Source organism: Bacillus massiliigorillae, assembly GCF_000380245.2.
GTDB classification, from domain to species: Bacteria; Bacillota; Bacilli; order Bacillales; family DSM-1321; genus Bacillus_AD; species Bacillus_AD massiliigorillae.
The window spans coordinates 570,226-627,896 of sequence record NZ_HG428741.1 but is presented as its reverse complement, the minus strand read 5'-3'; the positions used below and the strand labels follow the sequence as shown (position 1 = coordinate 627,896).

Below are 57,671 nucleotides of genomic sequence, written 5' to 3'. Positions count from 1 at the left end.
GGAACGCTTCATCTGGAAATGTAGGGAATTCCCTTTGAAACTTATCGAGTGAGTTCGTCTGAATGTAATAGCGTCTATACATCAACTGTCTGTAGTTAGCGCCATACTTTTCTTTTAGTTCTATTTCATCCTTTTCAAGATGTTTGGCTGTCATGCGCTCACCTTGGTTGTTTAACTTGAACCATTGTTCCGCTTCATCAAATGAATGTTTAAATTGTTTAACGTATGCTTCTGCTAACCAGTTATAGAAGTGTGCCTTCCATACGCTCTCAGTTCCTCTATATGCACTCATGAACAACTCTTGATAATAGTTGTAACCCATAGCAGTAGATTCAATAATTATTTTACTATTAGGATTCTTAGCTAGTGCAGGAATAGCCGTTGACATTATCTCTTCTTGATTCTCAGGTGGATACTTTGCCATTTCTGAAAAGTGGATTAATTCAAATGTATTGCCTGAAATACTATCTTCCCCACCTGCTGTAGCAACCATGATTCTAGAACCATTCTTGAATAGCATTTCATCACGATTACTTATATCTAATTGTGGGAATAAATGTCCGTATTTAGGGTGGTCATGAGGTAAAGACTTATACATCTTCTTTAATTTACGAAATAAACTTTGAGTTACTTTACTATGGTGTGTCATTATCATGTAGGAAGTATCAGGTTTCATACAGGCACTATAAAGCATATAAGCAAGTGACCACGTTGTGAAACCGATTTGGCGTCCTTTTAGTATAATATTATATTTCTCCATTGTATTAGTGAAATTCTCTTGTTCAGCATTAAGGATAAATGGAACACTTTCTCCATTGTTATCTATAATCTTAATAAAGTTTTTAGCGAATAATCTAAAATCACCAGTTACTTTTTGTAGCTTTCTTTCTAATACTTTACTCATATGATTACTCCTTTCTTAAAAGTTTCGGATGTCCTTTAAACGGACTATCGGATTCTCTAATGTGGGTTAAACCAGCATTAATTCTATTGTCGACAATCTCGACATCCGAAAACTCAGATGTCAGTTTAATTGATATCCGAATTTAACGAGAGACTTTATGTAGTCTATTATTAATCTAAATCTAAGTCATCTTCTTCCTCTGATTCATCATTAACGTGCTTAGAAGGTGTTGTATCAAACTGTTTAGAAGCTACCTTTGCATATGCTTGTATTTCCTTTTGTAGTGTAATGAATAGTCTAATACTCTTTTCATCACCCTCTTTAGCTTGCTTAGAGACAATATTGTATATATCCTCAAAGTCATTCGATACTTTACTATCTAATAAGAGCATTAAGAGTTGCTTATATTCACTAGTCTTTTCCCACTTAATAAAGCCATCCATTGTCTTGAGCTGTACTTCCTTCAAGAAATCCTCTTCACTTTTTTTCTCAATATCTCGTTTAAATCTAATGTCATGTTTCCATGTGAAATATAAGCGTTTCTTCAATGTAATGCCTTGTAATGCATCATAAATATTCATCATCCTATTTACCCTCCTTCATATCTAATTTGATTTCCTCTAGTTCTCCACGCATAGATGCTATTTCACGTTTAATGATCGTATGCATAATTGCTCTATCTTCTCGTTCTTCTTGCAATGATTCTTTTAATTCATCTACTGTAGCCGATATATTGTTAATTGATTTCTGTATGTTAAGTAAGATGCTTGTAAATTCATCTGATTGGTTATAATTCTTCAATGCTAAATTACTGTTATTCATTATAGATTCCACCTTTGATTAATTATTGAATATAAAAAAGGACATAACGCTTTGTTATCTCCTAGTGTTAAAAATATTTAGCTATATCATTGTTACTATATGAAGTAGCAGCCAAACTTATTTCAGAGTCCAATTTTGGGCTGTCATATTGTACCCTGATTGTATCAATATAAGAGTTGTCTAGTTGAATTGCTTCTTCTTCTTCAATAGTAATTGCTTCTTGTTCTAATAGTTGTTCAATATCTTCTGTTTTCTTCTTATTCTTCTTGTTATCTGCTATCTTAGTAATCTTATCCATAGTTGCTTTATGCTTATCCATAAACTCCTCTACAGTGTCCTTAGAGAGCGTAGGAAGTATATAGTGTTCAAACATTGTCCCGTAATCTGCTTTGCGTTTCTTATGATAGGATGCAAGAAGATAATGTCTATTCATTGTGTATATCATTCTATGGATAGTATCTTTATCCATTAACAATAAGTCAGCTATCTTAGAGATACGCATATTCATTTTATTATCTTCATGACCGTTTCTATACTTAACCATTAAGCAGTATAAAGCATAGTATCTTTCATTCAACCCTTTATTTTCATAATGTTTCAACATCTCGAACGATACTGAAATATAATAATTATTCTCATCAACAGGAAAATCAAAATACATTACTTCATTGTTGATATTTTTGATTAATTTCCCATTCTCCTCTTTGGTTCTACGTTCTGTGATTGGTGTGTCAATTGCTTCTATCACAAGTATATTCTTATCTAGAATGTTACCTTCAGCATCCAGTAAATAATCCCATCGAGAAGTATTAGTTAATTTGATTACTTTTGCACCTTTCAATACTTTCAATAGTTCGTATATTTCTTGAGTAGTGTATCCTGTCTCTTTACGTAGCATTGAAATAGATGTGATAAATGTATGTTCATTTTCTTGATTATGCAAACGGAATTTATAAATTTGAAAGTATAAGTTTAATCCTCTATATCCTATCTTCTGATATGTTGATTTCTTTCTTTTTGGTACGTCAAACCATTGTGATTTAATTTTCACTGATTTCATAGTGTAATTCATTTTATTATTCTCTCCTAGATTCATATATTTGATTAATTTATACGGTGTGCAATTTTCATGATATTTCAACACAAGACAAAAACTTGTTTTTGAATTGTAAAATATTATCTATATTAGATGTATACTTATTATTTATATTATATCCATCCCATTTAAGCCGCTTATATCACGTTTATTGTTTTAAAAACATCACCCTTTTTGGAAAATATCACGATAGGATTTTCATGATAAATGTCTGAAAATATTTGTATCACTGAGTTTATAGCACTTTTTTATAACAATCTCTATGTATCTGATTTCGAGGCAAAATATCACGGTTTTTGTAATTGTATATAGTATCCTTTTCGGAAAATATCACGAGTATTGCATCTTGTTATATTCGTCCAATGCTTTCTGTAGTTCATCACTCTTCATAAATAGTGTGAATATATTATCTGTACTTGGATTCTTTGCAATAGTGATATATTCAATATTTTTAAGTTTAGTTAAATAGTTGTATACCTTTCTGTTGTAGCAAAAGAAAAAGTCTTTGTTATTCATTGTAATTCCTCCAGTAAAATTAGATTTTAGTTGTATAGGTTGATACATAAGGCAATCAAATTAATGGAAACCTTACATATCCCCTATACGATAATGATGATATTTGATTTATTATTCTATTAGATTTTATTTAGTAAGTAATTAACTAGCATCATATGTATAAGAAACATAGTTCTTTGACGTATAGGCTAATGAGATAAGTCTATCTCGCATAGGTAAGTCTTTCTCCCCTATTAAGTGACCATCACGTTCAAGTTCCTTTACAAGTTTAAATTCCTGTTGTGGTAATTCTATATTGTAATCAAAATAATTGTTCAATGAGTTAATCTTGATTTCTGTATCTAATTGACCATTTTCACATATCCATATAGAACTATTAAGTTTGAAATGGTTTATAATGTTATAAAAATAGGACGATTCCTTTTCCTCTAAGATGTCGATTAATTCACTGTAGCCTAGTGTTTCAAGCCAATTATTATGAATATCTGTATATATCTTCTTGGATGCGTAATGTCCCTTAAATGCTGTATCTATTGACAATAAGAGGATTTTACCTTCTTTACTGTCAGGCAATGGAATGTCATAAACACTCATGATAGTTAATAATGTGCTAAACGGATACTTTTTGTAATATTCCGACTTAAAGATATGTTTTATATTGTTGTAGTTCATTGCAAGCTTATTCTTATTGTCTGTTAGATGATTGTCGAATGTCCTAATATTCTTGGTAAATGCCATATCAACACCAATAAGACCGTTTATATCGTTGTCAGTTTCCTTATAGAAGTTGTTAAAATCATAGTAGTAATTTATATCCCATTTACCGCCTGTAATGTGCTGTAGTAGGTTGCAGGATATTAATGAATCTAGGTCATCTCCTAAAGCTAAGTTATTTCTATCATTAGTTTTTTCAATCCATTGTAGATTAGCATTGTTAAATTGTTTCATATAAAATAGGAAGAAACTAAAACTTCTCCTACTTGATGCTTCATGATGACGTAAAACTAACTGATTAATATATAAATTATTATTTGTACTTACTTAATTCCTGTTGTTTGGTTGTTCAGATTTTGAACATCTAAAGTTCATATTTTGAACAATAGAACACTATAAATTATAGCCTCTCTTTTATCCAAACAAATATATATTCTCCCCCACAACCTGTTAATGTTCACGTTGTCTTATACTCTAAGATGTGTGATTTAACCTGCTGAAAATAGAAGGATTAAGTAGTACAGGTGAATGTTTAAATTCCTTCATTTTCACCTTACCTTTCGATTATGTTTTGATTATTTGGTTTTGGTACTCATCAATAAATTTCTTATATTTATTTACATAGGTATCTATTAAGTCGATATTCCCTCTCTCATACTTGGAAATAGCACTGTTACTGATACCGATATAATCAGCAATAGCCTTTTGAGTAATTCTCTTTTCTCTTCTTTTTAGTAAGTATTCATTTCTCAAATTTGATTTGTTATTAGTCATTGCTTGTTTCTCCCCTTTTTCCTAAACAAACAATAAAAGAAGGACGACTCAATTAAGAACCGCCCTCTGATATGTTTATTATTTAATTATTCTACAGTTAGCATTGCACCTGCTAATGGATTTAACAGTTGGACACCTGCTTGTGTTTCAAGGAATACAGATTGTTTAGAACCATTTGCAGATTGAACCTCAGCATGGAATGGAATTAATTCTGCCATTTCTACGTAGTCAGGATTGATGATAAATAAAGTATCATTTCCTAATGCTTCGCAAAGAGCAAAACGAACAACACCATATGCAGTAATATACTCCTCAACGTCAAATCCTAAGAACTTCTCACGAGCTAGGAATGTAACAGTTTCAGATTTATTCAATTCTTGCTTTAGTTTTGCGGGAATGAAGCAAAGCATATTATCAGATACACCTGCATCGTAAAGCTTCTCCACAACTGACTCTAAATTGTCTGCAATAGTACCAGTTACTTTGTTAGTAGCGTCAATTTGTGCTAAGACACCTGCTGTAGTGTATGTTCCTGCTGTATAACCTTTTGTACCGTGGATGAATTTATTCTCCATTCTTCGTTTGATCGCTTGTGCTTTCTTCTCTACTTCGTGAGCTAATAGGTCAGAAATGCCTTTTGCAGTTGAATATTGTGCTGTGTTAGTAACCGTTGCAGTATTAGCAAATAACTCCAAATAGTTATCAAGTGGTTTAAGAGTGTCTTTAGTAAATGCTGGTGCATCTCCACCTTCTGCTAGTGATACTGCTGAATCTGCAATTTCTTCTGTAATCCAGTGTACTTGTGGTGCTGTAGCTTTAGATGTTTTAGATAATAAGAATGTAGTAAATGGAGTTTGTTTTTTATTCACCTCGATTAATACGTCTTTTACATCATAGTTTTGCCCTGTTACGAAATCTTGACTTGAAAATTGTGTCATATTATATTCTCCTTTTAGTGTCGGTCACTACCCAATATTTTTTTGTTACTGGTGTTGCTATATATACAGTCAATTAATGGGACGCTTATTTCATCCCAAAAATTGATTTAATCATGCCCATTGTGTTTCCTTTATCTTTTGCTACTTTATACTCTGATTCCTTGATATGGTCTTTAGGCACAAAACCTGTAGCCATTTCAATTTCTTTAATCAAAGCAGAAAATTCTTTAATCTGTGCTGATAGTTCTTCACTATTTGTAGCACTAAAGAAATTTGAAAACTTCTCTAAATTATTAGCTTTAAGTTCTAGTTGCTTCTCTTTAATCCACAGGTCACTCTCACGTTGCTGTATTGCCTTCTCTGCATCTGATAGCTCTACAGGTAACTTTGTCTTAACGTCTTTCAATTCGGTTACTAGAGTATCGTAATCGGCTTTGGATACAGTTTCTACTACCTCATCTTTAGCTTGTAAATCCTCTTGTTGTTGCAGGTCATCTTGCTGTTGTTGTTGCTGTAAATCATCCATACTTAACCCCTCCTTCATTCATTAATAATTTTAATATTAAGTTTTATCACACAACGACTAAAAGCCCTCTAACGGCTCGCTAGGTGGCTTAAAATGGATGTGGCATTATTTATTGTTTCTGTAATTCGCTTTGTCTGTCTAGTTGATTGATAAGCTTACACATATATATTTATTTAATTTCTATTCCAAAAATGGATTAAAAAATACTATTTATAAGGATAAATATGTGATTAACTCATTGAAATAATTAAAAAGAGTGGTACTAGGAATGGGTTCAATAAACCTAGTACCTTTAAGGATGACATTTAATAGGTTCCAAGCTACTCAATGTCTAAAACATGAAATGTTCTAAAAGTAAATGAACAGTGTTCCAAGCCATTCATATACACCCTTCAAAGGGATTTACAAATTATGAAACTAGATACAAGCCATTAAGGATTAATAAAACGCTATAAATTAAATCATAGCGAATCATTCCTTTCTTAAATGACTGTATTTAGTTGTGGGGTAACTAATCCCACATTAAGCATATAAACGCAAACGGTGTAATTCTATTTATAAGCTTAATGTGATGCTAGTTAGTTCTTTTATGCTCCTTTAAAGGGTAGCCATTTTTCACTAATCAGTGTAGTGTATTTATAAATAAACACTATAGTTTAATTCATTAGTGAACCGAAAAAACTCATGGGGGACATTTACTTTCTTCATATGCATAGAAGTATATGACCAGTTTTATATAGTTACACACTATTAATATTTTTTTTGCGTAGTGTAAATTCGTCACCAAAATGAACAATTTTGAACTCCCTTTCCTGTAGGGGACTTTCAATTTATCCATTATGTATAGATAATCACTAGCATTTCTATTGTAAGGTGGTGCAATTTAGAATTAGAGTACTCTTCCTTTTTAAGGACGATTATCTCCTACTTTTTAAAATGTTGATTTAAGTCAGTATAAAACTATATAAAATAGATATAAAATTTTATTGGTAAAATTAAATAAACGCTGTAAGCATTGGGAGAGTAAGGCTCAAGTCACTTTCTATTTCAAAATTTTTGAATTAACGCTTTCTAGTCGCCTTTAACCACGATTATCTCCAATTATTAATTCCATATAGTTGTACACTATTAAAAAGTAACGTAAATTGATCGTGTGGAAATGCAACTCAACGTGACACGTATAGTTAAAAACTAGAATAAATTAAGTTTCTATTTTCCTAATCAATGTTGTGTTGCTGAGAAGCTCTGTGAGCGAATTATAATTTGTTCCTTTAATGACTCTTCAAATTTAGGAAAACAATCACTCAGAAACACAATCATACTCTATACTTTTAGTCCAATATTGGATAAAAAAACTCAGCGTTAATTTTGCTTTGTTCATATGGAGAGAGATTGAAAGACTACTTAATATAGTTGTACGCTATAAATATTTTTTTGTTGTGGTGACTTTTTCACCTGTTTTTGAGCAATTTTGAATTCTTCTTCATATGGGGGGAATAAGGTCAACCTTATATTTAAGTTAGATACTATGATTACTAATTGTGCTTAGTGTAATTTGGTGACTTTTCAGTCCATTTTAGAGTGTTCTTTCATATATTCACACATTTAGAGTGATAAAAAACCTTATATATAAATAGTTTTAGGCACTTATTTAGCAATGTGGTGTCACCTTTTTGCTCATTTTTGAACTCTCTTTCCACTGTGTAACTTAAGCAACATACAAAAAACACTTATGTATTAATAGTTTCAGCATGTTTGTTTTCAAAAGTGGTGACTTTTTTAGTTGTTTTATGTTCTCTCTTTCATATACTCGAAGATTGAAAAGTACAAAACCCCTCATGTATGAATGGTTTAATGGATATATAAAATTTATTTTAGTGTAAATTCGACTCAATTTTGCTCATTTTTGAATTCTTCTTCATATGCATATAACTATATGACGTATTCCATGTAGTATTACACTGTATTTCTTGCTTTGTGTCCGTTAACTTTCTTACTACTTTTGAACAATTATATAATACATTTCGGCTGTGCATGGTGTGCATATCAGACCGAATTTGAAATGCGGTCTTATCTGATTATGTAAATCTAATTTGACTGTAGCCCTCCTCAGCAACATCTACAGTTTCTCTAATGTGAGGTTATGTTTAACATGAGGAATTTGCTTTTCATGATAGTTTATACTTTACTTTGAAGTTAACGTTCCCATACTATCGGTTGAGTTGTATGGACAACGGCTTGGGCATAGTTATTGCCTACATTCAAAAGTTAAAATAAAGTATTAGCTAATGAACATAGACAAGTAACTGTTATCCTATCGTGTATCGTGTTATGGTATCCGTATTCGTAACATCCTATTTGTTATGAGAATATTCTTCTCAATGATTCTACTGTCAAAGATAGCCCATACAGTTTCACGCAGCCCGTATTGTTTCGCTTTAGTTTGTCCAATACTTAATCCCATTACCCTTGTTATAGGGACTTAGGAAGGTACAACTGGTTACTTATAAATCACCTTGCGAGTATATCTACTCCTATCAATCCATACCGAACCTTTAATGGTCGTTCTCACCCTTCAGATACAGACATAAATAGGCAATTGTCTTTATGTATCCTATCACGAGTTTATATGCAATGGCTCGTTCACACCTGACCAGTTTTACAAGTTAATGGGCTACCTTGCCTTACAGTTACCTAAAAAAGACAATAGGAAACTAAGCCCCTTGATTTCCATTTTCAAAAATTCTATAATAGAGGGGATTGAATAAGGTTTTCTTTATTCAGTTGTTATCACATTTAAAGAAGTATCAGAGGTATTGTGGTCGGACACAGTACCTCATTTTTTTTATGCTCTTTTTGATTCATTAAAGCTTTAAATTTTGCAACGGTGAGTGCTTTTGATACTTCTCTCCAATTTCCTTATCAGTAAAATCTAAATATGCTTTTTGTGTAACTTCGACACTCGAATGTCCTAAAATACGAGACAATGATGCTAAATCTCCACCATTCAACAAATAATATTTAGCAAAGTTATTTCTTAATTGGTGAGGGTGTATAGATATACCAATCTTCTTACCAATATCTCTTAACGACTTTTCAAAATTTCTTACATCTAATTGTGTTCCACGAATGGTAGGAAATAGATAGTCACTATGCGAGTAACGGTCATGATATAGTAACCACCTTTTTAAATCGGTGGACATTTTAAAAGAGAAATAAACATACCGTTGTTGATTGTTTTTAGGATTCATAATTAATATAGCTTTGTTTTTAAAATCAATCTCTTTTGCAGTTAAAGCTAAACACTCCCCAATTCTCATTCCTGTATCAAGCAATAAACGTGTAACTACCCAATTTCTATAACCATGAAAAGTAGTGGTATCAAATTGTCTTATAATTTTAACTAATTCCTCATTATCTAATAATGGTTTCTGTTTTCTTTTTGGTTTGATATTGCGAATACTTTCAACTGGATTCACCTTTATTTCACGTTCTACGTTGTATAAATAGTTAAAGAATACTTTAATATTCCGTAAATAATTAGCTATTGTAGTATCACTTATCGGTTTCTTAAAATCTGTTCTATTGTCTGGATGGTTCACTTTCATAGAAGCATTATCAGAAACTACTGTGTATTTCCCACGTTCACGTAAATATTTAATATAATGTCTGATATGTGCCGATTTCACTTTACTAACTTCATTAATTTGGAATTGTTCCTCTAAATAAATGGAAAATAATCGTAATGTCTGCTCGTAGCTCCTCAGTGTTTTCTGTGACAAATTTTTACTAGAACAATACAACATAAAGTTATCCAACTGTAACTCCATATCGGTTAAATGCAAAAAAGATACCTCCTCTTTATCGGTAGATTGTACTTACCAATAAAAAAAACGTATCTTTAGCTAAATATTAACTATGTTTATCGGTTTGAAAAGTAGTTTGTTGGTTATCTTTCATTCGATGTAAAAAATAGCCAACACTTTACAAACTCTTTCATATCAACGACCCTAACCTTCTCAAGAAGCTTTATGTTCTAGCCTTAGCTTATCAGCGACCATCGCGATGAACTCACTATTTGTAGGCTTTGCTTTCGACATCGAAACCGTATATCCAAAAAGAGATGAAATCGAGTCAATATTTCCTCGGCTCCACGCTACCTCTATAGCGTGTCTTATAGCCCTTTCTACACGGCTAGCTGTTGTTTTATACTTTTTAGCAATATCAGGATAAAGCACCTTTGTAATTGATCCCAATAACTCAATATCGTTATAAACCATTGAAATCGCTTCTCTTAAATACAGATAACCTTTAATATGAGCAGGTACTCCTATTTCATGAATGATTGTTGTAATGCTCGCATCTAAATTCTTAGGTTTATTTTGATCATATGAACTGCGATAATTGCTATTCATTGGAGATTTCAAACTATTTGCGGAAGAAGATTTCCCACTCACTTGACGAATTTTTTCTCCAAGGTACTCCATATCAAACGGCTTAAGAATGAAATAACTTGCACCAAGCTCTACAGCCTTCTTCGTAACATCTTCTTGTCCAAATGCAGTTAACATAATAACATTCGGCAAACTTACTTGACTAATATCCCGCACTTTCTCTAGCACAGCTAGCCCGTCAATATGAGGCATGATAATATCAAGTAACAATACATCTGGGTTAGAATTTTGAAGCATATTCAAACATTCTTGCCCATTGTATGCTACACCGATGACTTCCATATCATCTTGATTAGAAATATAGTCATCCAAAAGACGAACCAGTTCTCTATTATCATCTACAATACATACTTTGACTTTTTTCACCTTCGATTTCCTCCTTATTTACAATAGCAGAACTATTAAATATCGTAATATGAAAATTTCGACAGTAGTACTTAAAATCCTTTTCTTTTTCTGAAATTATTGGAAAACACAGCGTTTTTATTATTTTTCTTTGTTTTACTTCAATATCCGACGAATTTCGCAAAAAACTTATAGCTCACGAAAAGTTTTCTATAATTTAACATTGTATCATACTTTTTCTTCTTCATAAGAAAAACAAGGCTGAAAACAGCCTTGTTAACTCGCTTTTAATCGTTCTTCTGATTTTTTATAAATGTTTATACCTGCTTCATGAAGCATCCATTCTATATGAACCCCATATCCGCTAGTTGGGTCATTTACAAATACATGAGTTACTGCACCAATTAATTTTCCATCTTGAATAATTGGACTACCACTCATCCCTTGTACAATACCACCTGTTTTCCTTAATAAATTAGGATCCGTAACTTTTAGTACCATCCCTTTTATGGCAGGAAATTTTTGTGGAATCGTACTGACAATCTCAATATCAAATTTCTCCACTTTCGTACCATTTACCACAGTTAAAATTTGAGCTGGTCCTTCTTTTACTTGATGAGACAATGTAATCGGTATAGCATCATCCATACTTCCGTTTGGCACTTGTTTCTTCAATGAACCGAAAATACCAAAGGGACTATTTCTTTTAATATTACCAATGATTTCGTTACTTGATGAGAATCGAGCTAACTTCTCACCCGGATCACCATTGCTTCCTTTCTCAATGGAAGTAACAGTGGAAGAAACCACTTGTCCATCTTTCACCACTATCGGTTTTCTTGTGTCTGCATCTGAAATAACGTGACCTAAAGCACCATATTTCTTACTTTTAGGATGATAGAAGGTCATTGTGCCGATTCCTGCAGCAGAATCTCGAATATATAAACCAAGCTTATAAATTTGTTCTGTCTTGTCTTTTAATGGGGTAAGCTTTGTTGTAATCGTTTTATTTTCACGACGTATTTGTATATCTAACGGCTTTTGCTCTTCTCCAGCTTGTTGAACATACTGCGAAACATCAGCCATTTTTTTAATACTATTACCGTTAATTTCTGTAATAATATCTCCTACTTTGACACCTGCTAATTCACCAGGTGAATTTTTTCCATTTTCTGTTTGAATTAAATGATGTCCAACTACGAGCACTCCTACTGTATTTAACTTAACTCCAATCGATTGACCACCAGGTACCACTTTAAAATCCTCGATAACCTCTACATCCACTTTCTTCACTGGAAAACCTGCTATATCCAACAATAGCTGATTAGTTCCCGAATGCTGCCCATCTATTGTAATCGAATCCATTGTTTCTTTCAGTGACACTGCCTCATTACTAGAAACGGAAGCAGTTACAGGAAATGATTTGGAAATCTCATATGATTGACCTTCGAAAAGGGTAATTTTCTTCGGAATAGTAAAAAATGAAACGACAGGCTTATAAAAGCCAAGACTAATTAACGAAACAAGGAGAATTGCGCCTATAAAATGTTTTACAGTCATTACCTTCAAATATTTCACTCTCCTCGCTTCTAATCCACTCTCTTTATGGCTACACTTTTAATGTTGCCTTCCAATCGCTCATTTATAACAATGGAAACAAATAAAAGCTACCCAATCTTGGGTAGCTTAATTGAAATACCGTCAACGGTCCTTTTAATTGATGAATGGTTCTTCAATGCGTTACTTCTAATTAAAAGGAGCCATGCGGCAGGCGTAAGACGGGCTGTTCTTGAAAACCCGTTTTTGGTTTTCAAAACAAACTGACTTACGACCGAGCATGGCAGTTGTAAGGTTGGACAGTGAAATACCGTCAACGATCTTGTTTAACGTTATAACCTTGTTCTAATAATTCTTCTGCATGTTTCTTCGTTACATCGGTAATTTCCACTCCAGAAATCATGCGTGCTATTTCTTTCACTTTTTCATCAAATTCCAATGGCTGAACGCTTGTTTTTGTACGACCATCTATTATTTCCTTTTGAATAAATAAATGTGTATCCGCCATTGCAGCAACTTGTGGTAAGTGAGAAATGCAGAGAACCTGAGAATCGACTGATACTTTGTAGATTTTTTCAGCAATTGATTGAGCTACTCGGCCACTAACACCAGTATCGACCTCATCAAAGATAATACTTGTAATGCCGCTATGCTTAGAGAAAATATTCTTCAAGGCGAGCATAATACGAGACAATTCCCCGCCCGAAGCTGTTCTAGCTAGAGGCTTTAAAGGTTCTCCAGGATTTGTACTAATATAGAATTCCACTTCATCCAATCCACTGCGATTTATTTCAGGGGAATTTAACTCATCAGATACTGAAGGTTTTTTGAGGAACATTACTTCAAACTTTGTCTTTTCCATGTATAATTCTTTCAGCTCTTGTAATATACTAGTGGTCAAAATCTGTGCATACTTTTCACGCACTTCTGATAGCTTTACCGCTTCTACTAGCAAATCAGCTTTTAATGAATGAAGTTCTTTTTCAAGCTTCACTAAATGCGTTTCTCTATTTTGGAGCGTTTCAATTTCTTTTTCTATTTCAGCATAGTATTCCAATATCTCTTCAACTGTTTTGCCGTATTTGCGTTTTAAGCCATTAATTTCATTTAATCGACTCTCAATCGTATTTAATCGTTCAGGATCATATTCTAACATCTCAAAAGCATTGCGAATAGAGAGCGATGTTTCTTCAAGTAAATAATAACTATTGGAAATAGTATCAGATATTCCTTTGATATCATCATCCAAATCGGCTAAATCATTTACATTATTCATGGCTACTGAAAGCCAATCCAAAGCCGTTTGGTCACCTCTTAATGCTTGATATGCCGTTTGTAGACCTTCATAGATTTTCTCGAAATTATTTATTTTCTTTTTCTCTTCAGTCAAGCTCTCATCTTCGTTTAAAACAAGATTTGCCTTTTGAATTTCGTTATACTGAAAAGTTAAAAAGTCTAATCGATGAACTGTTTCACGTTCATCTTGGTTTAAACTGTTAAATTGTTTTTGGACACTTATATAACGCTCATATATCCGTTCATATTGTTGATGAGCACGATTAATCTCTTCTCCACCAAACTGATCTAATAGTGGTAAATGAAAATGATAATCCATCAACTCTTGATGTTCATGTTGACCATGGACATCGATTAATGTTCCACCAATTTCCCGAAGTACACTAATTGTTACCATCTTGCCATTTATACGACAAATACTTTTGCCATTTTGCGAAATGTCTCTTCTTAAGATAACAGCACCTTCACAAACTTCAATACCAAATTCTAAAGCCTTTTCATAGATAGGATGGTCATCACTAGGAATCAAAAACATCCCTTCAAGCTCTGCTTTAGCTTCTCCGTGGCGGACAAATTCAGATGAACCTCTTCCACCGGCTATTAAAGTAATTGCGTCAATGATAATACTTTTCCCTGCACCTGTCTCTCCTGTAAGGACGGTTAAACCATTGGTAAAGGAAAGATTTAATTCTTCAATGATCGCGAAATTTTTGATTGAAAGCTCAACTAGCATTGTCGATCACCTTTTTCCCTTATAACATATCTAGAAAACGTTTTGTTAATTTTTCTGTTTCTTCTGGTGTTCTACAAATAATTAGAATTGTATCATCACCACAAATTGTTCCAAGAATTTCAACCCAATCTAAATTATCAATTAATGCTCCAATAGCGTGAGCATTACCAGGCAAAGTTTTCATAACTAATAAATGGCTGGTTGAATCAATACGTATAAATGCGTCCATTAATGATCTTTTTAATTTTTGAAGAGGATTAAAACGTTGGTCAGCTGGCAAACTATATTTATATTTTCCATCTATTAATGGTACTTTAACCAAATGTAATTCTTTTATATCTCTCGAAATTGTCGCTTGAGTCACATTAAACCCAGCGTTCTTTAATTCATCTACAAGATCATCTTGTGTTTCTATATCGTTATTCGCTATTATCTCTCTAATTTTAATATGACGTTGACCTTTATTCATAGTACACCCCATTCACGTTAGCAAACCCGTTATTTATTGTGATAAAATAAACCTTTTCACTATATTACAAATCATAGACCATTTTGCATTTGTTGTACATAATTACATGCTAAAAATGTATAAAAATAAACCTTTTATGTATATTAAAAAAACCAAAAATTATATAATATAGAATTTTAAACCAATTTCACAAAGCAAATAAGTATGAAGTTTCTTCCAAAAAAAATACAAACAGCCAGATTCCCTTTACGTAAGAGTTTCTGGCCGTTTATAGATATATTCAATCGGTATTCTCTATTTCAGTTCACTTTATCTTTTTATAAGAAAGATGACTAAGCAACATTTCAATTCATTCGTATGCAAAAATTATTCATCTGTTTTAGCTTTTTTAAGTTGACTATGTGCTTCTGTAACCACTTCTTCAGGAGAAATAACTAGACGATTATCACCTTGTTCCTTTTCCCCTTCCCACTGCAAGTGAATAAGAAACTCTATATTTCCATCGCCACCTGTAATAGGTGAATACGTTAAATTCATAACATTGTATCCTAGTTGTAATGAAAGGTCGATAATTTTATGAATAACTTGTTCATGAATTTTTCGCTCACGTACAATCCCTTTCTTTCCAACTTGTTCTTTACCTGCTTCAAATTGAGGCTTTATAAGAGCAGCAACATTACTATTCGGTACAAGTAAAGTTTTTAGTACAGGTAATATTAATGAAAGTGATATAAATGAAACATCAATACTTGCAAAGCTTGGCATTTCACCTACTAAATCAGCAGGTGTAACATAGCGAAAATTAGTTCGTTCCATCACAACTACTCGCTCATCTTGTCGAAGCTTCCACGCTAATTGATTATACCCTACATCTAGCGCATAGGACATCTTAACACCATTCTGCAGTCCACAATCAGTAAATCCACCAGTAGAAGATCCAATATCAAGCATAACTTGATCTTGTAAATCAAGATTAAACGCCGCAATTGCTTTTTCTAGTTTTAAACCGCCTCTAGAAACATACGGCATTACTTTACCTTTCACCGTTAGTTGAGTATCTGCTGGAATCTTTTCACCTGGTTTATCTAATCGTTCTTCATTGGCATAGACAAGTCCAGCCATGATTGCTCTTTTTGCTTTTTCTCTTGTTTCTGCTAAACCTTGTTCTACTAGTAGAACGTCAATTCGTTCTTTTTTTATTTTCATACTTCAAGCCCTTTTTTGTTTTTGCGGTGATATTTTTTTAATCTTGGCGATAACATTTTCTTTTGTTAAAGAAATTTCCTCTAACAATTTATCTACGCTACCATGCTCGATAAATTGATCAGGAATACCCATTCTATCTATCACAGCACCATGGTATTTATGGTCATGAGCGAACTCAAGAACAGCACTTCCGAATCCGCCTTCTAACATCGCTTCTTCTATTGTTAATATTGGCATATTTGTTTTTAATACATCATGTAACATACTTTCATCCATTGGCTTAATGAAACGAGCATTAATCACCTTAACAGACACACCTTGTTTCTCTAATGTAGCTGCTGCTTCCATAGCCATTGGTATCGTAGTACCGAAAGTAAGGATCGCTGCATCTTTTCCTTCTTTCAACACTTCCCAACTACCAATTGGAATAGTTTTCAGCTCTTCATCCAACTGAACGCCAAGGCCGTTTCCTCGTGGGAATCGCATGGCAATTGGCCCATCATCGTATTTAATCGCTGTATTAACCATATGCTGTCCTTCGTTTTCATCCTTCGGCATCATCAATACTAAGTTTGGTAAATTTCTTAAGAAAGAAATATCAAATACCCCTTGATGAGTTTCACCATCGGCACCCACTAAACCAGCGCGATCAATTCCGATAAAAACATTTAAGTTAGGTCGACAAATATCATGTACCACTTGGTCATAAGCGCGTTGTAAGAATGTCGAATAGATGGCTAGAAACGGCTTCATCTTCTGAGTAGCTAATCCTGCAGCAACTGTTGCAGCGTGTTGCTCTGCGATTCCAACATCAAACATACGATCAGGAAATTCAGAAGCAAATCCTTCAAGCTTTGAACCTACTGGCATAGCAGGAGTTATCGCTACAATTCGCTCATCTTCCCTAGCTAATCTACGTACAGTTTCACTTACAAGTGAACTCCATGCCGGCGCATTCGTTACAGCTTTTACAAATGCCCCTGTTTCAATTTTGTAAGGACCCGTACCATGCCAAGTTCCTACCTTATCAATTTCTGCAGGCTGATAACCTTTTCCTTTTTTCGTTAGTACATGTAATAAAACAGGTCCGGACGTTTTTTTAGCATAACGAATATTTTCAATCAAATCATCGTAATTATGACCATCAACAGGTCCTAAGTACGTAAACCCAAGTTCTTCAAAAAACATTCCTGAAACCAATAAATATTTTAAACTATCTTTTACTCGTTCAGCAGTAGAAGCAAGCTTACCACCAACTGCTGGAATCTTTTTCAATAACATTTCTAGTTCATCTTTAGCACGATTATATTTACCAGCCGTACGAAGTTGCCCTAAAACATTATGCAAGGCACCTACATTAGGAGCAATAGACATTTCATTATCATTTAATACAACAATAATATCTTTTTTCTCCGCACCAATATGGTTTAATGCCTCTAAAGCCATTCCACCAGTTAAAGCACCATCACCGATAACTGGAATAATATGACTTTTTTCTTTCTTCAGATCTCTTGCAATCGCCATTCCCATTGCACCTGATAACGATGTAGAACTATGGCCTGTTTCCCAAACATCATGTTCACTTTCCACCATTTTAGGGAAACCACATAATCCTTTATACTGTCTTAGCGTATCAAACTGATCTGCTCTGCCCGTTAATATTTTATGAACATATGATTGATGCCCTACATCCCATAGAATCTTATCTACTGGACTGTTAAATTCTTTATGAAGAGCGACAGTTAACTCAACAACTCCTAAATTTGGCCCAATATGCCCTCCAGTTACAGAAAGCTTTTGAACAAGAAAATCTCTAATATCTTGGCTAAGTGCCTCTAATTGTTTCTTATTCATACTTTTCAAAAATGAAGGGTCCTTTATTGTTAGAAGATCCAACAGGATCACTCACTTTCTATATTCATTTCCTCGTTTTTTCAAAAAAACCGTTAACACGCTTGTGATAACGGCCTAACTATTATTATTCGGCAATTATAATCCATTCACAATTATTAACATAAAACTACGTTAATAGTATACTTATTTGAACATTATTCTACGTCAATATACCATAAATCAACGGCTATCACAAATGAGGCACTATTCTTAAAAGATAACGCTTAATTATTTCGACTTGCGACTAAATTTGTAATGCTCATTAATTGTTCATCCTTTAAGTTCAAACTTTTTAATGAGGAGATAGCTTTATTGATTTCTGCACGAAGCTTTTCTTTAGCCCCCTTCAAAGTCAATAATGACGGATATGTGTTCTTATGATTTGAAATATCACTACCAACTGGCTTACCAATTGTCTCTTCATTACCTTCAATATCAAGTATATCATCACGAATTTGAAATGCTAATCCCAAATGACGAGAGAACGAAGTAAGAGCTGCTTTCTGCTCTTCATTTGCACCTGCCAAAATAGCACCTGTTAGCACACTACATGTCAATAGTTTGCCTGTTTTATGCTCGTGAATATATTCTAACTGCTCTAAGCTTATTTGCTTTCCTTCCGCCTGCATATCAGCCGTTTGACCACCAACCATTCCTTCTGCTCCTGCACATTGGGAAATTTCTTTAATGACTGCTAACTTCTGTTCCGCTGTAACCGAAGAATCTTCCATTTGTGTAAGAATCGAAAAACTTTGTGTCAGTAAGGCATCACCAGCAAGAATGGCATTAGCTTCACCAAAAACAATGTGATTCGTTGGCTTTCCTCTACGAATATCATCATCATCCATAGCAGGTAAATCATCATGTATTAATGAATATGTATGTATCATTTCAATACTACATGCCGCTTGAAGTCCAATTTTTGTAGATTTATTAAACGCATCTAGAACAGCAAACACTAACAATGGTCGAATTCTTTTTCCACCAGCTTCTAACGAATAAATCATAGAATCCTTTAATCTTTGTGGAGCAGATAACCGTTCCACTTGCTTTACTAATTCTGTTTCAACCATTACTTTATGTTCTTTCATAAAGCTGCGAAAAGAAAGAGTCGTCATGAATTCTACTCCTCCTCTTTCATTTGAAATGGTTTAAGTTCACCATTTTCATCAACAATTTGAACTAGTTGTTCTTGAGCAACCTGAAGTTTCCCATGGCATACCTTCGAAAGGTCCATTCCTCTTTTATAAATATTAATCGCTTCTTCTAGCGGAACATCACCTTCTTCTAATAAATCTACAATATGCTCAAGTTGTTCCATCGCTTCTTCAAATGTTAAGTCTTTTTCTTTAGTCATTCAATACACTCTCCTTACGATCCTTCACTTCACATAGTAATTGTCCATCCTTCACAACTACCGATATAGAATCACCGATATCTACTTGTTGGTTACTTTTAATAACATTTTGCTGTTTATCAAATGCAATACTATATCCACGCTCCATAATATTCAGCGGATTAAGAACATTTAGCTTACTCATTGTACTGACGAATTTCTGTTCTTTCGTTTGGATATTTGTTTTCATTAATCGTTTTAATTGCTTTTCATGTTTTACGATATTCTCCATATGCATTTTAATTTTATCATTTGGATGAAATCTTCTTAACACTTGATGTAGGTACTGGACTTTATCAAGTTTTTGATCAAAATATCGACGACTTTCTTTTTGCAATCGCTCCATTACTAAATCAAGCTGTTCAACTTTTTGTTGATATAATTTTTCAGGATAACGAAACGCATATGATTTATCCAAACGCGTTAATGCTGCTTCTTTTTGTTTGATTTCATTCGAAACAAAAGTTGTCATTTTCGAAACATAAGCAGCTAACGTTTTCTTTAATTCTACATAATGCGGCACCGCTAATTCGGCTGCTGCTGTAGGAGTTGCTGCTCGAACATCACCTACAAAATCCGCAATCGTTGTATCTGTTTCATGTCCAACAGCAGAAATGATGGGGATATGGGAAGCGTAGATTGCTCGTGCTACTTTCTCATCATTAAAAGCCCATAATTCTTCAATTGAACCACCACCACGTCCAACAATTAATACATCTATATCTTCTCGGTCATTTGCTCGCTTTATTGCTTTTATAATCGAATCTGGAGCTTGTGGGCCTTGAACAAGTGCTGGAAACATCATGACATTCCCCATAGGATAACGCCTTTTTAAGGTAGTCATAATATCGCGGACTGCTGCACCTGTTGGTGATGTAATAACACCTATGGTAGATGGATACTTCGGCAGATGTTGTTTATGTTCAGACGCAAACAATCCTTCTCCCTCTAACTTTTCCTTTAATTGCTGAAAAGCTATAAACAAATCACCAATACCGTCAGGATGCATTTCACGCACATATACTTGATAATTTCCACTTTGCTCGAAGACCGAAACTTCGCCTCTTATTAAAACCTTCATGCCATTTTCTGGTTCAAACATAAGTGACGAGTTGTTTGATGAAAACATAACTGCAGAAATCCGAGCTTTTTCATCTTTTAAAGTGAAATACATATGACCACTTGAGTGTCTCTTATAATTTGAAATCTCACCTTTAATATAAATATCACGAAGATGAGGGTCATAATCAAACTTTCGTTTTATGTATTTTGTAAGAGCTGTCACTGTTACATATTGTTCAATCGTCATAATATCACCTTTTTTTCAACTAAAAAAACCGTCCTCTTGCTATTATAAACAATTGGACAGCTTTCTTTAAGTCTTAACACTTATTTACCCTATTTCTTTTTAAAGAGAATGAATTGTTCTAGCTGCTTTGATTGTGTTAAACATAAGCATTGTAATCGTCATTGGTCCTACTCCCTTTGGAACCGGAGTAATGTATGAGGCAATTTCTTTTACTTCATCAAAAGCTACATCACCACATAATTTCCCTTGGTCATCTCTGTTCATTCCTACATCAATAACAACCGCACCAGGTTTAACATGTTCACTTGTAATAACATTTCGTTTTCCTACTGCTACTACAAGAATATCAGCGTCTTTTGTATATTTAGCCATATTTTCAGTTCTTGAATGACAGTATGTAACCGTAGCGTTCTTGTTAAGTAATAATTGTCCAGCAGGCTTTCCTACTATATTACTTCTTCCCACGACAACAGCATGCTTTCCAGCAGGATCGCAACCAATATGTTCTAACATAACCATCACACCATATGGAGTACATGGATAAAATGTATCTTGACCTGCAAGCATTTTACCAATATTTACAGGGTGAAAACCATCCACATCCTTTGATGGACTGATTGTTTCAATAACTGCATTTTCATCAATATGTTTAGGTAATGGCAACTGAACTAAAATACCATGTATACTGTTATCTTCATTAAGCTCTTTAATTTTTGCTAAAAGTTCTTCTTGAGTAACTGATTCAGGCATCGTAATAAGTACCGAATGCATACCTAATTGTTGGCAAGCTTTTTCTTTTGAGCCAACATACGTCTTCGAAGCTTGATTATCCCCAACCAAAATAACGGCAAGCCCAGGTGTAACACCTTTTTCTTTTAATTCAATAACTTGCGCCGCAATATCTTCACGTACTTTTTTTGAAATTTCTACCCCGTCAATTATGATGGCTGACATGATTCATTCTCCCTCTCTGTCTATATAATCTCTCGATACCACGCTCTAACCAGCGCTACTTACACTCATTTCTAAGAGGTAATTAAACTTTTGATGTGTAAATGAGATATAAACGTTGATAAGAACTAAGTTATTTAAACATTAAATTAGTAGGAATGAAAGAATTCCCTCTTAATCAATGTTTCTTTTTATAAGTGTAAATGTTCTTTAATTTTTGAAAGAACTGCATTAACAAACTTACTAGATTGATCATCTCCAAAGGCTTTTGCGATTTCAATACCTTCATCAATTACAACATTTACTGGGACCTCAGTAGATTTAAGCATCTCAAATGTAGCAATACGAAGAATGTTACGATCAATATTGCTTAATCTTGCAATTGTCCAATTCTCAAGGTTACTTGCGATAATCTCATCTATTTTATTTACATTTTCCATAGTTCCTTTTACTAGGAAATCTAAATATTCATCATGTCCTTGATCTTCAATAACAAAATTCAATGCATCTTGAATTTCTGTATCTGCTATATCAATTTGAAATAAAGCTTGTAATGCCTTTTCACGTGCTGTTCTGCGTTTCATTCTTGTAACTCCTTTAAACACGGGTACCGTGCTCGTAGCTTTTTATAGTACAAACTATAGCATAAACGAACATTGAAAGGTAGTGTTTCGTATAATATTAAGGAATCGAATCGAAAATTTGTAAAATTCTAGATAAATTCCACAAAATCACATTAATTCATTTAGCAAACTATTCACAGTATAAACCTTCTTACCAAACTGTATACTAGGAAAAGCTAGCATCTAGCCATTAGGTACCATTTTATGAAGCTATACGATAAATGTACTAAATGAAACATACAAAAAAGCCTAACTTTTTTATATACTGACAAAATTTATCAGCAACAAAAAAAGTTAGGCTTTTAAGATTATGTTACATTTCTTGTGCTACTTCAGCTTCCGCCTTCGTTGTTTCAAATACAACACCAACAACATGAATGTTAACTTCATCTGCTTCAATCGCTGTCATATTAATGATCGCTTGTCGTATATTATCTTGGGCTTCTGTAGCAACCTTAGGAATCGAAACGCCAAACTTAATCATGCAATAGATATCAACTTTGATTCCATCTTCTGATAGTTCAACCTTTACACCTTTCCCATGATTCTTCTTACCCAATCTTTCTACTACGCCAGTAGCAAAGTTACCACGCATTTGTGCTATGCCTTCGACCTCAGAAGCAGCAATTCCAGCAATTACCTCAATAACTTCAGGTGCGATTTCAACCTTACCTAAATTATTGTTTCCTTGTGTCATTTCAAGCATATTGTTTTGTTCTGCCATACTAAAAAACACCTCCAGCTTTATCTCTGTTATTCTGCAGAGCCCATTACATCATGGTTTTCAAGAAACTTCGTATTGAAATTGCCTGATACAAAGTCCTCGTGCTGAAGTAACTTCAAATGGAACGGAATTGTTGTGTGAATGCCTTCGATAACAAACTCACCTAATGCACGCTTCATACGATCAATTGCTTCTTCACGTGTTTTTCCGTGTACAATTAATTTCGCAATCATGCTGTCATAGAATGGTGGAATAGTATATCCAGGATATGCAGCTGAATCTACGCGCACTCCATAACCACCCGGTGGAAGATACATTTCAATCTTCCCAGCAGAAGGCATGAAGTTTTTATATGGATTTTCTGCATTGATACGGCACTCAATTGCCCAACCATTAAAAGTTACCTCTTCTTGAGTTAAACAAAGTTTCTCTCCAGATGCAACACGAATTTGTTCTTTAATTAAATCTACACCAGTAACCATCTCTGTAACAGGATGCTCAACTTGGATTCGTGTATTCATCTCCATGAAGTAAAATTTATTATTATTGTAGTCATATATAAATTCTACCGTGCCAGCACCAGAATAATCAACTGCTAATGCAGCTTTTACTGCAGCTTCACCCATTTGTGAACGAATTTCTTCATTTAATGCTGGAGATGGCGATTCTTCAACAAGTTTTTGTAATCTTCTTTGAACCGTACAATCTCTTTCACCTAAGTGAATTGCATTTCCATGATTATCAGCCATAACTTGAATCTCAACATGACGGAAATCTTCAATATATTTCTCTAAATATACACCTGGGTTACCAAATGCAGTTGCAGCTTCTTGTTGTGTAATATTAATACCTTTAACAAGTTCTTCTTCGTCTCTAGCAACACGGATCCCTTTACCGCCACCACCAGCTGTAGCTTTGATAATAACAGGATATCCGATACCTGCTGCCACTTCTTTACCTTGTTCGATATTTTCGATGATACCTTTTGAACCAGGAACGATTGGTACACTAGCTGCTTCCATTGTATCTCTAGCAACGTCTTTTGTACCCATTTTTGAAATAGCTTCTGGAGATGGACCAATCCAAGTGATGTTTGCATCTCTACATAATTCTGCAAAACTAGCATTTTCCGCTAGAAACCCATATCCTGGGTGAATCGCATCAGCACCAGTTTTCTTAGCTGTGCTGATGATATTTACTGTATTAAGATAACTATCTTTTGAAAGAATTGGACCGATACAATAAGCTTCATCAGCTAATTGTACATGTAATGCTTCGCGGTCCCCTTCTGAATATACTGCTACTGTTTCAATACCTAATTCTTTACAAGCACGAATAATACGTACTGCAATTTCTCCTCTATTAGCAATTAATACCTTTTTAAGCATTATATCCAGCTCCTTACTCAGCTTTTACCAAGAATAATGGCTGACCATATTCAACTAATTGGCCGTCTTTAACAAGAACTTCAACGATTTCACCTTTAACTTCTGCAGCAATTTCATTGAAAAGTTTCATAGCTTCTACGATACATACAGTATCTTCTTCCCCTACTTTTGAACCTACAGTTACGTAAACACCTTCGTCTGGTGATGGAGATGCATAGAATGTACCAACCATTGGTGATGTAATTTTGTGTAAGTTTTCATCTACAGCTACTTCTTTAGCTGATGCTGCTTCTACTGCAGGCTTAGCTTCCGCTTTTGGAGCTGGTGCTGCTTCTACAGCTTTAGGTGCTTCAACGACAGGAGCTTGTACAGCTACTTGTGGTACAACAACTGCTCCGCCAGTTTTCTTCATTTCGATTTTAGTTCCGTCTTGCTCGAATACGAATTCTTGAATTGATGAATTGTCAACTAATCTTACGATTTCTCTGATTTCTTGTACTTTTAACATTTACCTACACCCCATTTTATAATTATGACTAGATACTAACATGATAATATAATACCTAGTAAAAATTCAAATGTCACTAAATTACATTCAATCACATTATCCTTATATATTATTTTATAATACAATTCTGAATTTTTAGAAAGTGTTTTTTATTTTTTTTCAGCAAACTACCAAAAAACACTAAGATTAGTATAAAACATCTATAACCAATTGTTAAATTTTCAGAAAAGGTGTGATTTTTTTTGAGTGAATTTGAACAAATTAAACAAAATGATCTAATTCGAAAAAACAACCTCGTTGTTAAAGCTACTTTTGTCTGCATAATACTTCGCAGCGATAGTGGATATTGTCATACAAAAGGACTTAACCATTATCCTATCCATTAGCATAGGAGGTGGTATTGTGGCATTTATGCACTACAAAAACAAATGGATTCCGTATGTTGCAACTCTTCTGTCTCCATCATTCTGTATATCATCAGGAAGAATAGCGTAGCACCTACAGCTATTCTTCTAGTATACTTCGTAATGGCAACTTGTGCTATCTATATGGATAAGGCAATTTTAAGAATTAGCTTTATGCTAAGCTTAATTGTGCTTTCGCTATTTACGAACCTGCCCCATGACGAACTTGGATTAGAACCCTAGAACTATGTCGCCATTTTGCTCTTGCACACACTAGTTAGTCTCCTTTTATACTTCCAATTGACAATTCCCTCTAAATTCTCCCAATATATTCACTCCGTTCAAAAAGAAACAGCCTTGTTGTATGATCAACAAAAAAGAAATCAGGAAGTTCTAAAAAAGAACACTACAGTAATTTCTCAACTTATGTCAAGTGTTCATATTCGAAGTCCAGAGCATCACTAAGCAAATATTGAAATATCTACAGGTATTACAGAGTTAGCTTCTAGTATGAACCATCAATCTGATACTATTAAAGATATTAGAGCCTCTTTACTACAAGTTCGCGAGATGGTCGATAAATATGCTGCTTTATCCAAAAAACTGCTCATTATCGTTCATCAAACATAATTAAATGCAACAGAAGGTTGTACATTTATACAACAACTAAAACTAGAAATAAAATTTTTCTTAATCAATTTACATTCCAAGAAGCGACTCAGAAAATAGATATCGCTACGGATGACTTTACCTCCATAATTGAAGAAGCAAACACCCAATTACAGGAATTACCCTCATCTAAAACCATGCAAAATTCACAATTGCTTACATCCTTCAAGAATACTGCTTAATCACTCAGCTCTATAATCAAGAGCATACTTCAGTAACTATGTAAACTCTATTACACTATATTCATCTTCTCCATAACAAAAAATGGACTATTCAGAAAATGAATAGTCCATTTTTTTTATTGCTTAGGTTGAAACTCAACTGATACATCTTGTGCTGTTGGCATTTCACCAGTTACGATACGAACAATATCATTAGCTGCAGAATTTGATAGTTTATTAGCTTTAACAGTTACACGAACATTATTATCTTGTGCTCTCACTAGCACAGCATCGTAATTCAAGGATGTAATTAGTTTTTCTAGCATGACTTCTCTTTCAGTTAAGCCTCTTAATTCTTTTATCGTTTCATTGGCTTTATCTCTTTCTTCTGCAGATAACTCTGTATTGCCTACCATCGCTGTAAGATCTTCAATTGTTTTATTTCGCTCATCTGTTATTTCCATACGAAGTGTTTGAAAAGTTTCATCTCCTTCAATCGGCACAACTTCCTTTATCGTATCTTTTGTTGAATCTTTTGACTCACTAGTATCATCAGTAGCTACGGATGGATTTTCATTTTTATTACTTGTTGTTTCTTTTGTACTCTCTTTTGACTTTTCTTTTTCAACGGTTGTTGCCATATTTGTTTCTTTTTCAGAAGGAGTTGTGACGTAATAAACAGATAATACTACCACTAAACTAAGCATCGTTAATAACCAAACGGTTTGTTTCTTCAATAACATTTTTATTCCTCCTTATTTTCTAGGCATGACCGCTACTCGATGACTCGGTATATCTAATGTTCTTGTCACAGCCTCAACAATCCATTTTTTAACAGTTATATTTTCAGCGCCTTTTGCGACAACTAGTACTCCTCTAACCACTGGCTTTTCTGTAACTTGTACAATAGGCACTTCTTTTTCACCATTCCTTACAATGACAATTTGTTCATCGGTCGAAGAATCTTCAACTGTTCGTTTTCCTCCTTCTCGGTCTGTCTCATCTGTAATTTGCTTCTGTATTACTTTGTTTTTTTCATACACTTTTTTCTCTGTTGCATCGACATTCACAACTACTGTTACGTCCTTGACGCCAGCAATTGCTTCCAACGCTTCTTTTATTTGATTTTCAAAAGTTCGTTCATAATCTGCAATAGTTGTTTCTGCTTTACTGCTGTCTCGCCCAAATGTTTCCACATCCTGTGCTTCTTCTTTGAAAACAGGAGCAGCTTTTTCTGAAGAGGTTTTACTATTGTTCGTTAGGAATTCGCTGCCCATCATGAAGACTACACCTAAGACAAGTACTACTAGCATATACATATATAATGAAGGTTTTTTATTCTGTTCCTCATCATTCGGCTGCTTCTCTTTCTTAAATACTTTCTTGATCCATTTCATAAACGGGTTGTTCTCTTTCAACTCTATGCGCCCCTCCTTTCAAAAACAATATTGATCCTTCCTTCATCTATCCCCCACTGTGATCCAAGAAATTTTCTTATATCATTTGTTTCATCATTCTGTATTGGTAGTTTTTCTTCCGTATTAATTCTAACTGTTTGCACAGTTTCAATTGCTGTATTACTTTTCTCTTTCTGTGTTAGTACAACTGAAATGGAATCCAAATCCTTTGGTAGCTTCGGATTTTCAAGAGTCTTCAAAGACACATTAATATCTTTAATTTCATAATTGTATCGATTAATCAACTCCTCTTCTCCAGTCTTCTTTAATTGGACAGCCATTTCTTCTAAAATATATGCAGAGTTAGCTGCTTGTATTTCATTTTTCTTCTTATCAATCAAACTTTCCATTTTATCCTTTTCTACATAGTCCTTATCTGTTACTTGCGCCAATACCTCCTCAAAGTTTGATGATAAAAACTTAAAGATTGGTGTAATCAAAATCGCTATTAATAATAGCCCTAAAACCATCTTTGCATACTTCTGCATACTTGAACTTGGCAGGAGCATGTCCATCACAATAGCAAGAAGTATAAAAATAATGATATTGGTAATCCAGTCAGTCAGAAAACTCATTCCTATTCATCACCTACCTGACCATCAGCGTAACATTTCCAGCTGCAATAATAATCGTGATACTTAAAAAGAACATCACTGAAACAATTGATAATGCTGCAAATATATACATCATACTTTTACTTATAATATCTAAGCATTGAATAACTGTACCTCCACCTAGTGGTTGTAATACGGCAGCAGTTAATTTATAAATAAAAGCAATCACTAATATTTTCAAAGCTGGAAAGATTGTTATAAGTAACAAGATAACTACTCCAGCTATACCTACCGTATTCTTTAATAGAACTGATGCACTTATAACAGTGTCTGCTGCATCTGTGAACATTCGGCCTACAACAGGAACGAAATTCCCTGTTATAAATTTAGCGGTTCGAATAGTGATACCATCGGCTACTGCAGAAGATGCCCCTTGAACAGAGATCACCCCGAGAAATACAGTCATAAAAACACCAAGTAATCCAATGCTTAAATTTCGAATTAGACCTGCTAGTTGTGTAACTTTATAATGTTCCGTTAGTGTACTGACAATGCTGAGTATCGTAGCTAGAAATAATAGAGGTAACACGACTTTTCCTATTAATAAGCCGCTTGTATTCATTAAGAAAACAAGGACAGGATGGAAAAACGCTGCGGAAACTAGTCCTCCTGAAGCCGCAATTAAGGCTAATAATAAAGGCACTAGTGCTAAGAAGAATGACATCATCATATCAATTGTTTCTTTTGTATAATTAATTGCCACGTGGAAACTATTTAATGCGATAATGATAAGCACCATAAAGACGATGCTATAAGCAACCTTACTAATAGAGCTTTGTTCAAAAGCATTCTGTAGAGATTGAAGAAACATACTAAAAACCGTTAAGAGAATTAACATTCCAAGTAGTTTACCGTTAGCTATTAATTCATGAAAAATAAATTTTAAAAAACCTTGAGACCATCCCTTAATAGAAAATTGTTTATCACCACTTATATAATCCATTAAGCTTCCTTTTTGCCCTTCCGGTAAAAAGCCACCATATTCTTGCATAATTTGATCCCAAAACTGTTTCATTTCATCTATATTTACTTTATCTAAACTACTATTTATTAAATCCTGCGTTATATTACTTGGTGTAGAACCTTCATTAACTACTTCTTGATTATTACTTTCTATTTGTTTATCAATTGGTTCCTGATTAATATTCGTTGTATTTGGTGAAGCTTGTACATCATGTGGTTGCATCCAGAGAATGACACTTGCAAATATAGCGAAAAAAAGCCACTGCTTCATTTCTTCACCTCTTCATAACACTTTCATCAAGTTGGAATTAGATTTAAAATCGTTTCAATCATGACAGTTAAGATTGGAATAGCCATTGCTAAAATGATGATTTTTCCAGCTAGTTCAATTTTAGATGCTAATGTTCCTTGACCAGCATCCTTCGTAATTTGTGAAGCGAATTCTGCAATGTATGCTATCCCAATGATTTTTAAAATTGTTTCTAAATACACCATGTTTACATTTGCTTCCTTCGCTAAAACTTGAAGCATATGAATGATGCTATAAATTTGGTTAACAAGAAATAAAAAAATAGAGCAACCAACAAAGATGACGAGGAGGAAAGCAAAATTGGGTTTTTGTTCTTTTAATAGGGTTGCTAAAAAAGTCGTTAATAAAGCAATACCTACTATTTTAATAATTTCGATTGCTCATCCCTCCCCTTCGTTACTGAAACAAAAATACAGATTTTATTTTCTCAAACAATTGATCCATTATTTGAGCAACCATAAATAAAATGTAGATAAAACCAAATAAGGTTACCCATTGAGAGTATTCTTTTTTGTTTATTTGCTCCAGTAACGTATTGATAAAAGCAATAACGATTCCTACTCCGGCAATTTTAAATATTAAGCCCACTTCAATTCCCATTTGGTATCCTCCTACATGTTGGTTAAACTAGCAAAATGATGAGTAAAAGCCCTGTTAAGAACCCGAGACTTTTCACCATTTTTTCGTATTTATTTTGAATTTGTAGCGCTTCACTTTCTTCCCTTTCTAAATGCGTCATCGTAAGCGCAATTTGCTTTTGCTGTTGATAACGATCATGTCGACCAAGCGTCTCACCGAATTGCAGAAGAATCTCTATTTCATTTTGTTTTAATGCCAATATTTTTTTTGTTTCTTGTAAACTGGTGTCCCAAGCATTTTTAACATTCGTATCTGGAAGTTGTAATTGCTCAGAAAATGTATGGAAAAACATATTAATAGGTCTTGGTAGACTCTTTGAAAGACGGTTAGCCGCTTCTTGTAAAGGTGCGTGGCCGTACATAATTTCAGCTTCTAATGCTTGAAGTGCCGTTCGAAAAAGTCTTAATTGTTTTGGTCGTTGACTTAAATGACGAGAAATTTCAAAACCAATCCATGTAGAAGCTATTAAAATCAATGCGGCACCAATGATTTTTACCATTGCTTTACGCCTCTCTCCTTTAATATCTGTTGTCCTGTTTCATCTATTATGGAATAACAAAAATCATTATTTTCATCTCTGCTTAATACAACGAATCTCTTAAACACATGTAAATTGATAATGTCTCGAATGTTAGGGCGCCTCATAATATCTTCATAAGAAAAGCCATGAACAGTAATAACTAAATGAATCCCAGCATTTATAGCTTCCAGAACAGCCAAACTATCTTCACTTCTACCAATTTCATCAGCAATAATAACTTGTGGTGACATAGAGCGAATGAGCATCATCATTCCTTCAGCCTTTGGGCAAGCATCAAGAACATCGATTCGTGGTCCAAATTGTAGTTGTGGCACACCGTTTACACATCCAGAAATTTCAGAACGCTCATCTACAACCCCCACCTTCATAGCTGGAACTCTCATTTCAGGTATTCCCGAAGAAATAATTCTCGCCAAGTCTCTTAGCAGTGTTGTTTTTCCTGTTTGTGGCGGCCCGATAATCATCGTATTTTGCCAACCATTACTATATAAATAAGGAATAAGATGTTCTGCACATCCTACTTGTTCTTTTGCAATACGAATATTAAAGGAAGAAATGTGAATGATTGCTTTAACATTCCCGCCATTTAGAATGACTTTTCCAGCAAGTCCAACTCGATGTCCACCTTGAATGGTGATATATCCTCGCTTCAATTCCTCTTCCATCGTATACATAGAAAAGTTCGTTACATTATTTAATAACTGGGTGGCATCTTCTTCTGTAACAATGATGGGTAAAAATTCATAAGTAGATTTGAAAGAAATTTCTACTGGTCTCCCTATACGAATTCGTATCTCTTCAATGTCATTCCACTTCCTTGGAGGCATATCTTGAAAATAAAGTGCTATTTTTTGGGGAAGAAATGATAATACGGTTTGCATACAAGCCTCCTCTCAATTAGTACATCATTCAATTACAATGTATGGGTTGCTCGTACACTTTATGACTTTTGCTTAAAAATATATTAGACAAAAAAAAGAGAGCGTTCATTTATTTGAACACTCTCTTCTCTCATTTAATTATCCACGAGATACGTAAGAACCGTCTGTAGTATTAATGATTAGTTTGTCACCTTCGTTAACGAAGAATGGTACTTGAACGATAAGACCAGTTTCAACAGTAGCAGGTTTTGTACCACCTGAAGCTGTATCACCTTTAATACCTGGCTCAGTTTCAGTAACTTCTAATGTTACTGTGTTTGGAAGTTCAACACCGATCGTTTCAGTACCAAACATCATGATGTATACTTCCATGTTTTCTTTTAAGAATTTTAATTCGCGCTCGATTTGTGTTTCTGATAATTCGATTTGATCATAGCTTTCATTATCCATGAATACGTGTTGATCACCACTTGCATATAAATATTGCATTTTGCGGTTTTCAATACGTGCTTTAGCTACTTTTTCACCAGCACGGAATGTTTTTTCTTGGATTGCTCCAGTACGTAAGTTACGTAATTTAGAACGAACGAATGCAGCACCTTTACCTGGTTTAACGTGTTGGAAGTCCATAACTTGCCAAATTGCGTTATCTACTTCAATTGTTAATCCTGTTTTAAAATCATTAACAGAAATCATTATTTTTCCTCCCAAAAATCACAAAATGATAAGTTCTTTTGTTGAATGTGTAAGAGCTTCATTACCCTCATTCGTTATAATCGTATCATCTTCAATACGAACCCCACCTAAACCTGGAACATAAATCCCTGGTTCAACCGTTACCGCCATTCCTGGCTCTAGAACGATGTCACTCTTCATCGACAAGGCTGGACCTTCATGAACTTCAAGTCCAATACCATGGCCAGTTGAGTGACCAAAGTTTGCACCAAAACCTTTTTCCTCAATGAAGTCACGTGTTAACGCATCTGCCTCTTTACCTGTCATGCCTGGTTTAATACCGGCCATTCCTCTAAGTTGCGCTTCTAAAACAATATTATAAATATTTTTTAATTCATCGCTTGGATTTCCTACCGCTATCGTACGAGTAATATCCGATACATATCCATTGTAATACGCTCCATAATCAAGCGTTACAAAGTCTCCTACTTCAATTACTTTATCACTAGCTACCCCATGTGGGAGTGCTGAGCGGTAGCCAGAAGCTACGATTGTATCGAATGAAGATGATGTAGCTCCTTGTTTTCTCATAAAGAACTCTAATTCATTGGAAACCTCCAGTTCTGTAAGACCAGGACGGATGTAACCGATAATATGTTCGAAAGCTGCATCTGCAATCTTCGCAGCTTCCTTTAATATCTTAATCTCTGAGTTTGTCTTTATCAAGCGTAATTTCTCGACCACGCCAGAAACGGGAATAAAATCACCTTCACAAGCTCTATTATAGGTAACATATGAAGAATAGGTTAAGATATCTTGTTCAAAGCCTAACTTCGTAATACCTAACTGTTTGGCTTGATATGCCACCTCTTCATGAATAGCTTTCGTATGTTTAACAATCTCAAAATCAGGGCATTGGCTTGTAGCTTGTTCAATATAACGGAAATCCGTAATAAATAATGCTTTTGATTTAGAAATCAAAGCGACACCAGCAGTACCTGTAAAGCCTGTCATATAACGTCTGTTATAAGGATTAGTAATGAGCATGCCATCAATATGTAGTTTATCAAATGAAGCACGTAGTCTTTGTAATTTATCCATAGTCCGCTCCTATCCATTCATTTTAAGAATACCAACCTATAATTTTAACAATCAGTAAGAACATTTTATCACATTCTTTCAGATGTCACAGTACTTTGTGAAGATTGGAAAAAGAATGAATAACACTATGGTTGTACATTTTGCTCTTTTTGCTGCGTTTCTTCCTGTCGTACTCTCTCACTATGATCAAAAGAAACACTAACACCAATAAATACTCCGTATAATATATAGAGACAAACCGTTGTAACTAACGTATTGAAATCCATATCTTGTATTCCTTTCATGTCTGAAAAGAATGGTACGAAAGCATAATGAACAATCGCCCAAATCGCAATACCAAATAAAATTCCAGCAGAAAGACTACGCACTTTACGTAAAAATGCATAATATAAAAAAGCAACCACGATTGAAACAAGCCCATAAAGAAGAATTGCTATAAGTACTCCTAAAAAACCATGTGTCCATTTATCCGAAAGCCATCCCGTTATAATGACTTTTGGACCTACCTCTGTAAAATGAAAATAATATGCAAGCTGTCCCAATGCACTCCAAAACATCCCTCCTATAAATCCTATCAAAGCAATGTTTGTTTTTTGAGATAATTGATTTTCTTGTTGATTTTGATCTAATTTAGAATTACTTTTTCCATCATTTTGTTGTTGTTTATCCATCATTAACACCTCCACGACTAGTATGTCCTATTCTCAGGAAATTTTTTCTCAAAAAAATATTTACGATATTTTTTTCAAGTTGCTTCTATTTATCTGGAGTCATCTTCATTTTTTTTGTAAAATATATGTAGAGGTACAACAGCTTACCAATCTCAATTGATTTTTTTATCAATTATAGAGGCATAAGCTCTCACTATAGCAAACGACAAAGGAAAAGCTAAATGTGAAATAAAACAACATAGGTTGGTGTAGAAATGTCACAAGAAAAACCCGTATACGGCGGACAGGCGGTTGTGGAAGGCGTCATGTTCGGAGGTAAAAAGCATACTGTTACTGCTATTAGAAGAAAAGATGGTACAATCGATTATTTTCACGTTCCACGAACGCCAAGCCCTTTTCTAACTTCCATCAAGAAAATTCCATTTATCAGAGGGATTGCAGCTATTATTGATGCAAGCGCTAACGGATCGAAGCATTTAAATTTCTCAACAGAAAAGTTTGACGTTGACCCTGCTGAAGAACAAGAGGAAGTAATTGAAGAAGAAAAACCAGCTTCGAAAGTAGGAATGTTTTTAAGTGTAGCAGCAATCGGCGTTCTCTCCTTCTTATTTGGTAAATTCATCTTTACTCTTGTACCTGTTTTTCTTGCAGATTTTACAAGACCTGTATTTTCTTCAGATTTTGGGCAAATAATGGTAGAAAGTGTCTTTAAATTAATTCTATTACTTTTATATATTTACTTTGTGTCACTTACACCATTAATTAAGAGAGTCTTTCAATATCACGGAGCAGAGCATAAAGTAATAAACGCTTATGAGAATAATTTAGAGCTTACTGTTGAGAACGTACAATCACAGTCTAGACTTCATTATCGATGTGGAAGTAGCTTCATCTTATTCACAATTATTGTTGGTATGTTTGTTTACATGCTAGTACCTACAGATCCCTTATGGGTTCGAGTTGTAAATCGAATTGCACTGATTCCTGTCGTGTTAGGAATCGCTTTTGAAGTATTACAAATTACTAACAAAGTACGCGATATTCCTATTTTAAGATTTTTAGGCTACCCAGGACTGTGGCTCCAATTGTTAACAACTAACAAGCCAACAGATGATCAAGTGGAAGTAGCGATTCATTCTTTCAATCGTTTATTAGAATTAGAAAAAGAAAATAAAACAGGTTTAGAAAAGGAAAGTATAGTGTAAAACAAAATGTAACAGCTTTTTAATTCATGAAGCATATTATATAGAATCAGAAGTTTTTCTAAAATTCCACATTCAAAGATGATATATTAGTTGTACATTACTATTTTCCTACAATACTTCTTTCTTATGCTTTTAAGGAGGTGGCCTTAATGATGAAACGTCCAAGTTATTTTATTGTTTCAGGTATTATTTTGCTTGCGTTACTAGGCTTAGGTAGCAAACTGTTTGGCGATCCAGTGGGTACACTTAAATGGTTACTAATAATCGTTGCAGTTACAGCGATTATGATTTACGTTGTCAAGAGATTTTCAGGCTCATCTACTGCTCAATCAGCTAATCAAAAAGCATATAGAAAAGCCGCTAAGCAATCTCAAAAAAATCAACAGCTACGTAACACATCAAAACCAAAAGATTCAAATGTCGTTACCTATTCTTTCAACCATTCGAAAAGAAAACCAAAGCATCGTAAAAAATCTGATGTTCAACTAACTGTCATTGATGGTAAAAAAGGCAAAAAGAAAAATCGGGCATAATCGTGCCTGATTTTTTTGACTTAAAATTCTAATCATTTGACCATAATGTTAATAAGCCCAACTTCGTAAAAATATTTGAGCAGACATACGGCCTAATTCTATAAGGTCCCGCTTCTTCTTCGATGATAAATCAAATTCCGTTGCAGATACATTCTTCGTTGGAATAAAGATGATGTTCTTTTCATGTTTTCTAGAAATGTAACGGTTATCATGGGCATCTTTCATCGTCTCAAATAAAGCACCAAACATTTCAATAGCATTATCGATCTTTCTTGGTGGTAGCTCCTCTTTATTTTCACTTAATTTAACCCCAATAACAGGTCGAGTTTTCTTTACATTCTCTTGATCAAACAACCACATTGGAAAATTACTTAATACGCCTCCATCCACGATGTAGGTATAAGGCTTTCTCGAATTAAGTTTTACAGGTTCAAAAAAATAAGGGATACTACAGCTCATTCGAACTGCTTTAGCAATCGGAAATGTAGCAATATCAATTTTATACTTATTTAAATCATCCGGTAAAACCATAATGACCCCATTTGTTACATCAGATGCAATAATACGAAAAGAATGAAGTGGTAAATCACTAAATGTATATATTCCTTTAGCTGCTAATTTCTCAGCAATCCATTCTTCCAGTTTATCTCCTTTATACAACCCTAACTTCCAATAAAGCAGTAACCATTTAGCGAAAGGAAGATTTCCTCCAATGCGTTCATCTAACAATATTTCTGTATTCATTTCCATCATAATTTCTTCTATTTCTTTCCCCGTATAACCAGCGATAATAAAAGCAGCAATTATTGAACCAGCACTAGTACCAGCTGTTCTTTGAAACACAAAACCCTTTTCTTCAAGAACTTGGTATGCTCCAACTAAAGCGTATCCTTTCATACCTCCTCCGGAAAACACTCCATCAATAATCAATGCTGTTCCCTCCTGTCTCCGGCCTTTATACATCTTTAAGCAGGAAGGAACTAGATTATTACAGTAGATTAGTTAATTATTTGTCTTTACGTGAAATATGCAATAGTAGCATGCGGAAAGAATTGTTGAATATAACTGGAAATGGTTGTTTCTAAATCATTCGCTTCTTCGGTTGGATATACATATTTGCCGATTCCATACTTACCCCATTTATATTTACGTTTCGATTCGTCTAGTTCAAGCTTTGTTTTCGGATAATGCTTTTCAATCACTTTCTTAGCAGGCTTAGTAAATCGATGCTGAATAAGCTCAAAAGATAGATCAGGAATACTCTCTCCCTCTAATGATTCAGCTAATCTTTCAAATAATTCAAAATAGCCTTCTTGCCAATCATCATGCATATAAATAGGTGCTACAATAAAGCCTAATGGATACCCTGCATTTGCCACTTTCTTAGCCGCTTCCAAACGCTGGTCAAAACTAGAAGTACCAGGCTCAAAATTCTTTATAACGTAGCGAGAATTAACACTAAAGCGAAAACGAGTATGCCCATTATGTTTCGCATCTAATAAATGATCCACATGATGAAATTTCGTAACAAAACGCAGTCTTCCTAACTCAGTTCTCCCGAAAAATTCTATCGCTTTCTTTAAAGAGTGCGTTAAATGATCAATGCCGACAATATCAGAGGTACAAGCTGCTTCAAAGCGTGTAATTTCTGGTTTTCGTTCGTCCATGTATTTCTCTGCTTGCTCAAAGATTTCATCTAAATTAACATAGGTCCGTATATATGGTTTACTTCCCAGTGTCGTTTGTAAGTAGCAATAATGACAGTGCCCCATACATCCCGTTGCTAAAGGTATGGCATATTCCGCTGAAGGCTTTGACGTATCGAATTTAAGTGTACGACGAACACCCACAACGAGAGTCGATTTAGCTACTCGATATTTTTGTAAATCTGTATCACCAGGAAGATTACGAATTTGATTGTGAGATGTCGTTTCTTTTATTTCAATTCCCATTTTCTCGAATTTCTCTTTCAATTCACGCCCTAAAGGATAGTCTAATGCTTGTGGTTCAATATATACAAGTTGAGGAATAAAAGGCTTCAAAGAGTTCACCAAATTTCTTTGTTATTTCTATAGATTCCTGTTATTTTTTACTGATGTAAGAAAAAGTCTCTGCAAAAAATTTGGAATTCCCCCGTTCAAAAATAAAAAACTTAAAACTAACGATAACTTTATCCATACTCCTCATAGCTACCCTTTTACCTTTACTTATTAATAACAATCAATCAAAAAAGACTGCCTCATAAAGTCAGTAATTCTGACTTATGAAACAGTCTCTCATCTATTTTTTATTTACAAACCACATTTCAACTGTGCACCACAGTTTGTACAAGTATTACATCCACCCATCTCCTGTACTTCACCTTTACGGCATACAGGACATGTATCTCCTACTTCAGATCCAATGGTAACTTTAGTAGAACGTAACTCATTAATCGTATCAACTAAAACAACTTTCGTTTCATCCTCTAAAAGTAGTTCTTGTTGTTCAAAATGATTTTCTTCTGCTTTTAATGTTAATACTTGTGAATCACGGCTTCCATCTACATACACTGTGCCACCTTTAGCACCACCTTTATATAGACGCTCGTACACTTTTTCAACTTGTTCAACTGTGTAGCCTTTAGGTGCATTAACTGTTTTAGATATTGAACTATCTATCCAGCGTTGAATGATACATTGTACATCAGCATGTGCTTCAGGAGATAATTCCATCGCTGAAACAAACCAACTTGGTAAATTGTTAGGATCCTCTTCTGGATGACGGTCTAAATATTCTTGCACAATATCTGCCTTAACTTCGATGAATTTACCTAAGCGACCACTTCTAAAGTACGAGAATGAGAAGTATGGTTCAAGCCCAGTAGAAACACCAACCATCGTTCCAGTACTTCCAGTTGGAGCAACAGTTAGTAAATGTGAATTACGAATACCATATTTCATAATATCTTCTTTAATTTCTTGCGGCATTTTTTGCATAAAACCTGTTTGAATAAAGTTAGAACGAAGCTGGTTTGTTTCTGCTTCTGTCTTTCCTTCTAAAAATGGGAAGGTACCTTTTTCTTTACTTAATTCTACAGATGCTCTATACGCTGTAGTAGCAATTGTTTCAAATACTTGTTCCACCAGTTTATTTGACTCTTCTGATCCATATTCAGATTCGCAATAAATAAGTAAATCATGTAAGCCCATGACACCTAAGCCAACACGACGCTCACCAAGTGCTTGCTTTTTATTCTCTTCAAGGAAGTAAGGTGTTGCATCGATTACGTTATCTTGCATACGTACTCCTACTTCTACAGTGCGTTTCAGTTTCTCAAAATTAACTGTTTTGTTCTCTTTATCTGCCATTTGCGCTAAGTTGATAGCTGCTAAGTTACAGACAGAGTAAGGAGCTAAGGGTTGTTCTCCACACGGATTTGTTGCTACTACCTGTTGTCCATATGCTTTTGCATTCGTCATATCATTGGCATTATCGATGAAGAAAATGCCTGGTTCAGCTGAATACGTCGCACATATATTAATTAAGTTCCATAGCTCTTGTGCTTTAATAGAGCGATATACACGCACCTTATGTCCACGCTTTTCCCACTCGCGAACATCGCCTACTTCGTGCCACTCTGCATTATATACCTTCATTTCCTCTTCATCATAACTCTCTACATGCGGAAAACGTAGTTCATAGTCTTTATTTTGTTCTACTGCTTCCATAAATTCTTTCGTCAAGCAAACAGAAATATTAGCACCCGTTAAGAATTCTGGATTATGCACGCTATAATGTCCACCCGTATGGAGCTTCTCTTCAGCTTCACTAATTATTTGGTCTGAAAAACCACCTTGACCTGGAATTTGTTTATAATTAAGTATTCCTTGATACATCGCTCTCTCTTGTTCAGTTAAAGGAGTTAGCTTTAATTTTTCATTGGCATATTTTTTGATATTTTCATCTTTTGTATTTTCAATCAAGAATCGCAAAATACGAGGATTTTGCATCTTAGATATGATGAATTCAATGATGTCTGGGTGCCAATCTGCTAACATGATCATTTGTGCTCCACGTCTGGATCCACCTTGCTCAACAAGATGCGTCAGCTTCGCGATATCATCCAACCACGAAACAGAACCTGATGATTTACCATTTACGCCTTTAGCTAATGTATTGCGAGGTCGTAACGTTGAACCGTTCGTTCCAACACCGCCACCACGGCTCATAATCTCCATCACTTGCTTACGATGATCGGATATTCCTTCACGAGAATCAGGTACAAATGGCATCACATAGCAGTTAAAGTATGTAACATCAGTTTGTGAGCCTGCACCATATAGTACTCTTCCTGCTGGTACAAAGTTCATATTAGCTAACTCTTGATAAAACTTTTCGAACCACTCTTGTCGTTTTTCTTCTGTTGTTTCAACAGAAGCTAGCCCTGTTGCATTTCTTTTTGCAATTTGTTCATAGTAAATTTCAAGTGGCTTCTCGATGACATCTAGAGAGCGATTAATAATGCCTGTTTCAATTTCTTCAGGTTTGTCTAATGAACCACGGAATTCATCCTCGACCAACACTTTCGCTTTTTTCTTTTCCCAGTCAATGCTAACAATATGTCCTAAACCACGAGCTGGAAACTTCGGATCCTCTTTAATCGTTAACACAACAAAATCACCATTCGATAAGGTGATTTTCTCGGTGTCTTTAAACGAATATCGATCAATCATAACTAAACGCGAAACGCCTTTATGCGTGAGTTTCATATCTGGTGTAATCGGATGAACCTGTGGGAACAACTTAATGTCCTGATTTAGACTTTCAATACTTTTCTTACCATTTTGCTTAATCGCAACAGACATAAGCAATCTCTCCTTTATTCGTACTGCATTTATATTCTTCCTAGTTAGGTTGATTTTATAAAGTAACATAAACTTACCATATATAGAGCCATCATTCAATATATTGATTTTAAAAACACTCATATATCTATATATGGTGTTAAGGAATGCAAATTAATTAATTTGTCAAACGAAGAATTGCTCAAATAAAAGAGAAAAAAGAAGAAAAAACGGGGTTTATGCGTTTTTCTAATGTTATTTACACCTTTTCAGAAGTTGCATTATTGTCTAATAAAAAAACGTTAATATTGCAAGCCATTTTGTTATTTTTAATTAGCAAAGAAAATATTCACACATAAAAAAGCGATGAACGGAAACCGTTTATCGCATGAAGTTCCAATCATCACTTTCATATTTCTCTTTACTTAATTTCATTATTTCTTCTTGCTGAGCTTCAGTTAACTGATACTCTTGTAGCTCAACCTCTAATCCTTTTGCAAATCCAGCTTTAAAAGCAGCTTTAGCTTCGTCTATTCCAACTGTTCGGTCTGACAATTCATTAATTGCTACTGCTTTATCTCGGAAGCTCTTGAACATTCTTTCCTTCAAGCGCTCATTACGGAAAATAAACAAATCAAATAACTTATCACTATCTAAATCAAGTAAGATAGAGCCATGTTGTAAAATAACGCCCTTTTGACGTGTTTGCGCACTCCCTGCAACCTTCCGACCTTCAACAACTAATTCATACCAGCTTGGCGCATCAAAACAAATGCTTGAGCGAGGATCCTTTAGTTTTTGACGATCTTCTTCCGTTTTTGGAACAGCAAAATATGCATTAAAACCAAGATTGATAAATCCTTCTAATATCCCTTCTGATATGACGCGATATGCTTCTGTCACATTTTTCGGCATTTTCTCATGCTCTTCACTAACAATTACACTATATGTAAGTTCATGCTCATGCAACACTGCTCGACCACCGGTTGCTCTACGCACAAAACCAAGCCCTGCTTCTTTCACCTTATGTAAATCAATTTCTTTTTCAGCTTTTTGAAAGTAGCCTATAGATAGAGTAGCTGGATTCCAACCATAAAAGCGGATAACGGGCGGTATCTTCCCTTCACTATGCCATTTCAATAACATTTCATCCATAGCCATATTGTAGCCAGGTGAACAATTGCCCGAATCAATAAATGCCCACGTTTCTTTTTTCATATATCGTGTAGCCTACCTTCTACATTAGTTTTATTCTCAAACAATATTTATACTAGATTAAACAAGATAACATTTCAACAAAAAAACCATGCTTTTCCTAAAGCTTTGCGTTAAATTCCTTTGTAATTATGGTATATGAATATTATAATAAGTAAAGATTGCATTGTTTTTTAGTTTGAGAGGAGTTTTTTTACTGTGTGGTATTTCTTACTTATACTTGTAGTAGCCGTAATCGTGTATTCTTTATACACATGGTGGTCACAACGTCGAATCGTTAAAACGTTAACACAAGAAGAGTTTATCGAAGGCTATCGAAAAGCTCAATTAATTGACGTACGTGAACCAAATGAATATGATGGAGGTCATATTCTTGGAGCTAGAAACATTCCTATGTCTCAGCTTAAAACGCGTTTAAAAGAAATTCGCCCCGACAAGCCTGTATATTTATACTGTCAAAGTGGTCTTCGTAGTGGACGAGCTGCACAATTGCTATACAAAAATGGCTATAGACAGCTATTCCATTTAAAAAATGGCTTCAAACAATGGACAGGTAAAATTAAAAGAAAATAATATAACTTTTAATAGTAACAAGAAAGACTAACGCTAAAACGTTAGTCTTTCTTTATTATGCCATTATTATTAAGCTTTTACATATCTAAGAACGGGCTTACGAGCCGCCAAAGTTTCATCTAGGCGTTTAATAACAGTTGTATGAGGTGCCTCTTGAACGATTTCTGGTGTGTCTTCTGCTTCCTTCGCAATTTGAATCATCGTGTTGATGAAGCCATCTAGTGTTTCTTTACTTTCTGTTTCAGTCGGTTCAATCATCATACATTCTTCAACATTTAACGGGAAGTAAGTTGTTGGTGGATGATAGCCAAAGTCTAATAAACGTTTCGCAATATCCAATGTACGAACGCCTAATTTCTTTTGACGTCTTCCGCTTAAAACGAACTCATGCTTACAATGACGATCATATGGTAAATCATAATATGGTGCTAGCTTTCTCATCATATAATTTGCATTTAATACCGCATATTCCGTTACAGCTTTCAGGCCGTCTGGCCCCATTGATCGGATATAAGTGTATGCGCGAACATTAATTCCAAAATTACCATAGTAAGGCTTCACACGCCCAATAGATAACGGACGATCATAATCTAATGCGTACACTTCACCCAGTTTCACAACTTGAGGAGCCGGTAAGAATGGAATGATATCCTTCTTCACTCCTACAGGCCCTGAACCTGGTCCTCCACCACCATGTGGCCCAGTAAAGGTTTTATGAAGATTTAAATGCACAACATCAAAGCCCATATCCCCTGGGCGAGCTTTCGATAATACAGCATTTAAATTCGCACCATCGTAGTACAGCTTACCACCAGCATTATGAACTATTTCAGCCATTTCTAAAATATTTTCTTCAAATAAACCTAGCGTATTTGGATTTGTTAACATTAAAGCAGCTGTATCTCTTCCAACAACACGCTTTAAGTCTTCTAAATCAACTAAGCCTTGTTCATCTGATTTAACTGTAATTGTTTCAAAGCCTGCAACCGAAGCAGATGCTGGGTTTGTACCATGCGCTGAGTCAGGTACGATTACTTTTGTACGCTCAAAATCACCATTATTCTCATGATATGCACGAATCATCATTAATCCTGTCCATTCACCATGTGCACCAGCCGCTGGTTGAAGCGTTACTTCATCCATCCCTGTAATTTCTTTCAATGACTCTTGTAAATCATACATTAACTCTAATGCGCCTTGAACAGTACTTTCCTCTTGCAATGGATGAATATGTGCAAAGCCATTATATCGAGCTACCGTTTCATTGATTTTCGGATTATATTTCATTGTACAAGAACCTAGTGGATAGAAGCCTGAATCTACTCCATGATTACGTTTTGATAATGCAGTATAATGACGCATAATATCCAACTCTGAAACTTCTGGTAATTCAGCTTCCTTCTCTCTGACAAAACCAGCCGGAAGTAACTCAGCAATATCAATAGCGTCTACATCCATTTCAGGTAAACTATATCCAATGCGATCTTGTACACTCATTTCAAAAATTAAAGGTTGATCTTGCTTACTCATGGCTCTCCCCCACCTCTTGTGCAAATAAGTCAATTTCTTCTTTTGTTCGTAATTCTGTAACAGCAACTAACATATGATCCTTCAATTCTGGATATGTCTTTCCTAAATGGTAACCACCAATAATACCTTGCTCTAATAGTTGCTTATTACAAGCTTCATATGATTGCGGTAATTTAATAACAAATTCATTGAAAGATGGTCCTTCAAATACTACTTCAACACCTTTAGCTTGAAGGGTTTTCTTTGCATAATGAGCTTTTTGCATATTTTGTGCTGCCATTTCACGAACACCTTTTTTACCTAATGCAGTCATTGCAACTGAAGCTGCTAAAGCATTCAACGCTTGGTTCGAACAAATATTAGATGTTGCTTTCTCACGGCGAATATGTTGTTCACGCGCTTGCAATGTTAAAACAAAACCACGCAAACCATTTTCATCTACTGTTTGGCCAACTAGACGACCAGGGACTTTACGCATTAATTTGCTTGTTACAGCAAAATATCCACAGTGTGGTCCACCAAATGCAGCAGGAATCCCGAAACTTTGAGCATCACCTGTAACAATATCAGCCCCAAATTCACCTGGAGGTGTTAATACACCTAACGCAAGTGGATTGCTTGAAACGATAAACAGTCCCTTGTGCTCATGAGCAATCTTTTCAACTGCAGACAAGTCTTCTATTCGTCCAAAGAAATTTGGATATTGAACAATAACACCTGCGACTTCGTCATTCATCTCGTTTTTCAGTGCTTCTAAATCAGTTACTCCATCTTTATATGGAATTTCAACTACATCAATATATTGACCTTTTGCATAAGAACGCACTACATCTTTATATTCAGGATGAACTGCTTGTGAAATAAGAATTTTCTTACGACGAGTCGAACCACAGCTTAATGTTGCTGCTTCAGCAAGTGCTGTCCCTCCATCATACATAGAAGAATTCGCAACATCCATTCCTGTTAATTCAGAAATCATCGTTTGAAATTCAAAGATCGCTTGTAGCTCCCCTTGTGAGATTTCAGGTTGATATGGTGTATATGCTGTATAGAATTCAGAACGAGATAACACATGATCTACAATAATTGGTGTGTAGTGATCGTATACACCTGCACCTAAAAATGACGCATAACTTTTCGTGTCTTTATTCTTTGCTGCTAATTTACTTAATTCCTTCGTCAATGCAGATTCTGATTTTGCCGCTATAATGTTGTATTCCCCTTGAAAACGTACACTCTCTGGAATATCCTCGAATAATTCATCAATCTTTGAAATTCCGATTGCTTCAAGCATTTCTTTTTGGTCATTTTCTGTCATTGGCAAATAACGATGCTTCAACATATTTCAGCCATCCCCCTACTGATTTTTTGGTCTTTTATAAAAAGGTGCTTTAACAATTTTTGCTTGTAATTTTTTCGAACGAATTTCTATTTCAACTGTACGATCTAATTCAGCAAATTCTTTTTTGATTAACGCATAGCCGATATTTTTCTTTAATGTTGGTGATTGTGTACCCGTCGTCACTTCTCCAATTAATTCACCATCAGCATAAACCGGGTATCCGTGACGTGGAATTCCTCTATCAATCATTTCAACCCCTACTAATTTACGAGGTGCCCCCTCAGCTTTTTGCTGAGATAGAACTACTTTACCATTAAACTCAACTTCTTTATTCGTATTAACAGCAAAGCCAATTCCAGCTTCAATTGGTGTAATATCTGCTGACAATTCCTGTCCGTACAACGGTAAACCAGCTTCAAAGCGTAATGTGTCCCTTGCACCTAATCCGATAGGCAACACTTCATCATGTTCTAAAATCTTTCTCCATAGCTTAGCCGCATCGTCACTATGACAATAGATTTCAAATCCATCTTCTCCTGTATAACCAGTACGGGAAACAAGTGCTTCTACACCATCAATTTTCACGCCTTCTTTAAATTGAAAGAATTTAATTTCAGCCAAATCAGTATTTTCTGTAATTTGTTGTAGTACCTCTTCGGCTAATGGACCTTGAAGTGCTAATTGAGCATACTGTGATGATTGATTTTCTAATTTTACATCGAAATTAGATGCATATTTTTGTAACCAATCAAAATCTTTTTCCGTGTTAGCAGCATTAACAACTAACCAATAGTGATTTTCACCTTTTTGATAAATGATAATATCGTCAACTGTACCACCATTTTCATAACAAAGCGCTGAATATTGTGCCTTTCCTGCATGGATCTTTGCTACATCATTTGTTACCATCGTTTGTAAAAATAACAAACTATCACTACCTATAACTTCAATTTCTCCCATGTGGGAAACATCAAATAATCCAGCTTTCGTTCTTACAGCTTCATGTTCTAGCTTAATACTAGAAAATTGCACCGGAAGCTCCCAACCTCCAAAATCAATTGTTTTCGCACCATACTCACTGTACGCTTCAAATAAAGGTGTTCTTTTCAATTCACTCATTTGCCAACCTCCTACAACAACTATATTAATTTAGCATCCCTACATTATTACACGGTTCTCCCCTATCAAAACGCACAAAAAAAAGACAGAGCAGCCCCTTGTTAATAATGAGCTGTCTCTGTCCGGTTACCTGAGAGTTTACCTAAAATTAGGCTGTCCCCGTTGGTGGTTCTATTGAACTCTCTCCAGAGATGCGTCCAACAAGAGTTCTTTTGCCTGAGAGATTCACAAGTATATGCTTGCTCCTTCGGCGCTGCCTCAATAGCAGTCTCTCCCCTTGTCTTCATCCGCTTATATTAATTTATGAAATGGTCATACTAAGAAATAACATTTTCTTTCTTAAGGAAATCTTTGTTATTCGTAATTCTAATAACATCCTACCATTAAGTACAAAATTATTGCAATAATTTTATTATTTTTTCTAATAAAACAAATATTTTTTCGTTTTTATTTGTTTAATGTTCGGATTTTACTGTTTTCGGAGGTACAACTTATGAAGATTAATATAAACTGGAACCCAGATTGGGAGGATGGATTACTACAACGTTTAGAAGATGATGGACCTTGGACTAGTTGGGAATTATACAAGCTTGCTCTTGAAGCAGAACAAAGCTTACAAATACCAGATTTCGAGGGATTACAAGCCCCTAAGCACCTCCATCACTTAAAACCCCTACCACATCAATTAGAGGTGGCTAAACAAGTAGTCGAAAACATGAACGGGAAAGCTATCTTAGCAGACGAAGTAGGACTTGGAAAAACAATTGAAGCAGGTTTAATACTAAAAGAATATATGATTCGTGGACTAGTAAATAAAGTGCTCATTTTAGTACCTGCTTCCCTTGTTTCTCAATGGGCTTATGAATTAAACAGCAAATTTTTCATTCCCGCTGTTGTGCAACGTAAGAGCTATGTCTGGGAATCTTGCGATGTAATTGTCTCTTCAATTGATACGGCAAAACGCGCACCTCACAGAGATATTATATATAATCAGCAATACGATTTAATCATTGTCGATGAAGCTCATAAATTAAAAAATAATCAAACGAAAAACTATGAGTTTGTACAAAACTTAAAAAAGAAATTTTGCTTACTTTTAACAGCAACTCCTATTCAAAACAAAGTCGATGAAATCTTTCATTTAGTTTCCTTATTAAAACCAGGTCACTTAGGTAATGCCTCCCTCTTCTCCAAAACGTATAAAGGGAAAGGACGGCAAATCAATGAAGATGAGCATTTAAAAGAATTGGTGAACGCTGTTATGATTCGTAATCGCCGTCATGAGACAGGAATTGAATGGACAAAACGAAAAGTTGAAACCGTATTTATTGATGTAACACAAGAAGAGAAAGAACTATATGAAGCAGTGTCTAAATATCGATTATCTGAAGATACAGCTAGTGGTTTTTCAACTTTAACTTTACAACGTGAAGCGTGTAGCAGTCGTGAAGCCGTCTATTACACAATCCAAAATATGATAAAAAAACAAGAATCTCCAAGTGAAGTAATTCAAGAAAAAATAAAAGTAATTGGTGAAAAAATCGATGCCGTCACCAAAAACTCAAAAGCGGTAAAAGCGTTAGAAATCATAAAAACCTGCGATGACAAAGTGATTATTTTCACTGAATATCGAGCAACTCAAATGTACTTACAGTGGTTTTTAAAACAACACGGTATTTCATCCGTTCCTTTTCGTGGGGGATTTAAACGTGGTAAAAAAGACTGGATGCGAGAACTTTTCCAAAACCATGCCCAAGTGCTAATCGCCACAGAAGCTGGTGGTGAAGGAATAAACCTTCAATTCTGCAATACCATTATCAACTTTGACTTACCATGGAATCCGATGCGCTTAGAACAACGGATTGGACGTGTTCATCGCTTAGGGCAAGAGAAAGATGTTATCATTTTCAATTTCGCAACGAAAGATACAGTTGAAGAGCATATCTTAAACTTGCTCTATGAAAAAATTCAACTATTTGAAAAAGTAGTTGGAGAATTGGATGATATTTTAACAAAATTAGAAATCAATAATCTTGAAGAATATATAGAAGATATAATCGGCGGATCAAACAGTGAAGGTGAAATGAAAATTAAAATGGAGAACCTATCTTCTATGATTTCCCTGGCTCAAGATTTAAAGGAGCGTGAAAAACGTGCAGCAACGTGAAATACATCAATTCCTTATAAAATATTTCACCGCCAATGGTGGAGAAATTTTAGCTAATACCACGTCTTATTTAACAGTACAACTAACCGTTGAATTAGATAAAGCATTAATGAATCGCCCCTTCTATTGGCATTATCTTGAAAAGACAGGTGGTGTTCCAAATCCAGCAACACTCACTTTAATTACTGATCCAAATACTGTTCCAGAAGATATTAAAGGTGAAATTATGCATTTTGGTTCACCACGATTGCATCAAATATTTCAATCGACAAAAAAACTAGCGAGCTATATAAGATTGTATGAAAATAGTCTCAATCAAACAAATGGACAAACTCCCTTACATCCATGGTTATCTGCCAACATTAAAGTATCCTTTGTGTCTGATCGTAAGAAAGATGTTTTATTTTCATTAGGATTGCATTTATTGTCAGGGAAAATTGTCGAGAACTTTCACGACAAAATGCTGCAATATTCGTTAACACCCAAAATTCCAGACTTTTCTTTCACGCTCTCTCCAATCATCATGCCGAAGAGTGGAGTGGCTCGATTAGACCGCTATGTCAGATTGCAATTACAAAATGAAGACCATACATGGGCTGAAAGAGCACTAACCAAATGGAACAATGATATTACATTATTAGAACATTTCTACGAAGATGTGGAGGAAAAAGGTGAAAGTTATTTACTTGAAAAAGAAGCACTAAAGCAACAATACGAACCAAATATTAATATCTCTGTTATTAACGGTGGAATGTTTTATTTAAGCGAACGTGCTCTTTAGAATATAGATCTGAAATATTGGCTAGTATGTGCGCGGAAAAGGATTGCTTTCATTTTTTAAGGAATCTAAAAGATTTATCTAAAAAAAGTAAGGGCTGTCCGAAAAATGATGTAAAATCATTTTTCGGACAGCCTCTTACCTTTTTTTCTTTTCAACATCATCATAAGCGCGAAGGGAATCCAGCCAAACAGCGTTCTTGAATAGTTACGTTTTCTACCTCTTTCAACAGATCGATATCGCTTTCTTTCTTCCTTCGGCTGATCAACATACGTTACAAATTCCTGCGTTAAATACTTAATAAAATCATTTGTTTTCATCATTTACCACCCTTATTAGTGTGGTCCAAAATGAATACTTTCAAACGCATTTTCATGAATTATATCTCAAACCATTTACTCACTTTTCCTTCTTTCAGATTAAAAGTATACGATGCTTCTGCCTTACCACCCTTTCGACTGGATGCATATAACAACACTTTCATCTCTTCTTTCGTCTTCATTTCAATCCGATAGTAGACATCTCCATTTTCATAAAACAAAATACCATCTTCCCCTATTTTCAGTTCATTATGAAGATAATCATTCGCATCATTCTTCGCCAAAAAAAGTAAATGATCAACCATTAATTTACTCGATACTTCCTTAGAAAACCGTTTTTCAGTTACGAATGACTCAACACCCAAAATAATTAACATAATAATAAGCATTAATACAATCAGCGCTGGAAATAATACATATCCTTCTTCTTTTCTTCTCGTCTACATTCTCTCCTATTCATTATAAGATAAAAAAGCAGCTTCATAAGCTTTATCATTTGTATCGATAACATTGATTTTGATCATACTATCTATTTTACTTACCGTGAAATGCTTTACATTATGCAACAATACTTCATGACCAGAATAATCAACACGCCTCCGTAACATGATTCCATATTGCTCAATCATAGTAATCGAACCACTATTATTGATATATACCTTTGTGCTTGTAACAGTGGTTGTATCTCCTCTCCTTACCTCTCTCATTACATTATTTATAAAAACTTCCCATTCCATTGGATTTAATGATTTAGAAGAAGGTCTTGCTGGTTCTATCACTAATACGATTTGTAAAATAAGAGTCGCCATGATTATAAATGCCACCAATGACAGTAGCATTTCAATCAATGTAAATCCCCGTTCTTGCCTTAACAACGTCACAAAGCGAAACTTCATTCTTTCGACTATTTCGATAGGAAACACAGCCTTTCACATACAATGCATTCATTTCAAATGGCTGAATGGTTGTTTTAAATTCGCTAAAGTATACTTTACTAGTAGTGACAGAGGCTATATCTTGATTTAGTGTATAACGCTGTAAATTCTCGTACAAGATATGTTGAGCTTTTAACTCTTTTTGCAAATCTTGTCGATCATTATCTATTTTAATTAGGATGGGTAACAACACTAAGCATACAAATAAAACAATACTAAGCGCTCCTAACATATCTAAAAGAATATATCCTTTAGAGTTCACGATAATAATGCCTTCCTCTCCCAATCATAACAGTAAAAATATACTGTACCTTTTTCGATTCAAATACCCAACTCCCAAAGTTTGATACATTCCCAATCGGTGTAAAATAAATTCGTAAAATCAAGCTATCTTTCATAAATTGGATATCTTTCGGAATTCTCTTAAAAAAGATAACCTCGTCACTTCCTATACTGTTCGCATAATACGTTTTATTAATATAATCGATAGAAAAATAAACGGATATTTGATGGTTAATGGCATACATCTGAGCAAAATGAAAATCTTTAGAAAACTGTTGTAAAAAGCTTTCTAATTCTTTCTTCCCTTGATACTTTGGCATAGTTGAAATGGATGCTGAAATAAGTAGTAAAAAAACAGAAAGAACAACTAACATTTCAACAAGAGAATATCCCTTTTCTCCATTTATAACTTTGCATAAGCTATTCACTAACACTCACCTTACCATCTGAATCATATTTTAAACTCTTACCATTTGGACATGTAGCGCTTTCAATATACCCTTTTGACTTTAAATCCTCTAAGCTAGCAGGTAATTTATTCTCGTCAATTTGATAAGATTGCACCTGAGCCTGTACCATCTTCACAAATGCTTCACAGCCTTTATTTCTTATCGACTTTTGATGTTGAATTATATTCGGTACAGTAATAATTAATAGTATTGAAATAACTAACAAAACGATTAACATTTCAATTAATGTGAACCCCTTTTGATTCATACAATCACTCCTGATTTTCACATAAAATGCAAAGTACCATGCATTCTTATAAACCTTCTAAAATTGTGAACATAGGTAATAAAACAGATAAGTAGATAGCCACTACAATACTGCCAACTGTTGCAAATAATAAAGGCTGAATGATTTTGATTACCGCAATCATTTTATCTTCAATCGTTTGAAGTAAAATACGACTATAATGATATAATTCTTGATCTAATTTTCCATTTTTTTGACCGTTAGCCATGACATCACTTATATAGCGTTCAAAATAAGGTAATTCTTTAAAAATGTTCTCTAAACTTCTGCCTTCATTTAATTCTCTAAAAATTACTTCACTAAGTTTTTGAAAAAAAGGCTGATGATTATGCTTGGCGAACAATTGTATCGAATCGTTAATTGATAAACCACCAGCTAATAATCCACTAAGCTGATACGTGAAATAATACGTATCAAACAACCGAATATATACACCTAATAACGGGATTTTAAGAACATATTTTTTCCGCTGAAGATGGCATAGTTTATTGAGCCACAGTTTTTGGACAGTGACTATAATGACGACAATGCCTAGAATAAAATATGGAGTAAAATGAGAGATGCTCGATATCAAGAGAATACTTTCCAAGAAAAAGGAGGGGGCCATATCCATACTTTCATAGAGGGATTGAAATTTCGGAAGTAAAATTCCTTGAAGTAAGAAGGCAATTACAATAATTAATACAAGAAGAAGTATAGGGTAAATTAACATTTTTAAAAGTTTATCACGATCTTGATTTCTCTTACTCCAAAACCTCCCTCCTTCCATTAATGCATGTGGAAGATCACCATAATATTCCGCATAATATACAAACTGTAATAGCTGTGGATGAAATCGTAAAAACAATAATACCTCATGTAAGGTTTGCCCATCCTTTAGCCGTATTATCGCTTCTTCAATATAAGCTCTTCTTTTAGCATGTTCTTGTGATTCTATAAAGCGTAGCGCATCAGATAGATGATAGCCAGAGGCTAATAATTCTCCTAACCGAAATAAAAAAACAGCCTGTTCACTTCGTTTCCACTTTCCTTGTCTATTCCTGATAGATCCACCTTCCAAACTCTTCTTCTCGTACAAATCCAAGTGCAACGGCTTTTTGAATTTCATCTTTAAGAAGTCGAACTGAATGCTCATGATTCTCTCCTTTCATCTCTTCATATAGTACTTTCGACAATTCTCTTCCATGCAGAAGTTCATATACGCTAGCACGCTTCTTTCTTTTTGTAAAATTACAATAAGGTGAGCACTCTTTTGGACAAATCGGGCACTTTAGTTCCAACAACCGCTGCGCAGTGACAGCAATTAACGTTTGCCTAATTTCCGTTAAACTAACACCAAATTCCATTAAGCGATATATTGCTCCAGCAGCGTCACGAGTATGCATCGTACTAAGTATTAAATGACCAGTAAGAGCCGCACGAACAGCTACTTTTGCCGTTTCAGCATCTCGAATTTCCCCAACCATAATGATGTCTGGATCGTGCCTCAACGCCGCTTTAAGTCCAATTGAATACGAAATACCTGCTTTTTCATTAATTTGTACTTGAAGAACTTCTTCAGAAACGTTTTCAATAGGGTCCTCTAACGTAATAATATGCCTATTGATAAAGCTCTTTGCATAATGAAGGAGAGAGTATAAAGTGGTTGTCTTACCAGAGCCAGTAGGACCTGTGAATATCATTAACCCATGAGAATGTTGAAGCAGGGCTAATATTTTGTTTGCAGTTGAAGGGAATAACGATAATTGATCAAGGGGGAGGATACTTTGTTTTGGGAGAAGTCTAATCACAAGCGTTTCAGAGCCTGCTGTGGGAAGCGAGGATACTCGAAGACCAATGGATTCATTTTCACTTGTATACGTCATAGCGCCACTTTGTGGTCGCCTCTTCTCACCTATATCCATACAGGCAAGAAATTTAAAATGGGAAATAATACGATCTGAATGTTCTTTGTCTAAGGTTTGAAATGGGACGAGACGGTTTTCAACACGAAATTGAATAAAAGGCTGATTCTTACGTGGAATGATATGAATATCAGATGCTCCTAGTTGAACAGCACGTTTCAAAATATGATCGGCTATTGTTTCAATTGATGACAAATAATCACCTCCAAATTATTTTATAATGTAACTTTATTCGCTAACAAATTACAAAATCCTTCTTTATTTTTCGAAAAATAGGAAATAAGTTACAAAAAAAAATTTATCATTATATCTCTATCCTATAAATCACCTATTTTAAGCATAAAGACCCAAAATTTTACGTGTAATTTGTGTTCATCCGTGCAATAATTAGGTATTTTATCTATCATTTTTGTGAACTTTAACAATTTTGAGTAGTTAGTTAATATTAGACATTCCAAAGCATCAATAACTGTATTACAATGGTATTAACTATAAGTCCGAGGTGAATAGGATGGAACAAACATTAAAAATTACAAATGTATTGAGTGATCCAACAAGGTATTATATTTATCAACATATTAACAAAAAACATCATGAAGTAACAGTTCAAGAAATAGCTGATACTTTTAATATCCACCCGAATGTTGCACGTTTACACTTATCAAAATTAGAAGATATTAATATGTTAACTTCTGAAACTAAGAAGACAGGAAAGGGCGGAAGACCAAGTCGATTATATCGTTTATCAGATGAAGTTATCCAATTACACTTTCCTTATCGCGATTATCAATTGTTATCAAAGATTGCGATTGAAACAATGATGATGCTTGGCGAACCAGGTAAGGAAGCATTATACACTACAGGGAAGACTTTCGGTAAAGAATTAGTAGAGTCTCAAACAGCATTAAATTTCAATAATGGCTTACCGTTATCTTTCGAAGATAAAATGACCATTCTTAAAAACTCTGCATCACTTGCTGGCTTGTATCCTGAATTTCACGTGAGTGATGATCAAAGTAAAATTTTCTTCCAAATTTATAACTGTCCTTTTAAGGAAGTTGCTAATAGCCAGACACAAGCTGTTTGCAGCATGCATAACGCTTTCTTAAAAGGGATGTTTAGCGCTCTTTTTGATGATGTTCAGTTAGTTGAGAAAGACAATATGATTACAGGTTGTGAGACTTGTAGTTACCAAGCTCTTGTCACAAAGTAGTAACAAAGATTCCTTTACAGACTCTTCCTTTTTAAACTATAATTGGATAGTATTGACATAATAGGGACAAAAGGGGGGATTTGGAATGGAACGCATGTACAGAGTTCTTGGATTCTGGACAGGGATTTTCGCTGTAATGTTTTATTTAGGGCATATGCACCAAACTTCGTTACTATTTTTGGCTCAAACAGGATTTTTTGTTTTATTAAGTTATTTAAAATTATCTGAGCGCATGTATATATATGTGTTCGGAGCATATTTAACAGTCTTCTTCGCAGGTTTTACATATTGGTCTACTTTCATGATGGTACCAGGCGCGACTGGACATTAAACGCAATTATCCAAAAACTTCGGTTCCCACAATGTTTTTTTGTGAAACCGAAGTTTTATTTTTTATATAATAGTAGTCGGAAATAAATTATTATTTTTTATTTCTATGTTCTTTGACTGAATTAATACTTGAAAATGTGAACTAATCTGTCCAGGTTCAATCAACGTTCTTATAGCTCGATTACGCTTATGCTCGGTTGAAAAAGGATTCGGATTACTTGTATTACTTAATTCCTCTAATATTCCACAAGAAAGCAAAAACTCGTTCTGTCTTTGAAAGGAAAGAGAATGCAGTTCTTGCTCTTTGCCATTTACTCGTAATGCATCCCAATGAATATGTGCAGTCAAATCCATCTCACCTGCTTTTTGTAGAACATTATCATACATGGAATGCTGATAATATCCTCTTAAGCTACCTCTTCGGTGAATATCCTCTTTCCATTCTTCGTTTGTGTATCCATAATCAATCGTAACAAGAATTCCTTTAGTGATTTTCGTACATAACGTACGATAGTATTGCACCATTGACAGTGGGATTTCTATTCTTTGTCCCTCTACAAGGTCAAGACTAAGTACTTCTAAATATGCTTCTATTTCTGCATTTTGAAGAGGAATAAGTTGTTCATGAAGATCAGCTGTCACCATCACTTCATACGTAATACCTTCTTTTCTTTCAATTACATGTACAGGAAAAGCATCAAACAGCTCATTTGAGAAAATAATCCCTCTTAACTCTCCTATACTTTCTAGATCCTTTATAAAGTAAACATTTTCATAATTTTCTAATAATGATTTCTGTTTGTGGCCATGAAATGGACTACTTTCAATCACTGTATACTGTAATTGGTTAAATAACTCTTCATCTTGTTCTTGTATGTATGCTAATACCGCATGAGCAATCCGCCCTGTCCCAGCACCCAATTCTATGATATGTCGTGGAATGTCGCATGTTGCAAATAGATGTATAAACCATCGTCCAAGGGCTCTTCCAAATACATCGCTAAGATTACTGCTTGTATAGAAATCACCATGCCTACCTATCTTCTCTTGATTACTATTATAATAACCGAATTCTGGATGATAAAGTGCTAAATCCATATATTCTTTAAATGTTATATAAGGTTGTTTCTGCGAACTAATATACGATTTTAAAATTTTTTCCATTATTCCTCCTAAAAATTGTTATTTACTGTTGACATAGTGTTAAATATGTAATAATATTTTGAATAATAGCTTACCTATATCCCTCCCATTTTTAAAAGTAGAATATCCCCTAGAAAAACCTTCTCATATGAGAAGGTTTTTCTTGTGAGTGTAACCATGTATGCATTTAAATTAAAAACCATTAAGAAACGGATTATAATCCTTCTCATCTTGAATGGTAGTTAATCCCCCATGTCCTGGAAAAACAATTGTATCATCTGCTAATGGCAGTAACTTTTGATGAATAGATTGCATTAGTACTTCCATACTACCTCCAGCTAAATCAGTACGCCCTATGCTGCCTTGAAATAATACATCTCCTGAAAACAAATACCCTTCATCTCGAACATAGTATGAAACACTTCCTGGCGAATGTCCTGGTGTTTCAAACATTTCAAAAGTGAATTTTCCAATAGATAGTTCTTCTTCTTTCGTTATTAGTACATCCGCTGGTTTTTGCGTAATCGAACCCATCATAAAACTACTTGAGCCGTTTAGTGCTGGACTTTCTAGCCATTTTTCTTCCTTCTTATGCAAATACACGGGGATATTAAAAGCTTCACGAACATCATCAACTGCCCCTATATGATCGAAATGAGCATGTGTTAAAAGAACAGCCAATGGTTTTAATGATTTATTTTTTACAAATTGAATGAGTTTTGCTCCTTCTCCACCTGGATCGAAAATAACACATTCTCCCATACCATCTTCTAAAATATAACAATTTGTACCTAACGCACCTAACGGTAATTGATAATACTTCATTATTAAACCTTCTTCCTACTGATAATTTAAATGTAATAACATACATAACTTTCCACATTTGACACTTATATGTCATTTTTAACTCTCGACAAAGCTACAAAAAAGAATTAAAATTACTACGAATGCTATTTTACTAAATTATAGTAGATTTACAGTTCAGTTGGCAAAGGTAAATGCTACTGAATAGCTTGGCAAAAGACAAAGGGGGATTTTTCGTGGGAGTAGTTCCAATTTTCGGACTTGTAGCAATCTTAGCTGTTATCGGATTACTAAATTCTTTTAGAAAAAGAAATCCACTAGGAATTATTTTTGCTTTTGGTACTGCCGCTGTCTTTGGCTGGTTTGCAATTATGACAGCCATTCATCACGGAATACCAGTAGCACACTAAAAATCACATCTAGAACTCTCTTTTATGTAATAAAAAAATCTCTAGCACTTTGCTAGAG

At 34.6% G+C, this 57,671-nt stretch carries 60 protein-coding genes and 2 riboswitches (1 of these 62 running past the window's edge); of the genes, 8 read left to right on the top strand and 52 right to left on the bottom strand.

From position 1 onward, the window contains the following. The 35 genes from TX86_RS02915 to TX86_RS02745 form a co-directional block, all read right to left on the bottom strand. Nucleotides 1–904, bottom strand: the 5' portion of a protein-coding gene (locus tag TX86_RS02915) for a terminase large subunit domain-containing protein (RefSeq protein WP_042346079.1). It extends 692 nt beyond the left edge of the window; the window shows 904 of its 1,596 coding nt (coding positions 1–904); the start codon lies at nucleotides 902–904; its stop codon lies beyond the left edge, outside the window. 170 nt (nucleotides 905–1,074) lie between these two features. After that, nucleotides 1,075–1,488 (bottom strand): hypothetical protein, encoded by a 414-nt coding sequence (locus tag TX86_RS02910; protein ID WP_230203559.1) that lies wholly within the window; start codon nucleotides 1,486–1,488, stop codon nucleotides 1,075–1,077. Nucleotide 1,489: 1 nt separating this feature from the next. Continuing rightward, nucleotides 1,490–1,726, bottom strand: a complete 237-nt coding sequence (locus tag TX86_RS02905) for a hypothetical protein (RefSeq protein ID WP_042346077.1) — start codon at nucleotides 1,724–1,726, stop codon at nucleotides 1,490–1,492. A gap of 67 nt (nucleotides 1,727–1,793) precedes the next feature. Continuing rightward, nucleotides 1,794–2,798, bottom strand: a complete 1,005-nt coding sequence (locus TX86_RS02900; RefSeq protein ID WP_042346073.1) for a hypothetical protein — start codon at nucleotides 2,796–2,798, stop codon at nucleotides 1,794–1,796. Between the two features lie 354 nt (nucleotides 2,799–3,152). Then, the gene (locus TX86_RS02895; protein WP_042346070.1) at nucleotides 3,153–3,338 is read right to left on the bottom strand and encodes a hypothetical protein; all 186 of its coding nucleotides are present in this window, start codon (nucleotides 3,336–3,338) and stop codon (nucleotides 3,153–3,155) included. A gap of 141 nt (nucleotides 3,339–3,479) precedes the next feature. After that, nucleotides 3,480–4,076, bottom strand: a complete 597-nt coding sequence (locus TX86_RS02890) for a hypothetical protein (RefSeq protein ID WP_154663036.1) — start codon at nucleotides 4,074–4,076, stop codon at nucleotides 3,480–3,482. A 540-nt stretch (nucleotides 4,077–4,616) separates the two neighbouring features. Further along, a complete protein-coding gene (locus tag TX86_RS02885; RefSeq protein WP_042346066.1) occupies nucleotides 4,617–4,826 on the bottom strand; it encodes a helix-turn-helix domain-containing protein in 210 nt (69 codons plus the stop codon). 86 nt (nucleotides 4,827–4,912) lie between these two features. Beyond that, entirely contained in the window at nucleotides 4,913–5,764 is an 852-nt protein-coding gene (locus TX86_RS02880; protein WP_042346063.1) for an SU10 major capsid protein, read from the bottom strand. An 85-nt stretch (nucleotides 5,765–5,849) separates the two neighbouring features. After that, nucleotides 5,850–6,290, bottom strand: a complete 441-nt coding sequence (locus TX86_RS02875) for a hypothetical protein (RefSeq protein WP_042346060.1) — start codon at nucleotides 6,288–6,290, stop codon at nucleotides 5,850–5,852. Nucleotides 6,291–9,154: 2,864 nt separating this feature from the next. After that, on the bottom strand, nucleotides 9,155–10,120 hold the full coding sequence (locus tag TX86_RS02870; RefSeq protein WP_042350109.1) for a tyrosine-type recombinase/integrase: 966 nt from the start codon (nucleotides 10,118–10,120) through the stop codon (nucleotides 9,155–9,157). A gap of 189 nt (nucleotides 10,121–10,309) precedes the next feature. After that, a complete protein-coding gene (spo0A, locus tag TX86_RS02865; protein WP_042346058.1) occupies nucleotides 10,310–11,110 on the bottom strand; it encodes a sporulation transcription factor Spo0A in 801 nt (266 codons plus the stop codon). Between the two features lie 255 nt (nucleotides 11,111–11,365). After that, nucleotides 11,366–12,649, bottom strand: coding sequence for a SpoIVB peptidase (gene spoIVB, locus TX86_RS02860; protein WP_042350107.1), 1,284 nt, complete (start codon nucleotides 12,647–12,649; stop codon nucleotides 11,366–11,368). Nucleotides 12,650–12,959: 310 nt separating this feature from the next. Continuing rightward, nucleotides 12,960–14,675, bottom strand: a complete 1,716-nt coding sequence (gene recN, locus TX86_RS02855) for a DNA repair protein RecN (protein ID WP_042346054.1) — start codon at nucleotides 14,673–14,675, stop codon at nucleotides 12,960–12,962. Between the two features lie 19 nt (nucleotides 14,676–14,694). Further along, nucleotides 14,695–15,144, bottom strand: coding sequence for a transcriptional regulator AhrC/ArgR (gene ahrC / locus TX86_RS02850; protein WP_042346052.1), 450 nt, complete (start codon nucleotides 15,142–15,144; stop codon nucleotides 14,695–14,697). Between the two features lie 366 nt (nucleotides 15,145–15,510). Beyond that, complete coding sequence (locus tag TX86_RS02845) at nucleotides 15,511–16,350, bottom strand: TlyA family RNA methyltransferase (protein ID WP_042346050.1); 840 nt, start codon at nucleotides 16,348–16,350, stop codon at nucleotides 15,511–15,513. Nucleotides 16,351–16,353: 3 nt separating this feature from the next. Next, the gene (dxs, locus tag TX86_RS02840; protein WP_042346048.1) at nucleotides 16,354–18,246 is read right to left on the bottom strand and encodes a 1-deoxy-D-xylulose-5-phosphate synthase; all 1,893 of its coding nucleotides are present in this window, start codon (nucleotides 18,244–18,246) and stop codon (nucleotides 16,354–16,356) included. Between the two features lie 221 nt (nucleotides 18,247–18,467). Then, nucleotides 18,468–19,361, bottom strand: coding sequence for a polyprenyl synthetase family protein (locus TX86_RS02835; protein WP_042346045.1), 894 nt, complete (start codon nucleotides 19,359–19,361; stop codon nucleotides 18,468–18,470). Between the two features lie 5 nt (nucleotides 19,362–19,366). Beyond that, nucleotides 19,367–19,600, bottom strand: coding sequence for an exodeoxyribonuclease VII small subunit (gene xseB / locus TX86_RS02830; protein ID WP_042346042.1), 234 nt, complete (start codon nucleotides 19,598–19,600; stop codon nucleotides 19,367–19,369). Beyond that, nucleotides 19,593–20,948 (bottom strand): exodeoxyribonuclease VII large subunit, encoded by a 1,356-nt coding sequence (xseA, locus tag TX86_RS02825; protein WP_042346040.1) that lies wholly within the window; start codon nucleotides 20,946–20,948, stop codon nucleotides 19,593–19,595. Before xseA ends, xseB begins: the two co-directional genes overlap by 8 nt. A gap of 99 nt (nucleotides 20,949–21,047) precedes the next feature. Beyond that, nucleotides 21,048–21,902 (bottom strand): bifunctional methylenetetrahydrofolate dehydrogenase/methenyltetrahydrofolate cyclohydrolase FolD, encoded by an 855-nt coding sequence (folD, locus tag TX86_RS02820; protein WP_042346037.1) that lies wholly within the window; start codon nucleotides 21,900–21,902, stop codon nucleotides 21,048–21,050. Nucleotides 21,903–22,090: 188 nt separating this feature from the next. Then, complete coding sequence (gene nusB, locus TX86_RS02815) at nucleotides 22,091–22,483, bottom strand: transcription antitermination factor NusB (protein ID WP_042346034.1); 393 nt, start codon at nucleotides 22,481–22,483, stop codon at nucleotides 22,091–22,093. A 352-nt stretch (nucleotides 22,484–22,835) separates the two neighbouring features. Continuing rightward, nucleotides 22,836–23,246 carry an Asp23/Gls24 family envelope stress response protein gene (locus tag TX86_RS02810; RefSeq protein WP_042346032.1) on the bottom strand — a complete coding sequence of 137 codons (411 nt, stop codon included), beginning with the start codon at nucleotides 23,244–23,246 and terminating at the stop codon, nucleotides 22,836–22,838. Between the two features lie 29 nt (nucleotides 23,247–23,275). Then, entirely contained in the window at nucleotides 23,276–24,634 is a 1,359-nt protein-coding gene (accC, locus tag TX86_RS02805; RefSeq protein WP_042346029.1) for an acetyl-CoA carboxylase biotin carboxylase subunit, read from the bottom strand. A gap of 13 nt (nucleotides 24,635–24,647) precedes the next feature. Then, nucleotides 24,648–25,142: an acetyl-CoA carboxylase biotin carboxyl carrier protein gene (gene accB, locus TX86_RS02800; RefSeq protein ID WP_042346027.1), complete on the bottom strand. Its 495-nt coding sequence runs from the start codon at nucleotides 25,140–25,142 to the stop codon at nucleotides 24,648–24,650. 1,371 nt (nucleotides 25,143–26,513) lie between these two features. After that, the gene (locus tag TX86_RS02795; protein ID WP_042346025.1) at nucleotides 26,514–27,119 is read right to left on the bottom strand and encodes a SpoIIIAH-like family protein; all 606 of its coding nucleotides are present in this window, start codon (nucleotides 27,117–27,119) and stop codon (nucleotides 26,514–26,516) included. Nucleotides 27,120–27,131: 12 nt separating this feature from the next. Further along, the gene (gene spoIIIAG / locus TX86_RS02790; protein WP_230203558.1) at nucleotides 27,132–27,794 is read right to left on the bottom strand and encodes a stage III sporulation protein AG; all 663 of its coding nucleotides are present in this window, start codon (nucleotides 27,792–27,794) and stop codon (nucleotides 27,132–27,134) included. 2 nt (nucleotides 27,795–27,796) lie between these two features. After that, the gene (spoIIIAF, locus tag TX86_RS02785) at nucleotides 27,797–28,408 is read right to left on the bottom strand and encodes a stage III sporulation protein AF (protein ID WP_042346023.1); all 612 of its coding nucleotides are present in this window, start codon (nucleotides 28,406–28,408) and stop codon (nucleotides 27,797–27,799) included. A gap of 13 nt (nucleotides 28,409–28,421) precedes the next feature. Then, a complete protein-coding gene (gene spoIIIAE / locus TX86_RS02780) occupies nucleotides 28,422–29,681 on the bottom strand; it encodes a stage III sporulation protein AE (protein WP_081707543.1) in 1,260 nt (419 codons plus the stop codon). A 26-nt stretch (nucleotides 29,682–29,707) separates the two neighbouring features. Next, complete coding sequence (spoIIIAD, locus tag TX86_RS02775) at nucleotides 29,708–30,088, bottom strand: stage III sporulation protein AD (RefSeq protein ID WP_081707542.1); 381 nt, start codon at nucleotides 30,086–30,088, stop codon at nucleotides 29,708–29,710. A 28-nt stretch (nucleotides 30,089–30,116) separates the two neighbouring features. Beyond that, nucleotides 30,117–30,320, bottom strand: coding sequence for a stage III sporulation protein AC (gene spoIIIAC / locus TX86_RS02770; protein WP_042346019.1), 204 nt, complete (start codon nucleotides 30,318–30,320; stop codon nucleotides 30,117–30,119). Nucleotides 30,321–30,342: 22 nt separating this feature from the next. Then, a complete protein-coding gene (gene spoIIIAB / locus TX86_RS02765; RefSeq protein ID WP_042346017.1) occupies nucleotides 30,343–30,858 on the bottom strand; it encodes a stage III sporulation protein SpoIIIAB in 516 nt (171 codons plus the stop codon). Continuing rightward, entirely contained in the window at nucleotides 30,852–31,781 is a 930-nt protein-coding gene (gene spoIIIAA, locus TX86_RS02760; RefSeq protein ID WP_042346015.1) for a stage III sporulation protein AA, read from the bottom strand. The genes spoIIIAB and spoIIIAA overlap by 7 nt, the downstream gene beginning before the upstream one ends. 138 nt (nucleotides 31,782–31,919) lie before the next feature. Then, nucleotides 31,920–32,477, bottom strand: a complete 558-nt coding sequence (gene efp, locus TX86_RS02755) for an elongation factor P (protein WP_042346014.1) — start codon at nucleotides 32,475–32,477, stop codon at nucleotides 31,920–31,922. Nucleotides 32,478–32,495: 18 nt separating this feature from the next. Beyond that, nucleotides 32,496–33,557, bottom strand: coding sequence for a M24 family metallopeptidase (locus tag TX86_RS02750; protein WP_042346013.1), 1,062 nt, complete (start codon nucleotides 33,555–33,557; stop codon nucleotides 32,496–32,498). A 125-nt stretch (nucleotides 33,558–33,682) separates the two neighbouring features. After that, entirely contained in the window at nucleotides 33,683–34,231 is a 549-nt protein-coding gene (locus TX86_RS02745) for a YqhR family membrane protein (protein WP_042346010.1), read from the bottom strand. A gap of 251 nt (nucleotides 34,232–34,482) precedes the next feature. Between TX86_RS02745 and TX86_RS02740 the strand changes: the two genes are divergently transcribed. Further along, nucleotides 34,483–35,433: a DUF1385 domain-containing protein gene (locus TX86_RS02740; protein ID WP_042346008.1), complete on the top strand. Its 951-nt coding sequence runs from the start codon at nucleotides 34,483–34,485 to the stop codon at nucleotides 35,431–35,433. 149 nt (nucleotides 35,434–35,582) lie between these two features. After that, entirely contained in the window at nucleotides 35,583–35,966 is a 384-nt protein-coding gene (locus TX86_RS02735; protein WP_052343517.1) for an SA1362 family protein, read from the top strand. A gap of 48 nt (nucleotides 35,967–36,014) precedes the next feature. Here the strand turns inward: TX86_RS02735 and TX86_RS02730 are convergent, their stop codons facing one another. From TX86_RS02730 to TX86_RS02715, 4 genes are all read right to left on the bottom strand, one after another. Next, on the bottom strand, nucleotides 36,015–36,896 hold the full coding sequence (locus TX86_RS02730; RefSeq protein ID WP_042346006.1) for a patatin-like phospholipase family protein: 882 nt from the start codon (nucleotides 36,894–36,896) through the stop codon (nucleotides 36,015–36,017). An 86-nt stretch (nucleotides 36,897–36,982) separates the two neighbouring features. Further along, nucleotides 36,983–38,008, bottom strand: a complete 1,026-nt coding sequence (gene splB, locus TX86_RS02725) for a spore photoproduct lyase (RefSeq protein ID WP_042346004.1) — start codon at nucleotides 38,006–38,008, stop codon at nucleotides 36,983–36,985. Nucleotides 38,009–38,257: 249 nt separating this feature from the next. Then, the gene (locus TX86_RS02720) at nucleotides 38,258–40,813 is read right to left on the bottom strand and encodes a vitamin B12-dependent ribonucleotide reductase (protein ID WP_042346003.1); all 2,556 of its coding nucleotides are present in this window, start codon (nucleotides 40,811–40,813) and stop codon (nucleotides 38,258–38,260) included. A 360-nt stretch (nucleotides 40,814–41,173) separates the two neighbouring features. Further along, nucleotides 41,174–42,010, bottom strand: coding sequence for a lipoate--protein ligase family protein (locus TX86_RS02715; RefSeq protein ID WP_042346001.1), 837 nt, complete (start codon nucleotides 42,008–42,010; stop codon nucleotides 41,174–41,176). A 195-nt stretch (nucleotides 42,011–42,205) separates the two neighbouring features. On the opposite strand from TX86_RS02715, the gene TX86_RS02710 reads away from it, so the two are divergent. Beyond that, nucleotides 42,206–42,580, top strand: coding sequence for a rhodanese-like domain-containing protein (locus TX86_RS02710; protein ID WP_042346000.1), 375 nt, complete (start codon nucleotides 42,206–42,208; stop codon nucleotides 42,578–42,580). 69 nt (nucleotides 42,581–42,649) lie between these two features. On the opposite strand, the gene gcvPB is transcribed toward TX86_RS02710, so the two are convergent. From gcvPB to gcvT, 3 genes are read right to left on the bottom strand one after another with little or no spacing between them, the layout of a single operon-like run. Then, nucleotides 42,650–44,110 (bottom strand): aminomethyl-transferring glycine dehydrogenase subunit GcvPB, encoded by a 1,461-nt coding sequence (gene gcvPB, locus TX86_RS02705; RefSeq protein ID WP_042345999.1) that lies wholly within the window; start codon nucleotides 44,108–44,110, stop codon nucleotides 42,650–42,652. Beyond that, on the bottom strand, nucleotides 44,103–45,449 hold the full coding sequence (gene gcvPA / locus TX86_RS02700) for an aminomethyl-transferring glycine dehydrogenase subunit GcvPA (RefSeq protein ID WP_042350100.1): 1,347 nt from the start codon (nucleotides 45,447–45,449) through the stop codon (nucleotides 44,103–44,105). Before gcvPA ends, gcvPB begins: the two co-directional genes overlap by 8 nt. Nucleotides 45,450–45,467: 18 nt before the next feature. After that, on the bottom strand, nucleotides 45,468–46,571 hold the full coding sequence (gcvT, locus tag TX86_RS02695) for a glycine cleavage system aminomethyltransferase GcvT (protein ID WP_042345998.1): 1,104 nt from the start codon (nucleotides 46,569–46,571) through the stop codon (nucleotides 45,468–45,470). 115 nt (nucleotides 46,572–46,686) lie between these two features. Then, a riboswitch (glycine riboswitch) is annotated at nucleotides 46,687–46,763 on the bottom strand. 2 nt (nucleotides 46,764–46,765) lie between these two features. After that, nucleotides 46,766–46,858, bottom strand: a riboswitch (glycine riboswitch). 206 nt (nucleotides 46,859–47,064) lie between these two features. On the opposite strand from gcvT, the gene TX86_RS02690 reads away from it, so the two are divergent. Then, nucleotides 47,065–48,738: a DEAD/DEAH box helicase gene (locus tag TX86_RS02690; protein ID WP_042345997.1), complete on the top strand. Its 1,674-nt coding sequence runs from the start codon at nucleotides 47,065–47,067 to the stop codon at nucleotides 48,736–48,738. After that, complete coding sequence (locus TX86_RS02685; RefSeq protein WP_042345995.1) at nucleotides 48,725–49,519, top strand: YqhG family protein; 795 nt, start codon at nucleotides 48,725–48,727, stop codon at nucleotides 49,517–49,519. The genes TX86_RS02690 and TX86_RS02685 overlap by 14 nt, the downstream gene beginning before the upstream one ends. 116 nt (nucleotides 49,520–49,635) lie before the next feature. Here the strand turns inward: TX86_RS02685 and TX86_RS02680 are convergent, their stop codons facing one another. The 8 genes from TX86_RS02680 to comGA form a co-directional block, all read right to left on the bottom strand. Further along, entirely contained in the window at nucleotides 49,636–49,839 is a 204-nt protein-coding gene (locus TX86_RS02680; protein WP_230203557.1) for a YqzE family protein, read from the bottom strand. Nucleotides 49,840–49,895: 56 nt separating this feature from the next. Next, nucleotides 49,896–50,225 (bottom strand): competence type IV pilus minor pilin ComGG, encoded by a 330-nt coding sequence (gene comGG, locus TX86_RS02675; protein WP_042345992.1) that lies wholly within the window; start codon nucleotides 50,223–50,225, stop codon nucleotides 49,896–49,898. 63 nt (nucleotides 50,226–50,288) lie between these two features. Continuing rightward, a complete protein-coding gene (locus TX86_RS02670) occupies nucleotides 50,289–50,645 on the bottom strand; it encodes a ComGF family competence protein (protein ID WP_042345991.1) in 357 nt (118 codons plus the stop codon). Nucleotides 50,646–50,676: 31 nt separating this feature from the next. Next, a complete protein-coding gene (gene comGE, locus TX86_RS02665; RefSeq protein ID WP_042345989.1) occupies nucleotides 50,677–51,033 on the bottom strand; it encodes a competence type IV pilus minor pilin ComGE in 357 nt (118 codons plus the stop codon). Next, complete coding sequence (comGD, locus tag TX86_RS02660; RefSeq protein ID WP_042345988.1) at nucleotides 51,023–51,481, bottom strand: competence type IV pilus minor pilin ComGD; 459 nt, start codon at nucleotides 51,479–51,481, stop codon at nucleotides 51,023–51,025. Before comGD ends, comGE begins: the two co-directional genes overlap by 11 nt. Then, nucleotides 51,474–51,770, bottom strand: coding sequence for a competence type IV pilus major pilin ComGC (gene comGC, locus TX86_RS02655; protein ID WP_042345987.1), 297 nt, complete (start codon nucleotides 51,768–51,770; stop codon nucleotides 51,474–51,476). The genes comGD and comGC overlap by 8 nt, the downstream gene beginning before the upstream one ends. Before the next feature lie 46 nt (nucleotides 51,771–51,816). Continuing rightward, on the bottom strand, nucleotides 51,817–52,944 hold the full coding sequence (gene comGB / locus TX86_RS02650) for a competence type IV pilus assembly protein ComGB (protein ID WP_154663034.1): 1,128 nt from the start codon (nucleotides 52,942–52,944) through the stop codon (nucleotides 51,817–51,819). Next, complete coding sequence (gene comGA / locus TX86_RS02645) at nucleotides 52,844–53,908, bottom strand: competence type IV pilus ATPase ComGA (RefSeq protein WP_042345984.1); 1,065 nt, start codon at nucleotides 53,906–53,908, stop codon at nucleotides 52,844–52,846. Before comGA ends, comGB begins: the two co-directional genes overlap by 101 nt. Nucleotides 53,909–54,224: 316 nt before the next feature. Here comGA and TX86_RS02640 point away from each other — a divergent pair, with 316 nt between their 5' ends. Beyond that, entirely contained in the window at nucleotides 54,225–54,926 is a 702-nt protein-coding gene (locus TX86_RS02640) for a helix-turn-helix transcriptional regulator (RefSeq protein WP_042345982.1), read from the top strand. Nucleotides 54,927–55,011: 85 nt separating this feature from the next. Then, nucleotides 55,012–55,257, top strand: coding sequence for a DUF2626 domain-containing protein (locus tag TX86_RS02635; RefSeq protein ID WP_042345980.1), 246 nt, complete (start codon nucleotides 55,012–55,014; stop codon nucleotides 55,255–55,257). Between the two features lie 62 nt (nucleotides 55,258–55,319). Here TX86_RS02635 and TX86_RS02630 read toward each other — a convergent pair whose 3' ends face one another. After that, nucleotides 55,320–56,420 carry a class I SAM-dependent methyltransferase gene (locus TX86_RS02630; protein WP_042345978.1) on the bottom strand — a complete coding sequence of 367 codons (1,101 nt, stop codon included), beginning with the start codon at nucleotides 56,418–56,420 and terminating at the stop codon, nucleotides 55,320–55,322. 171 nt (nucleotides 56,421–56,591) lie between these two features. Next, nucleotides 56,592–57,224, bottom strand: coding sequence for an MBL fold metallo-hydrolase (locus TX86_RS02625; RefSeq protein ID WP_042345975.1), 633 nt, complete (start codon nucleotides 57,222–57,224; stop codon nucleotides 56,592–56,594). A gap of 215 nt (nucleotides 57,225–57,439) precedes the next feature. Here TX86_RS02625 and TX86_RS26050 point away from each other — a divergent pair, with 215 nt between their 5' ends. Beyond that, nucleotides 57,440–57,613, top strand: coding sequence for a DUF2759 domain-containing protein (locus tag TX86_RS26050; RefSeq protein ID WP_042345974.1), 174 nt, complete (start codon nucleotides 57,440–57,442; stop codon nucleotides 57,611–57,613). Nucleotides 57,614–57,671 lie beyond the last annotated feature (58 nt).

Coding starts and splice junctions, on each gene's coding strand:
- TX86_RS02910 (WP_230203559.1), bottom strand. CDS start 1,488: ATGATGAATATTTATGATGCATTACAAGGCATTACATTGAAGAAACGC.
- TX86_RS02905 (WP_042346077.1), bottom strand. CDS start 1,726: ATGAATAACAGTAATTTAGCATTGAAGAATTATAACCAATCAGATGAA.
- TX86_RS02900 (WP_042346073.1), bottom strand. CDS start 2,798: ATGAATTACACTATGAAATCAGTGAAAATTAAATCACAATGGTTTGAC.
- TX86_RS02895 (WP_042346070.1), bottom strand. CDS start 3,338: ATGAATAACAAAGACTTTTTCTTTTGCTACAACAGAAAGGTATACAAC.
- TX86_RS02890 (WP_154663036.1), bottom strand. CDS start 4,076: ATGGCATTTACCAAGAATATTAGGACATTCGACAATCATCTAACAGAC.
- TX86_RS02885 (WP_042346066.1), bottom strand. CDS start 4,826: ATGACTAATAACAAATCAAATTTGAGAAATGAATACTTACTAAAAAGA.
- TX86_RS02880 (WP_042346063.1), bottom strand. CDS start 5,764: ATGACACAATTTTCAAGTCAAGATTTCGTAACAGGGCAAAACTATGAT.
- TX86_RS02875 (WP_042346060.1), bottom strand. CDS start 6,290: ATGGATGATTTACAGCAACAACAACAGCAAGATGACCTGCAACAACAA.
- TX86_RS02870 (WP_042350109.1), bottom strand. CDS start 10,120: ATGGAGTTACAGTTGGATAACTTTATGTTGTATTGTTCTAGTAAAAAT.
- spoIVB (WP_042350107.1), bottom strand. CDS start 12,649: ATGACTGTAAAACATTTTATAGGCGCAATTCTCCTTGTTTCGTTAATT.
- recN (WP_042346054.1), bottom strand. CDS start 14,675: ATGCTAGTTGAGCTTTCAATCAAAAATTTCGCGATCATTGAAGAATTA.
- ahrC (WP_042346052.1), bottom strand. CDS start 15,144: ATGAATAAAGGTCAACGTCATATTAAAATTAGAGAGATAATAGCGAAT.
- TX86_RS02845 (WP_042346050.1), bottom strand. CDS start 16,350: ATGAAAATAAAAAAAGAACGAATTGACGTTCTACTAGTAGAACAAGGT.
- TX86_RS02835 (WP_042346045.1), bottom strand. CDS start 19,361: ATGACGACTCTTTCTTTTCGCAGCTTTATGAAAGAACATAAAGTAATG.
- xseB (WP_042346042.1), bottom strand. CDS start 19,600: ATGACTAAAGAAAAAGACTTAACATTTGAAGAAGCGATGGAACAACTT.
- xseA (WP_042346040.1), bottom strand. CDS start 20,948: ATGACGATTGAACAATATGTAACAGTGACAGCTCTTACAAAATACATA.
- folD (WP_042346037.1), bottom strand. CDS start 21,902: ATGTCAGCCATCATAATTGACGGGGTAGAAATTTCAAAAAAAGTACGT.
- nusB (WP_042346034.1), bottom strand. CDS start 22,483: ATGAAACGCAGAACAGCACGTGAAAAGGCATTACAAGCTTTATTTCAA.
- TX86_RS02810 (WP_042346032.1), bottom strand. CDS start 23,246: ATGGCAGAACAAAACAATATGCTTGAAATGACACAAGGAAACAATAAT.
- accC (WP_042346029.1), bottom strand. CDS start 24,634: ATGCTTAAAAAGGTATTAATTGCTAATAGAGGAGAAATTGCAGTACGT.
- accB (WP_042346027.1), bottom strand. CDS start 25,142: ATGTTAAAAGTACAAGAAATCAGAGAAATCGTAAGATTAGTTGACAAT.
- TX86_RS02795 (WP_042346025.1), bottom strand. CDS start 27,119: ATGTTATTGAAGAAACAAACCGTTTGGTTATTAACGATGCTTAGTTTA.
- spoIIIAF (WP_042346023.1), bottom strand. CDS start 28,408: ATGAGTTTTCTGACTGACTGGATTACCAATATCATTATTTTTATACTT.
- spoIIIAE (WP_081707543.1), bottom strand. CDS start 29,681: ATGAAGCAGTGGCTTTTTTTCGCTATATTTGCAAGTGTCATTCTCTGG.
- spoIIIAC (WP_042346019.1), bottom strand. CDS start 30,320: ATGGGAATTGAAGTGGGCTTAATATTTAAAATTGCCGGAGTAGGAATC.
- spoIIIAB (WP_042346017.1), bottom strand. CDS start 30,858: ATGGTAAAAATCATTGGTGCCGCATTGATTTTAATAGCTTCTACATGG.
- spoIIIAA (WP_042346015.1), bottom strand. CDS start 31,781: ATGCAAACCGTATTATCATTTCTTCCCCAAAAAATAGCACTTTATTTT.
- efp (WP_042346014.1), bottom strand. CDS start 32,477: ATGATTTCTGTTAATGATTTTAAAACAGGATTAACAATTGAAGTAGAT.
- TX86_RS02750 (WP_042346013.1), bottom strand. CDS start 33,557: ATGGATAAATTACAAAGACTACGTGCTTCATTTGATAAACTACATATT.
- TX86_RS02745 (WP_042346010.1), bottom strand. CDS start 34,231: ATGATGGATAAACAACAACAAAATGATGGAAAAAGTAATTCTAAATTA.
- TX86_RS02740 (WP_042346008.1), top strand. CDS start 34,483: ATGTCACAAGAAAAACCCGTATACGGCGGACAGGCGGTTGTGGAAGGC.
- TX86_RS02735 (WP_052343517.1), top strand. CDS start 35,583: ATGATGAAACGTCCAAGTTATTTTATTGTTTCAGGTATTATTTTGCTT.
- TX86_RS02720 (WP_042346003.1), bottom strand. CDS start 40,813: ATGTCTGTTGCGATTAAGCAAAATGGTAAGAAAAGTATTGAAAGTCTA.
- TX86_RS02715 (WP_042346001.1), bottom strand. CDS start 42,010: ATGAAAAAAGAAACGTGGGCATTTATTGATTCGGGCAATTGTTCACCT.
- gcvPB (WP_042345999.1), bottom strand. CDS start 44,110: ATGAGTAAGCAAGATCAACCTTTAATTTTTGAAATGAGTGTACAAGAT.
- gcvT (WP_042345998.1), bottom strand. CDS start 46,571: ATGAGTGAATTGAAAAGAACACCTTTATTTGAAGCGTACAGTGAGTAT.
- TX86_RS02690 (WP_042345997.1), top strand. CDS start 47,065: ATGAAGATTAATATAAACTGGAACCCAGATTGGGAGGATGGATTACTA.
- TX86_RS02680 (WP_230203557.1), bottom strand. CDS start 49,839: ATGATGAAAACAAATGATTTTATTAAGTATTTAACGCAGGAATTTGTA.
- comGG (WP_042345992.1), bottom strand. CDS start 50,225: ATGCTTATTATTATGTTAATTATTTTGGGTGTTGAGTCATTCGTAACT.
- TX86_RS02670 (WP_042345991.1), bottom strand. CDS start 50,645: ATGGCGACTCTTATTTTACAAATCGTATTAGTGATAGAACCAGCAAGA.
- comGC (WP_042345987.1), bottom strand. CDS start 51,770: ATGAATCAAAAGGGGTTCACATTAATTGAAATGTTAATCGTTTTGTTA.
- comGB (WP_154663034.1), bottom strand. CDS start 52,944: ATGAGCATTCAGTTCGACTTCTTAAAGATGAAATTCAAAAAGCCGTTG.
- TX86_RS02640 (WP_042345982.1), top strand. CDS start 54,225: ATGGAACAAACATTAAAAATTACAAATGTATTGAGTGATCCAACAAGG.
- TX86_RS02635 (WP_042345980.1), top strand. CDS start 55,012: ATGGAACGCATGTACAGAGTTCTTGGATTCTGGACAGGGATTTTCGCT.
- TX86_RS02630 (WP_042345978.1), bottom strand. CDS start 56,420: ATGGAAAAAATTTTAAAATCGTATATTAGTTCGCAGAAACAACCTTAT.
- TX86_RS02625 (WP_042345975.1), bottom strand. CDS start 57,224: ATGAAGTATTATCAATTACCGTTAGGTGCGTTAGGTACAAATTGTTAT.